The sequence below is a fragment of the Niallia circulans genome, assembly GCF_003726095.1.
Lineage (GTDB): Bacteria > Bacillota > Bacilli > Bacillales > Cytobacillaceae > Niallia > Niallia circulans_A.
Genome location: NZ_CP026031.1, coordinates 4,827,271 through 4,884,941, shown reverse-complemented (window position 1 = coordinate 4,884,941; position 57,671 = coordinate 4,827,271). Strand labels below are relative to the sequence as shown.

Genomic DNA, 57,671 nt, shown 5'->3' with positions numbered 1-57,671 from the left:
CGAGTGACGGAGTCAAAGTCCGTTGCCTTACCGCTTGGCTATAGCCCAATACTATATATATGCAATAAAATAAAAAAAGTGTCAAAAATAAATGGGGCGAATAATGGGAATCGAACCCACGAGTGTCGGAGCCACAATCCGATGCGTTAACCACTTCGCCATATCCGCCATAATATTTATTTGAAATTGGCAGGGGTAGTAGGAATCGAACCCACACCAAAGGTTTTGGAGACCTTCGTTCTACCTTTAAACTATACCCCTAAATGAATGGTGGAGGGGGACGGATTCGAACCGCCGAACCCGAAGGAGCGGATTTACAGTCCGCCGCGTTTAGCCACTTCGCTACCCCTCCGACATAAAAGGTGGCTCAGGACGGAATCGAACCGCCGACACAAGGATTTTCAGTCCTTTGCTCTACCGACTGAGCTACTGAGCCATAACTTAATGCTATTTATTTTTTAAAAAAATGGCGGTCCGGACGGGACTCGAACCCGCGACCTCCTGCGTGACAGGCAGGCATTCTAACCAACTGAACTACCGGACCAGATTGCGGGGACAGGATTTGAACCTGCGACCTTCGGGTTATGAGCCCGACGAGCTACCAGACTGCTCCACCCCGCGATAATAATAATGGTGGAGGATGACGGGATCGAACCGCCGACCCTCTGCTTGTAAGGCAGATGCTCTCCCAGCTGAGCTAATCCTCCATAAAGTATAATGGTATGTATTGGTGACCCATACGGGATTCGAACCCGTGTTACCGCCGTGAAAGGGCGGTGTCTTAACCGCTTGACCAATGGGCCATATTTGAAAAGTTATAATGGCGGAGAGCAAGGGATTTGAACCCTTGAGACAGGGTTACCCGCCTACACGATTTCCAATCGTGCTCCTTCGGCCACTCGGACAGCTCTCCAATATGGCTCCGCAGGTAGGACTCGAACCTACGACCGTTCGGTTAACAGCCGAATGCTCTACCACTGAGCTACTGCGGAATAATGGTATGCCTGGCGACGTCCTACTCTCACAGGAGGAGAACCCCCAACTACCATCGGCGCTGAGAAGCTTAACTTCCGTGTTCGGTATGGGAACGGGTGTGACCTTCTCGCTATCGCCACCAGACTTTTCTCAAGACATATTTTATTATACATGTTTTTGAGATTTTTTCAAGTATAATTTTAGAAAATTATTCCCTGAAAACTAGATTATGGTAAGAAGAAAGAAACAAGTAATCATTTTGTCCAGCTTATCGCCGATTAACAGGCGTTTCCGCTTTTCATTTTAGTTAAGTCCTCGATCTATTAGTATCAGTCAGCTCCACATGTCGCCACGCTTCCACCTCTGACCTATCAACCTGATCATCTTTCAGGGATCTTACTAGCTTACGCTATGGGAAATCTCATCTTGAGGGGGCTTCATGCTTAGATGCTTTCAGCACTTATCCCTTCCGCACATAGCTACCCAGCGATGCCTTTGGCAAGACAACTGGTACACCAGCGGTGCGTCCATCCCGGTCCTCTCGTACTAAGGACAGCTCCTCTCAAATTTCCTACGCCCACGACGGATAGGGACCGAACTGTCTCACGACGTTCTGAACCCAGCTCGCGTACCGCTTTAATGGGCGAACAGCCCAACCCTTGGGACCGACTACAGCCCCAGGATGCGATGAGCCGACATCGAGGTGCCAAACCTCCCCGTCGATGTGGACTCTTGGGGGAGATAAGCCTGTTATCCCCGGGGTAGCTTTTATCCGTTGAGCGATGGCCCTTCCATGCGGAACCACCGGATCACTAAGCCCGACTTTCGTCCCTGCTCGACTTGTAGGTCTCGCAGTCAAGCTCCCTTGTGCCTTTACACTCTACGAATGATTTCCAACCATTCTGAGGGAACCTTTGGGCGCCTCCGTTACTTTTTAGGAGGCGACCGCCCCAGTCAAACTGCCCACCTGACACTGTCTCCCACCCCGATCAGGGGTGCGGGTTAGAATGTCAATACAGCCAGGGTAGTATCCCACCAATGCCTCCACCGAAGCTAGCGCTCCGGCTTCCAAGGCTCCTACCTATCCTGTACAAGCTGTACCAAAATTCAATATCAGGCTGCAGTAAAGCTCCACGGGGTCTTTCCGTCCTGTCGCGGGTAACCTGCATCTTCACAGGTACTATAATTTCACCGAGTCTCTCGTTGAGACAGTGCCCAGATCGTTACACCTTTCGTGCGGGTCGGAACTTACCCGACAAGGAATTTCGCTACCTTAGGACCGTTATAGTTACGGCCGCCGTTTACTGGGGCTTCAATTCAGAGCTTCGTCATGCGACTAACCCCTCCTCTTAACCTTCCAGCACCGGGCAGGTGTCAGCCCCTATACTTCGCCTTGCGGCTTCGCAGAGACCTGTGTTTTTGCTAAACAGTCGCCTGGGCCTATTCACTGCGGCTCTCGCAGGCTTGCACCCGCAAGAGCACCCCTTCTCCCGAAGTTACGGGGTCATTTTGCCGAGTTCCTTAACGAGAGTTCTCTCGCTCACCTTAGGATTCTCTCCTCGCCTACCTGTGTCGGTTTGCGGTACGGGCACCCTAAATCTCGCTAGAGGCTTTTCTTGGCAGTGTGGAATCAGGAACTTCGGTACTATATTTCCCTCGCCGTCACAGCTCCGCTTATGTGGTAATGGGATTTGCCTCATTACCAGCCTAACTGCTTGGACGTGCTAATCCAACAGCACGCTTACCCTATCCTCCTGCGTCCCCCCATTGCTCAAACGATTTAAAGGTGGTACAGGAATATCAACCTGTTGTCCATCGCCTACGCTTTTCAGCCTCGGCTTAGGTCCCGACTAACCCTGAGCGGACGAGCCTTCCTCAGGAAACCTTAGGCATTCGGTGGATGAGATTCTCACTCATCTTTCGCTACTCATACCGGCATTCTCACTTCTAAGCGCTCCACCAGTCCTTACGGTCTAGCTTCAACGCCCTTAGAACGCTCTCCTACCACTGACATCAAAGATGTCAATCCACAGCTTCGGTGATACGTTTAGCCCCGGTACATTTTCGGCGCAGAGTCACTCGACCAGTGAGCTATTACGCACTCTTTAAATGGTGGCTGCTTCTAAGCCAACATCCTGGTTGTCTAAGCAACTCCACATCCTTTTCCACTTAACGTATACTTTGGGACCTTAGCTGGTGGTCTGGGCTGTTTCCCTCTTGACCACGGATCTTATCACTCGTAGTCTGACTCCCAAGAATAAGTATTTGGCATTCGGAGTTTGTCTGAATTCGGTAACCCGATGGGGGCCCCTAGTCCAAACAGTGCTCTACCTCCAATACTCTAAATCTTGAGGCTAGCCCTAAAGCTATTTCGGAGAGAACCAGCTATCTCCAAGTTCGATTGGAATTTCTCCGCTACCCACACCTCATCCCCGCACTTTTCAACGTGCGTGGGTTCGGGCCTCCATCCAGTGTTACCTGGACTTCACCCTGGACATGGGTAGATCACCTGGTTTCGGGTCTACAACCACATACTATTTCGCCCTATTCAGACTCGCTTTCGCTGCGGCTCCGTCTCTTCAACTTAACCTCGCATGTAATCGTAACTCGCCGGTTCATTCTACAAAAGGCACGCTATCACCCATAAATGGGCTCTAACTACTTGTAGGCACACGGTTTCAGGATCTATTTCACTCCCCTTCCGGGGTGCTTTTCACCTTTCCCTCACGGTACTGGTTCACTATCGGTCACTAGGGAGTATTTAGCCTTGGGAGATGGTCCTCCCTGCTTCCGACGGGATTTCTCGTGTCCCGCCGTACTCAGGATACACTCAAGAGGGAACGAAGTTTCGACTACAGGGTTTTTACCTTCTACGACTGACCTTTCCAGATCGATTCGTCTACCCCGTTCCTTTGTAACTCCATATAGAGTGTCCTACAACCCCAAGAGGCAAGCCTCTTGGTTTGGGCTAATCCCGTTTCGCTCGCCGCTACTCAGGGAATCGCGTTTGCTTTCTCTTCCTCCGGGTACTTAGATGTTTCAGTTCCCCGGGTCTGCCTTCAGTACCCTATGTATTCAGGTAAAGATTCTATCCCATTACGGATAGAGGGTTTCCCCATTCGGAAATCTCTGGATCAAAGCTTACTTACAGCTCCCCAAAGCATATCGGTGTTAATCCCGTCCTTCATCGGCTCCTAGTGCCAAGGCATCCACCGTGCGCCCTTTCTAACTTAACTAATTGGCTTAAAGCCTTAGTTTTTTTAATTCTACTATTTAAAATAGAGAATCTAAGATGGCGATTACTCGGTTTCTTTCTTGGTTCTTACTATTCATAATCTAGTTTTCAAGGAACAATTTCGGCTAAAGATAAACTTCGCATCTCTTCGTCAGCTTCTTCGCTCTGCTCCTCACGTACTGTCGTACGCTCCGGTGCTCGCGCATTCGCTTCCTTGATCTACTTGTTTCTCTTTACCCTCAAACTTATTACTGTTTTGAGGAATTAATTGCTCCCTCAAAACTGAACAACAAATCGTCAACAATCTTTGATGGAATGTAAATTCCATTTTCCTTAGAAAGGAGGTGATCCAGCCGCACCTTCCGATACGGCTACCTTGTTACGACTTCACCCCAATCATCTATCCCACCTTAGGCGGCTGGCTCCAAAAGGTTACCCCACCGACTTCGGGTGTTACAAACTCTCGTGGTGTGACGGGCGGTGTGTACAAGGCCCGGGAACGTATTCACCGCGGCATGCTGATCCGCGATTACTAGCGATTCCAGCTTCATGTAGGCGAGTTGCAGCCTACAATCCGAACTGAGAATGGTTTTATGGGATTTGCTCGACCTCGCGGCTTTGCTGCCCTTTGTACCATCCATTGTAGCACGTGTGTAGCCCAGGTCATAAGGGGCATGATGATTTGACGTCATCCCCACCTTCCTCCGGTTTGTCACCGGCAGTCACCTTAGAGTGCCCAACTGAATGCTGGCAACTAAGATCAAGGGTTGCGCTCGTTGCGGGACTTAACCCAACATCTCACGACACGAGCTGACGACAACCATGCACCACCTGTCACTCTGTCCCCCGAAGGGGAACGTCCTATCTCTAGGAGTGTCAGAGGATGTCAAGACCTGGTAAGGTTCTTCGCGTTGCTTCGAATTAAACCACATGCTCCACCGCTTGTGCGGGCCCCCGTCAATTCCTTTGAGTTTCAGCCTTGCGGCCGTACTCCCCAGGCGGAGTGCTTAATGCGTTTGCTGCAGCACTAAAGGGCGGAAACCCTCTAACACTTAGCACTCATCGTTTACGGCGTGGACTACCAGGGTATCTAATCCTGTTTGCTCCCCACGCTTTCGCGCCTCAGCGTCAGTTACAGACCAAAGAGTCGCCTTCGCCACTGGTGTTCCTCCACATCTCTACGCATTTCACCGCTACACGTGGAATTCCACTCTTCTCTTCTGCACTCAAGTCCCCCAGTTTCCAATGACCCTCCACGGTTGAGCCGTGGGCTTTCACATCAGACTTAAAGGACCGCCTGCGCGCGCTTTACGCCCAATAATTCCGGACAACGCTTGCCACCTACGTATTACCGCGGCTGCTGGCACGTAGTTAGCCGTGGCTTTCTGGTTAGGTACCGTCAAGGTACAAGCAGTTACTCTTGTACTTGTTCTTCCCTAACAACAGAGTTTTACGATCCGAAAACCTTCATCACTCACGCGGCGTTGCTCCGTCAGACTTTCGTCCATTGCGGAAGATTCCCTACTGCTGCCTCCCGTAGGAGTCTGGGCCGTGTCTCAGTCCCAGTGTGGCCGATCACCCTCTCAGGTCGGCTACGCATCGTTGCCTTGGTGAGCCGTTACCTCACCAACTAGCTAATGCGCCGCGGGCCCATCTGTAAGTGACAGCGTAAACCGTCTTTCAGCTTTTCCTCATGAAAGGAAAAGGATTATCCGGTATTAGCTCCGGTTTCCCGAAGTTATCCCAGTCTTACAGGCAGGTTGCCCACGTGTTACTCACCCGTCCGCCGCTAACTTTAAAAGCAAGCTTTTAAAGTCCGCTCGACTTGCATGTATTAGGCACGCCGCCAGCGTTCGTCCTGAGCCAGGATCAAACTCTCCAATAAAGAGTTGATTAGCTCATTGCTAAACTCTAGCTTTTTGTTACTTTTTTTGTTCTATAATGTTAGTTATAAAACGATTATTGTTGACGTTTGTTTGTTCAGTTTTCAAAGAGCAATTTAGTTAGTCACTTAGGAAGCGACTTTCCTAATATAACATCTATCAACATTCATTGTCAATAGTGTTTTTTAGAAATTCTATTCCGTCGTTTACTTCAACAGTTCATGTTGTTTCAGCGACGGATATTAATATAACATTATTCTACGATAATGGTCAACACTTTTTCTAAAACTTTTTTATTTTTTTTCTAAAACACGATAACATCGATGATAAACACCTGGACTTTTCGTAGAAATGTTGACTACTTCTATTAAATGCTTATCGATTAAGTATTCGATCAACATTCCTAAATCAACTGCGTAAATAAGCAGTTCTTCTTTTTCTAACAGTTCGCTAAATGTCCAAGCGTCTTTTTCTTTTAATATATCGAGTATATAGCTTGTGCTTGTTCTCATTCTTGAATGAATTAAAAATTCACTTGCTAAGAATAATAGCTCGAGTCTCTTTTCAATAGGCTCATCACTATTTACTAATTCTACATATAGTTTATAGATTTCTGGCTCCATTTGTTTTACTTGGCTCCATACCGTTACTTCTGGGTGGAATCCATTTTCGATCACAGCTAATCGAGCTAAATGATGTAAGGAATGAACAATATCATTATAGGCGTCCAGATAATGTTTATTTTCAAAGAACGCTTTCCCATCCATATATCGTTTAATAAGCTTGGCGAATTCTAGCGCCATTTTTTGTTTTCTTTCGTTAACGGGAAATTCTTTTAACTCATTTTTGAGTCGATAAATAAATTCATTGCGATCAAAAACAACTCTCCCATTATATATCCATTCAAAAATTCTTTTGTTATTCCCTAATAAAATCCAGCTTCTTAATTGTTTTTCTGTAACAATATGTAGAGCCGCTTTCTTATCTGCATATGTATAGTGCTTGATAAAAACAGGCTGTTCTGCTTCTTTCACAATAATTAGCATGACTGTATCAAAAGTATCTGTCACGGTCATCTCATTTTGTTTCTTATCAATGATTAATACGCCCAATGTATTTGTCTGGCTAGCTCTTTCTTGATATATAGGACGAAGAATATCTTCCATCGTTATTCCTCCATCTCCATGAATAATTTTATTCGTTTCGTATTATTTCGACATTTTCTCTTAAAATCCTGCCCTCATCTAGGCATACATGAAATCTTACTATAACTTGTTTAAAAATAGAATTACTTTTTGCTATCATTTCTGCCATATAATATTTCAGTCTCGTTTCAACGATTAAACAGAAAAAAGAGGATATCTTTTTAAGATTTCCCCTCGCTACGTTTATACGAAAGCAACTCTTAAAAAGACAGCCTCTTCTATTCTCTACATTAGTGCGCTTCTTTTTGAGCACAATCAGGACAAGTACCGTAAATTTCCAGACGGTGGTGGCTGATTTTGAATCCTGAAACATGGCTGGCAAATTGCTCTACCTCATCAAGTCCTGGATAATGGAAATCAACTATTTTGCCACACTCTTTACAGATAATATGATAATGATGAGAAGTTATAAAATCAAACCGGCTGGAGGAATCTCCGTATGTCAGTTCCTTTACTAAATTCACTTCACGAAAAACTCTTAAATTATTATAAACAGTGGCTACACTCATATTTGGAAATTTGCCTTCAAGTGCTTTATAAATTTCATCGGCAGTCGGATGTGACATTGAGCTTATTAAATATTCAAGTATCGCATGACGCTGCGGGGTAATGCGCACTCCTGTTTCTTTCAGCTTATCAAGAGCTTCTTGCAACTCATTATGTTCCACGGACATGCACCCCATTTCTAAAAGATATTCTTATTTTATAATGTTTATAAATAGTGTACTAATAATAGCAGGGTTTTGTCAACACAGTTACTGTAAGAGCGCGGTTTTCTAGATGTATGAACAATCTGAAAACACAATAATGATTATTTAACAATAAATACTATTATATAATAGTCGATGCTAAGATGTTATTGATAATACACTTACATTATATGCATGAAACCGTATTTTTTTCACCAGAAGTTTTATCCATTTCCCCCTTCTCTCCATAAAAAAAGACCAACGAACGTTTTCGTTGGCCACCGACATATATATGAGGAGGTATATGCTCACTATACAATATGCTCTTCGGCTTTTAATGAGTGGACAAAAGTCCCTACCATAAAAATTAGGCTTCGATTTTTTCTAAAGCTTGTTTGATTTCTGCTACATGGCCAGCGACTTTTACTTTGCGCCATTCCATCGCAAGCTTCCCTTCTTTGTCGATCAGGAAGGTTGATCTTTCAATTCCCATATACTCTTTTCCAAAATTCTTTTTTAGTTTCCAAACATCAAAGCTTTCCGCTACTTCATGATTTTCATCCGCTAATAACAGGAATGGCAGCTCGTGCTTTTCGATAAATTTCTGATGTCTTGAAATCGGATCAGGGCTGACTCCTAGTACTACTGCGTTGTATCCTTGGAAATCTTCATGATTATCGCGAAAATCACATGCTTCTGTTGTACATCCTGGTGTCATATCTTTCGGATAAAAATATAAGACAACATTCTTTCCTCGATAATCGGATAATTTTATTTTCTCTCCATTATTTGCTTCTAACTCAAAATCTGGCACTGTTTCTCCAATATGAACAGACATTGTATCCCGCCTTTGCTTTTTATTTAAGCCTACCTAAAATGCTTTTATGAATCAAGAAAAGCATTTTGCTAGTTGTTCAGATCAAATACTGCCCGTGCTACAAAAGCAGCGGGAATTGTGTATCCGATCAACGCCTCAATAAGGACAACCATCCTCCCCATCCCAATTGGCATTAAGTCGCCAAACCCTACGGAAAATAAAGTCACCCCGCTAAAATAAATACTTGTATGGAGTGTATGAAAGAAATCATAGTTTAAAGAAGGTGCCTGTCCATCATTATAAACCGGGATGCCATTCATCTGGAATAATGTATAGATTAGACCAAAGCCAATCATAATGGTGATATAGACAAAGATTAAGTACATAAAATTCTCGAATGAGACCCATTTTTCTTTTCTCTGGTAAGGAACAAATAGTGTTTTTAAGCTCATTGCAATAAAAAATAGAATGAGTGCTAATAAGACATAAAACATTTCCTTACCTCCTTACTTCCTTGCATAAATGTAATTCCTCTATCATTAATATCTATGCTTGTCTTGCTTATTTATTCGTTTATCTCTTTCTCCTATTGAAAACGTACGAAAGGTACTCTTAGGTTAAAAAGCTGTTTCCCTTTATCTTCTTTTAAAAAGTGCTAAAATGGGGGAAGGTATTTTTTATAGAATGATACGATTTATAGGAGGTTTATATGTTACATACAAATTCAGAACGATTGCATGAAGAAGCTTTAGAGATTATTGTCGGAGGTGTCAACAGTCCTTCGCGCTCTTATAAGGCGGTTGGCGGCGGGTCACCGATCGTAATGGAAAGAGGACAAGGTGCTTACTTCTTTGATGTAGACGGAAATCAATATATCGATTATTTAGCTGCATACGGTCCGATTGTTACAGGACATGCTCACCCACATATTACAAAGGCAGTAACACGCGCTGCCGAAACTGGTCTTCTATTCGGAACACCAACTCCGCATGAAGTGAAATTCGCGAAAATGCTGCAAGAAGCCATTCCATCCATGGAAAAAATCCGGTTTATGAACTCTGGAACAGAAGCAGTAATGACAACCATTCGTGTTGCTCGCGCGTATACAGGCAGAAATAAAGTCATCAAATTCGCTGGATGCTATCATGGTCACTCTGATCCAATGCTTGTTGCAGCTGGTTCAGGTCCTTCTACGCTTGGCACACCAGATTCTGCCGGTGTTCCTGCAGTAATTGCTGCAGACGTTATCACGGTTCCTTTCAATGATTTAGATGCGTATAAAGATGCATTGGATAAATGGGGCGATCAAGTAGCCGCTGTTCTGGTCGAGCCAATCGTTGGGAACTTCGGAATTGTTGAACCAGTAGAAGGATTTTTACAAGGAATTAATGATTTAACACATGCAGCAGGCGCACTTGTTATTTATGATGAGGTAATTACTGCTTTCCGCTTTACTTACGGTGGAGCACAGGATTTATTAGGTGTTTACCCTGACTTGACTGCCTTAGGAAAAGTAATCGGCGGTGGTCTTCCAATCGGTGCTTATGGCGGAAGAAAAGAAATCATGGATCAAGTGGCACCAGTTGGACCAGCATACCAAGCAGGAACTCATGCTGGAAATCCAGCCTCCATCCAAGCTGGAATCGCTTGTCTAGAAGTATTAAAGCAAGAAGGCGTATACGATCATCTCGATAAATTAGGCGCATTATTAGAAAATGGCATTTTAGAAGCAGCTGCCAAATCCAATGTTCCCATTACTATTAACCGCCTAAAAGGAGCACTTACTGTCTTCTTTACAACCGAGAAGGTCTACAACTACAAACAAGCAGAAAGCACTGACAGTGAAATGTTTGGCCGCTTCTTCAAGCTATTAGTAGAACAAGGAATCATGCTGGCACCATCTAAATACGAAGCATGGTTCATCACAATCGCGCATACAGAAGAAGACATCGAAGCAACCCTGCACGCAGTTGACCAAGCATTCGCTGCATTAAAAGAAGAATATAAGTTTTAAGTTTAGAAAAAGGTTCAGAGGAATTCTGGACCTTTTTTACTAATGAAAACTACCACCCTATTACTACGTTTTTTACCTCTCCTACTATGTAAAATCATTTCAATTTTAACAACAATATGTCCATTTTTTTAAAATCCTTCGAAAAAAGAAAAAATTAGTCATCAGTCTATTGAAGTTCACATCTAATCAATGTATAGTACATTATTGTGTTTACTTTTCGTGTTTTTCGCAAAAAGTAAGGGGTATAAGAAAATAGTTAGAAAGATTAAATGAAAGGAACACTTATTTATGACATTAGGAGCGCGCGTTCTGAAAACAGGAATCGCCATCGTGTTAGCTTTATTTCTAGCGCAACTTTTAAATGCACCAACTCCTGTTTTCGCAGGAATTTCTGCCATTTTTGCTATACAGCCAACTGTCTATCGTTCTTATTTATCGATCATTGACCAAGTACGAGGCAATATCATTGGTGCTATTATCGCAGTCATCTTTGTATTAAGCTTTGGTAACAACGTTTTTATTATTGGACTTGCCGCCATCATTGTTATTACAATTAACTTAAAATTAAACTTAGAAAAGACAATTACTTTATCTGTGGTTACCTTGATTGCCATTATGGAATCACCTACAGATGACTTCATTACCTTTGCAATTATTCGCTTCTCGACAGTAATGCTCGGAATTCTTTCTGCTTCGACTGTCAATCTGATTTTTATACCACCTAAGTATGAAAATAAATTGTACAATCAAATTTCCGATTTAAGTGAGGAAATAACAAAATGGATCCGCCTAAACATTAGACATGCATCAGAACATAGTCTGTTAAAGAACGATATCGATAAAATGTCGGAACGTTTAATGCGCATTGATCAGTTATATATCCTGTACAAAGAAGAGCGGAATTATTTTAAAAAAACAACTTTATTAAAAACGAGAAAATTAGTCATTTACCGGCAAATGATTGCCACATTAAAGAAATCTTTTCAAACCTTGAAAAAGATTCATCGATATGAAAATGAGTTATTAAGTTTGCCGGAGGATTTTCAAAATATTATTCAACAGCAGCTTGATTGCCTTATTCACCATCATGAACATGTCATGCTTAAATTTATTGGAAAAGTAAAGCCTAATGTTGTTTTTGAAGAAGGCAGCATTTCTCTTGATCGAAACATACTTTTCCAAGAGTTAATGCTTTATTATAAAGAGACAGAACCATCCGTACTTGAAAATGAAGAAGAATTAAAGCAATATCATATGATGCAAATTGTTTCTGCCATCATTGAATATGATGAGAATGTAGAGCATCTTGATACATTAATCACTTCCATTCAAGTTCATCATCAGCATGAAGCCGATGTAACGATTGAAGAGTAAAATCTTTATATAAAAGGATCCAGAAACTTGCTTCTGGATCCTTTTTTTCATCTCTAATTTCCCAATTGCTGAATTTGAAATAGATCATGATAATGACCTTGCAATTTCATTAGTTCCTCATGTGTACCATCTTCCATAATTTTTCCATGTTCAATTAAAATGATGCGATCGGCATGAGTAATCGTAGATAGACGATGGGCCACAATCAAGGTCGTTCTGTCTTTAGCCAGTTCTTCCAATGATTCTTGAATGGACTGTTCACTTTCCAAGTCTAAAGCAGAAGTAGCCTCGTCCAAAATTAAGATTGGCGGGTTTTTCAAGAATACACGTGCAATTGCTACTCTTTGCTTCTGGCCGCCGCTTAATTTCACGCCTCTTTCGCCCACTTTTGTTTCATACCCTTCTGGAAGCTGGGTGATAAAGTCATGCGCATTGGCAGCTTTAGCAGCGGCAATTACTTCCTCTTCAGTTGCATTAGGCTTTCCTATCATAATATTTTCCCTAATCGATTCACTGAAGAGAATATTTTCTTGCAGAACCATCCCAATTTGATCTCGTAAGGAACGTGCTTGCACATCTCTGATATCTATTCCATCTAAGAGAATTCTTCCTCCCGTTACATCAAAGAATCTTGGAATAAGACTTATCAAGGAAGACTTACCGCCACCGCTCATCCCAACAAATGCTACTGTCTCTCCTTGTTTAATATGTAAGGAAATATTGTCTAATACTTTCGGATCGTTTGTCTCATAAGCAAAGTCCACTTCTTCAAAGGTAATATCTCCTTTTACATTTGTACAAGGAACCGCATTTGGTTTATCTTGGATATCATATTTTTCATCAATTAAATCAAACACCCTGTCCATTGATGCGATAGACTGTGTTAATGTCGTAGAAGAATTCACTAATCTTCTCAATGGATTATATAATCTTTCAATATAAGCAAAAAATGCCATCATCGCTCCTAGCGATAAATCGCCATTCAATACTTGATAGCCTGAATAGGCAATTACAATCAATGGAGAAATATCGGTAATCGTATTGACGACAGCGAACGCTTTCGCATTCCATTTCGTATGATTGACCGCTTTTTCCAAGAAGGTATTATTATACTTTTGGAAATGCTTTTGTTCATGATCTTCTGTCGCAAAGCTTTTAATAACTGAAATCCCTTGGACTCTTTCATGGAGAAAGCTTTGTACGCCTGCTAAAGCTTGGGATCTTTCTCTTGTTAATTTACGTAAATTTCCAAAAAAGTAGCTGACGGAAAGCGCGTAAAACGGCAGTAAAATAATAGAGACAAATGTTAACTTTACATCCATCGTGAACATGATTCCGATTGTAATCAAAATCGTTACGGCATCTAGCCATAAATTCATTAAGCCCGTTAAAATAAAATTTTTCGTTTGTTCTACGTCATTTATGACACGGGAAATAACTTCCCCTGCACGGGTATTGGAATAATATTTTAGGCTTAATTTTTGCAGATGCATAAAAAGCTGATCTCTAATATCATAAAGAATTTTATTAGAAGTCCATTGAGCGAAATATTGACGATAGTATTCAATCGGTGGTCTCACCACGATAAAGACAATTGTCATAATGATCATGATTGTCCACAGATTGCTCATTTTAGTGGCCTGATCTAAGGCTGAATTGTTAATAATATCATCAATTACATATTTTAATAACAATGGAATTAATAGCGGAATGGCAAATTTCACAATGCCGATAATGATCGTCCCAATGATTTGCCATCGGTATGGCTTTACAAAGGTCATATACCTCTTAATACTGTCCACATATACTCCCCTCTCTATGTTGCATTTGTTCTTTTTCCTTTTTTTGTGTTTGGAAAACTTAATTTTCGTCATTCTGTTAAAAATACTGTGAAAGATAGCGCGTAAACGGTTGAGTGTGGCTGATCTGATCTGTGCGCTTTTGATTTTTACTGATGCTAAACGGGCACAGAGAAAAGCTCTCTGTTACCTTTTTTCACTTTTTCTTTTGGTTCGGGCATGGAGATCGCTTCTCTTTTCCCTTTTTACACATTTCCTTTTCATTTCGGGCACAGAGCACGCTTCTCTTTTCCCTTTTCACACATTTCCTTTTCATTTCGGGCACAGAGCACGCTTCTCTTTTCCCTTTTCACACATTTCCTTTTCACTTTGGGCACGGAGAGCGCCTCTCTTTTCCCTTCGACTCGCTTTCAAAGCCAAATCGGGCACAGAATCAATCCTCTCTAAAAATCCACTCAATCCCCCAAACCAAAACAGCCCACGAGCCATCAATCTTTGAAAATAATGTCACTCTTAATCGTTTTAATAACAATAGACCATTTTATCACTATTCGCAGCGAATGCATAAGAAAAAAGCCTGCTGAAATTCAACATGCTTTTTTCAGTCATCCATATTAACTTCTGTACGTTAAGTATCTTTCATACCACAAATCAACAAAATCTGGTGCAAAGGGACCTTTTCTTTGTCTTATCCAATGTATTAATTGCGTTACTTGCGTCTTCAAAATACGATCAATGACCTCTGGATATTTCATTTCTTGGCGGTGACGTTCATACTCATCTTCATCTAGTAAATTGAATGTCATATCTGGAAAGATTTTGATGTCCAAATCATAATCAATATACTTAAGTGCCTCTCCATCGTATATAAACGGTGAGCTTAGGTTGCAATAATAATGAATGCCATCTTCTCTAAGCATGCCAATGACATTAAACCATTGTTGGGAATGAAAATAACAGATTGCCGGTTCACGTGTTACCCACGTTCTTCCATCTGATTCCGTAACAATTGTACGATCATTGCCACCTATAATTAAGTTCTGCGTCCCTTTAAGTATTGTTGTTTCGTCCCAGATTCGATGGATGTGCCCATTATGCTTATAACTGTGAATTTGTATTGGTTCACCCTCGATAGGTACGCCCATTTTTATTTCTCCCCTACTTTCTATTTACGGACGCTTTGTAACCTGTTACATACTAAAAGCGATTCATTATTTCCTTTAAGGCAACAAAGTACGATTCCTCTTTTTTCTTATTTCTTATTATAACGGTTCTCTAGTAAATTTAAAACAAAAGAACCATTGAAATTACACAATGGTTTTAAATATTCCATATTTTTATGAACTAGATGATAGTTTCAGCTCATTTTCTTGGTAGACTTTAATGACTTTTTCTGTTTGTAATTCAAAGATTTTTTGTATTTTCTTTAGCTCTTCCTTCATATTGCTGATTTCTATTTGCACTTCTTTTAGTTCTGTTTCTTTTTGGAGAATTTGTAGTTGTTCTTCTATCTCTTCGCATCTTTCTAATTCTCCTTGTAAATAGAGCAGTTTTTCCATAATTCGCATTTGCTCTCCAACTAAACCGTTAAATACATCCATGAAAAAACACATCCTACTCTTCATTTTTAGGTACTGTATTGATTTATATGTTTCATTTTATAAAAAGGGAACGGCCCTTTTTCTATTAACTCTACCTTTTACTATTTCTTCGTATGTATGTTAATTCCTTTGACTACTTCTGTAGACAAAGAAGAAGTTTTGTCGAACATAAAAAAGTTTCTATAACAAAAGCAAAGGGCACTCTCCCGTAAGTGAAGTGCCCTTTGTTTGCATTATTTGCTTGTGTTTTGAGATTTTCTAGATTCAGCTTGTTGATTTTGTTTTCTTACTTCTGAAGCGTTTGTTTCGCTTGCAAATTCAGTACCAAATTGTTGACCTTGGCCTGCTTGAGCGTTTTGTTGTTTTACTTCTTGAATGTTAGTTCCACTTTGTGTAGCACCAGCTTTTTTAGCCATGAATATCACCTCCACGCCTATTAATTTGTCCCAGACGTTTCGTTTCTATCCAAAGTTTTTTATTACCAATAAAATCCAATCCAATAAAAAGAAAAAGGAGTTCTCCTTTATAGGAAATCTCCTTTTTCCGCCAGACAAACCGCTTATACTAACAACGAAATACCGCCATCCACAATAATCGTTTGTCCTCTTATCATGCTTGCATCATCGCTTACTAAGAACATCACTGTATTGACGAGATCTTCCATTTCCACCATTCTGCCTGCTGGTGTTTTTTCAGCTGCCGCTTGAAGCAACTCTTCTCTGTTTGGAAAATGTGTCAATGCCTCAGTATCAACCGCTCCACCTGAAACGGCATTTACTACAATATTTTTTGGTGCTAATTCAACCGCTAAATATCTAGTTAAGGCTTCTACAGCAGCTTTACTCACTCCAACCGTTGTATAGTTTTCTAAATAGCGAATCGCTCCTAGAGAGCTGATGCTAACGATTTTTCCACCTTTATCCATTAGCTTCGCTGCTTCTTGCGCACAGAATAATAAGGCTTTACTATTAATATTCATTGTCCAATTCCAATGAGACTCTTCCAATTCCATAATTGGTCGTAATACCCCAGATGCTGCGTTGTTAATAAATACATCCAAACGACCAAACTCTGCTTTTACTTCTGCAAACATCGCCTTTATTTTGTCTACATCTCCAACATTGGCTTTTACTAGAAGCACTTTTCTACCAAGCGCCGTAATCTCGTCAGCAGTTTCTTGCGCTGCCTTTTTGCTTCTTGCATAGTTGATAACAATATCATAGCCTTGTTTGGCTAAGCGAATGGCTGTTGCCTTTCCGATTCCTCTACTGCTGCCTGTAATTAATGCTACTTTGTTTGTCATTCTTATTAATTCCTTTCCCATCCATTTACTTCTCATTTTACCTCTATTCATGCATAGTTCGCAATCAACATCCACACAATAGAGGAGAAAACGGTAAAAGTAAAGGAAGGTATAACCTATGTATGTTGGCAGAGATATAACCAAATTAGCCATGATCGCTAAATCAGATTGGAAAGATGATGAACTTGCCTACTTTCACCACTCCTTGCAGCAAATGACCCCTTATCTCAATAGCGAAGGTGCCAGTATTCACCGCAGCATCATAGAGGAAATCGAAAATAGAGGCGGGTTAAAAAGGAACGAAGCTGATTATACACATGGGACAGAAGTAAGCTATGAATAAGAAAGGATGACCACATATGGTCACCCTTTCTTCACTTGCTCTGGTAAAAATTTCAGCATTTTCTGATGAGACACAGGGAATGGGAATGGTGCAATTTCATCCGCATTTACTCTTCTGATATCTTCTTTCTCCTCTTTTAACTCTATTAATTTTCCGCTATATACATTGATGTTCCAGATCAAATGAGAAAAAACATGTTCAATCCTAGTAATCATTTCGCCAACTTCTACTTTAGCCTGATAGTCTTCTAACAGCTTTTCCTCAAGCTGCGCTTTCTCGCTTTTTAACACTTGAACAATTTCCATATTAGGAAACTCCCATAGATTTGCCAGCAATCCTGTATTCGGGCGCTTATGAATCAATGTTCTTCCCTCTTCATCTGTTAAAACGACTGCCGCAAGCTGAATTGACTTTTGTTTCTTCGTTTTTGTCTTTACAGGCAGCTCTGTTACTGTCCCATCCTCAAAAGCATGACAATGCTCTCTTACTGGACAAAGCAGGCACGAAGGAGATGTTGGGGTACAGATTAAGGCACCGAGCTCCATAAGTGCTTGATTGAAAAAGGACGGATTCTCATGCGAGATCAGCACACGTACTGCTTCTTCAAATGTCTTTCTTGTTTTTGGTTTTGCAATATCTTCCCAAATCGAGAGAATCCTCGATAAAACTCTCATTACATTGCCATCAACAGCAGGTTCTGGAACCCCATATGCTATACTCAAAATTGCACCTGCTGTATACGGTCCTACCCCTTTTAAGGACGCAATTTCTTTCGGAGTATCTGGCACTTTGCCCCCATACTTTTCATGCACTTCCTTAACAGCAGCATGTAAATTACGCGCTCTTGAATAATAGCCTAATCCTTCCCAGGCCTTCAGTACTTTTTCTTCTTCAGCCTTCGACAACGCCTCAATGGTTGGAAATTGAGAAATGAATCGGTTAAAATAGGGAATAACCGTATCCACCTTTGTTTGCTGAAGCATGATTTCAGATACCCATACTTTATAGGGATCTTGATCTTGTCTCCATGGCAGCTCCCTTTGTTCCTCTATAAACCAATTCAATAAATCTTCTCTAAACCGCTCGACATCCACTTGATTTTTGATTATTTCTTGCCTATCTGTCACGATTAACCTCCAGATGTTAATTATTAATTTTTTTTGGGAATAACAATATATAGATTTCTTTTACTACTATTGGACATGGTGTGCATCATAGGATGGAATGGGATAGAATGAAAGTAGCACAAAATGATTCACGTTCTTACCAATAGCTAAGTTAAATTGCAATAGTATAAATAAGTAAATTTGCCTCATTTTAAATAGAAGAGCTATTTTTTGATAAAATTACGCGTTTGTCCGATTGTTTGCCAACTTTATTTATTATTTAATAACATTATCCGTATTTTTACATCATGCGAATATATTAACTGTTTGTAGTGTATCTTTTGTTAAGAAAAAAGAAAAGGATATTTTTATTGTAATTATGGTGTTTTCATCCAAATAATTCGGAGAGAAAATCAAGGAGGTTTGGTATTTTGGATACAGGAACTCATATTGTTATGGGAGTTGCACTTGGTGGGTTAGCCACGTTAGACCCAGTTGTTGCTTCTGATCCTGCAACAACTACAGGTGTAATAATCGCCACCATCATCGGCTCACAAATACCAGATATCGATACAGTATTAAAATTAAGAAATAATGCCGTTTATATACGCAACCACCGTGGAGTGACACACTCCATCCCAGCAGTACTTTTGTGGCCCCTACTTATACTTGCTGTCATGTACCCGCTTTTCCCAGAGGCAAATTTGTTCCATTTATGGCTTTGGACGTTTATAGCTGTTTTCCTGCATGTGTTTGTCGATATATTTAATGCGTATGGAACGCAGGCTCTTCGTCCTTTTACAAATAAATGGGTCGCATTGGGGATTATTAATACATTTGATCCCATCATTTTCTCCATGCATATTGTAGCAATCCTATTCTGGTTATTCGGCGCAGATCCTGGCTATACCTTTTTAACTTTATATATCGTACTGATTGGCTATTACCTTCTGCGGGTATTTACACAACGGCAGGTAAAAATAAATGTGAAAAAAAGAATTCCAGATGCAAAGGAAATCATTTTATCGCCAACCATGAGATATAACCATTGGCGTATCGCTGTGATGACCGACGACTCCTTCTATGTCGGCAGGTCCCATCAGCACGAAATTGAAATCTACGATAAATTCCATCGTATTCCAGTTCCAGATACACCAGTTCTAACCGCAGCTCAAAAAGATAAGAACCTATCTGCTTTCTTATCCTTCTCTCCTGTATTTCGGTGGGAAGTTATCGAGCTGGATGACCAATACCAAGTCCGCTTCATTGATTTACGCTACCGAAGCAATGGACACTATCCATTTGTCGCCGTTGTTCATCTCGATCTAAACTTGAATATCATCACTTCCTACACAGGCTGGATTTTTAGTGAAGATAAGCTGAAAAAGAAACTCGATATTTTAACCAATTAGCATGAAAATGGTCGACCATTAAAGTCGACCTCTTTTAATGCAATTTCCTTTTATCATCTGCAAGGAATTCTTTATATTTTGGGTTTTCTGCTACAAATTCATGAAGCTTTCCACCATAATTCTCAATCCACTGACTAACAACTCGTTCCGTTACTTCTTCTCCCTGATATTTACGACCCGCTTTAGCATAGGTTGACTCAAAATCTTCCCATAATAATTCCACCCATGTTTGTGCTTGGCCTACTGAAATAAACGAATTAAGCTCCAACAGCCGCTCCACTAATTTCTTCTGTGCTTCATGCATTATTTTATTCCTTCTTTCTTTTTTTGTATTTACTAATAGATTGCAGGTGATTAACAAATACTATCCATTGTAATAAACAAAGTTGAAGTTTATTACCTTTGACTTAGTTGATTCTTTGGAGGTATGACGATGGGAAATGTAGATAATACAAATGATGTTAAGCTTGAGGGAGAACCGAGAGCAAAAACAGAATACGCTTCGAAAAGAGCCAATGGCACAATCAATACACATCCTCAAGAGAGAATGCATGCTTCCTCACATCGCAAACCAAAAAAATAAACAGATCTTTATTCTGTAGGAAAGAGGGAGAGACCATCTTTTGGTCCCTCCACTCTTTTCCTTATGCTTTCTTCTTTAATAATGCGATTGGAATCCCCTCTTCTTGGCTTCCATCTACTTGTCGCTTTCCCCACGCAAAAACGCCGTTCATATAATCGATTTGAAAAAGAACTCCTGGATCGCCTTCTATTTCATATATTTCATTAGCTTTATAATCTTTAGAATTTAATAAATACGATTTGGCAAGAACTGCTTTTCTTTCTAAAACAGCATATTCATTAACCATACCAAGCTGCTCAGCTTTTTTTGCTTGATCATTTAAAGTGGATATTTCCATACGGAGCTCATGTTCTGTCATCATGCTATATCTTTTTGTCAGCATTTATATTCCCCTCCACTACCAACTAGTTTAATAAAAATCCTCAGAATCGGCAAAAAATTAGCTTTCATTTCTAATAAAGTTTGTTGTTAACACTACACTGATAACTAATTAGTCTTCATTTTCTATTTCGTCTAAATACTGTTCGATAAGATCCATAGAGAATCCTTTACGGTATAAGAACTGCTTCATTTTTTGCTTGAATTCATATCCAGTGAACTTGGCAAATTTTCTTCTTGCCTTCTCCCCATGGATACGAACGGTTTCTAATTCATCTGTATCCATTTCCACAATCTCCGGCATCCTTTTTACTTGTTGGATAATATCAGAGGTATATCCCTTTCTAACAAGAGTCTGCTCTAATTTCTGGATGATAATCTTCTTAGAGTCCTTTTTCTTGCCAGCCAAAAACTTCGCAACAATTTTCTTCGCTGCTTGCATTTGGTCCTCATAAGAAAGCTCCTCCATCGAACGTTCGATTAATTCCCGCTGGATCCCTTTTTCCCTTAATTCTCGTTTAATCGTTTCTGCTCCTTTGGTTGTCGTATTCCGTTGAGTGCGAACATAGGAAAAAGCGTAATCTTCATCATCGATGAATTTCATTTCCTTTAACTTTGTCATTACCTCTGCTATCAATGCATCATTTTCCATTTTAGCGGAAAGATGCTTCCTTACTTCCATTTCCGTTCTTTTTACCTTAGACAAATACCGAACGGCCATATGATATCCTTTTCTTATTTCATCTGTATATTGGATTTCATTTAATAAGAGCGAATCTAGCTCCATCCCTTTTCGCAGCTTATATTTAATTAGGACTGTTTCATCGACGCTAAATGCATACACATCTTTTCCCTGTTTCAGGGTAAAAATATTATAACGGTCATTCAATTCCTTCTGTCTTGTTATTTTGCTTATAATCATTCCAATCACCACATTATCTATTTTTCGCCTTCTCTAAATCATCTAATGCGAACTTTATCTATTTCAAATGTAGCACATAAAAGGTGGAAAGACATACTTTTGCCTCTCAATTAATTTACCTTCGCATTTTGAATCTATTTTATATAACTAGGGAAGAATAAAGAACATAGTAGAAAAAATGGAAAGGATTGTTGTGATATGGAAGGGAAGAAAAAGCAAAAACCAAAACACACACTATCTAGCATGCAAGCCGTAACCTATCAACATGAATTCAAAATGGCTGATCGAGCAGCTAATAGAAAAGATACTAAATAACCGTTTAGAGGAAGAGATGATTCATCTCATTCTCTTTCTCTACCACTTTTTTTAAAACCCTTACATTTTTGTGGATAACCAAAACCTAATTCTGTTGATAATGTGGATAACCCTGTGGAATACTTTATTTTCAGGATTTATCTTGTTAGTAATTAAGTTGATAACCTCTCCATTTTTCCACAGTCACTATTGTGATTATTTTCTGAAAAAAAACATCAAAAGGCTTCCCTGTTCTTATACCTAATTTGTTTTAGTTTTTTCACTAGAAATAATGCTGAAAGAGTATTTTATTTCCCCATCTACCATTCTAAAAACGAAGAACCACTTAATCACTGCAGAAATTAAGTGGTCCATCATGATTTATTTCACTTTCATGGCCCGTTTTCGTTTAACTAAGGATATACTTAAGCCCGCAGCCAATAGGAATAATCCTCCGATTATCCAATTATATTCGTTTGTTGCAGTGTTCGGTAATGCTTTCCCTGTGTTGTCAGTCTGCGGATTTTCAGCACTTGGCTTATCTGTTCCCGGCTTTTCTGCTCCCGGCTCTTCTGTTCCTGGCTCTTCTGCTCCCGGCTCTTCTGCTCCCGGTTCTTCTGCTCCCGGCTCTTCTACTACTGGATTTTCAAAAAGTGATTGCATTTCGGTTTCTGTAAGGACAAGTCCATCATATACGCGTACTTCATCCATTAAACCTTTAAAGGGAATGTCCCAATAGTTTACACCTAAACTAAATTGGGCATTAACGGTTGTAAAAATATCTGGAAAATTCCCATCAGAAAATTTTTCCTCTCCATTAATGTAGACCTTTGCTTCTCCTTCATTTACCGTAAATCCGAAATGTGTCCATTCATTTTCCGGTATTATTGAGTCAGAAACTGCATCATACCATTGATCACCGTTATGAGACCATACCTTTGTCACATTCTGTGCATTCGGCACAAGACTAATCCAATTATTCTCTGTTCTCGCACCGAAGAAAGTCGTTGTAAATTCCGTGATTTCTTCCGGTTTTATCCAAAGTGATAGGGAATACTTATTACTTGCAATTAAACCATCTGCCAATTTAAGTCCAGATTCTCCGTTAAATTTAGCAGCATTCCCTGCAATACCCTTTGCAAACGTAACTTCCCCGCCTGTATTGTGAATGCGATCACCTGTTACTATTGCATCGGCTTGATTACCAGATCGATCTGCAAACCCATCATTAAAGTCATAATAGGCAGTTAATCTCCCTTCCTCTTCTGCTAATACATGAACCATTACAGACAATGATTCTTTCGCATCCCCTAAAGTAATAGTTGCTGTTAATTTTACATCAGCATTTTCAGAACCAAATGGCGGTCTTGTTACAATCCCATCATTGGAAATGATTTCTGGCTGTGAAGATACCCAGACAATGGCTGTACCTTGTGCTGCTTGAGTTGGCAAGGAGATATCCTTGATTACCTCGGTCGGAATGGCCTTAATTAGTTCCGCTTTCACACTTGCTACCACTTCTTGGTTTGATTTACTATCCCCACGACTCCCCCAAATTACCACTCCTTCACCAGACATGGCACTAAAGGTCATCACCCATTTCGCGGTCGCAGGATCATATTGACGAATAAATACGCCATCATATATTTGCCCTTCTATCTCAACTTCCACTCTGTAATCATCGTATAGCTTCCATGTCCCACTTACAGCACCGGAAACTGTCTTATCTGCATTTAATTTAATCCATTGCGATTCTGTTAATTTCCCCGTAATTTCTTTGCCGTGATTGATATACTTATAATCACCAACAATATCTTTCTCAGACACAGTCTCTATTGTTTCACCCGCATATTGAAATGGAGTTGGCACTGGCCATTTCTCCTTGTTTTTAAAGGTTTGATGGACACGCACTTGATGCAGTTCTCCTTGTTGAGGGAATCGAGCATGTGTCACAATAAACTCTTTGCCAAGTTCTTCTTCTATCAAAAAAGAATTATGTCCTGGTGACATATAGCCTGTTCCTATCCCACTGCCATCTTCTCCAAAATCTCTTTTAAACAAGAAATTTCCCATCATTTTATTCCCAATTTCTTTATGATCATCATTGCTCGGGAAATTTCCTGGACCTAAATTAAAGCTTTCTGGAAAAACAGCAGCATTGCCAGATGCGTCTTCATACGGTCCATCAATCTTTTTTGATCTGAACTGCCTCATTTGATAACCACCGTCAGAAGCTAATCCACCGTACGTAATGTAAAGATAGTAATACCCTGTTTCCTTATCGTAGACAGCATATGTTCCTTCCCCAGATCTTCCATATCCTCCAGCAATCTTCGTACCGAAATATCGATCAACTATTCTGCCATCCGAGGTTTTTTCATCCTTTCTAGGATAAATGGGTACACCAGTTTTCTTATCTAGCGGCAAAATAAACGTTCCACCTGACCAGGAACCATATGTCATCCATAAATCTCCATTCTCATCATAGAGAATATTTGCATCAATCGCATTCGTATAAAGGGCGTTATTATAATTTCCCTCACTTGTAAACCAATCTGGATTTACATTATCTAAAGTACCGTCTGCAATCAACTCTGCGATATTCGTATTTTCCCAATGTTTATTAATCACACTCTTATTATCAGTCGTTTCATAATTGGTAAAACCAGAATATATAATAGTATCCCTATAATCATAAGGTCCCTCTATATTTTTCGATACAGCAATGCCTATCGCTGAACGAATATAGGTAGAAGAGACACTATAATACAACATATAAGCTCCCTTTGAACCATCATCCCAAGCATAATCTTTATTCCAAAAAATATCAGGAGCCCATACAGAATAGCCCCCAGTGCTATCTGCATCATTTTCCCCTGCCCATTTAAAAGACTCTGCAAGATTTTCAGACAAATTCCCATAGATTGGATTATTTTCTGGCGTTTGATATTCACTTGTCACCAGAGAAGTCCAATTCATTAAGTCCGTTGATTTGGCTGCTGCTATATGTGATCCAAAAACATAATAAGAGCCATTATCCCCTTTAATGATGGACGGGTCGTGAACGGAAACATGCTGAAATTCGATCGAATCAGCTTGAGAGCCTTCTGCCTTTACCTGTTTCTCCTTTTCATAAGGCCATGGAAATAGTACGATTATGACCAACAAAAAAAATAGCCATTTTTTTATAACACACTTCACCGTTTCATTCTCCCCTTCACTGCGTTAGTTTGTAAACGCATACATTTCTATCCATAATAAATCCCATCTTATCTACATTTTTTGATAGGAAGTCTCGTGGTGTACAGAACCAAAGTGAACGTTCAAATTTTTTATGTAAAATGGGGTACAATATGGATGCCTTTCGATGATACTAACATTTAATTAACCACATTAAATTAACTTTTTTATTAATTATATTCCCACTCCTTTCTTAGCTTCCAGCTTACACTACTCTCCATTAGCTTACTATATCCCCACTTCTTAAACAATATAAAAAGTCGCATTTTAGAGAAACTTCATAGATTTAAAGATGCTAATCTACTTACTATCCTATGTTTATCTCCCCTAATAAGTACTATTTTTAAATTACAAAAATAAACGATAAGTGTTTTTTACCTCACCTTAATTAACATAATTATTAATTAAAATAAGATAAAACCACCCTCATCGGTAGAAGCGTTATGTTTCCTCTGATATTGGAAAAACAAGATTATTACATTCCTATTATCCAGGAAAAATTCGACAAAACGCATTCATTCTTCCAATATTCCCCTTTAAAGTAGCTGAAAATTCCCTCTTGTTTCAAGAAAGCAATTTGGGGAAAATAGTACTAACTAGTACTTTTATTTGAATAGACAGACTCTAATTTGTACCTTTTGATTAGGCTCGTGCTATAATTAATAAATAGTATTAATTTTGTAAAAATGTTAAAGGAGATCTGTTTATGACAAAATTCACTGGCTACATTGGCACATACACAAAAAAGACTAGTAAAGGTATTTATTCATTTGTATTAGACACAGACGCAAAAAAAATCACAGATGTTTCTCTAGTGGCTGAAATTGAAAACCCTACCTATTTAACGGTTACAAACGATAATCAACATTTATTCGCAGTCGGTAAAGAAGGCTCTTTAGGCGGCGTTTCTGCTTACACTATTGATTCAGATGGCAGTCTTGCCCTTATTAACAGCGAATATACGGAAGGAGCATCTCCTTGCCATGTAAGTGTAAACGCAGACAAAACGCTTGTTCTTTCTGCAAACTATCATAAAGGAACTGCCGAATCCTATCCGGTACATACAGATGGCTCATTAAGCAGTGCTGCATCTATCATTGAGCATTCAGGGACAGGCCCAAATCCAGCTCGTCAAGAAAAACCTCATATGCATTTTGCTGGATTCAGTCCTAATGATCAATATGCAGTTTCTGTTGATTTAGGAACAGACCGAGTAGATACGTACAAGCTTGTTGATGGAAAGCTAGAAGAAGTCAGCAGTTTATCCGTTAAACCTGGAAGTGGTCCAAGACATATTGCCTTCCATCCTAATGGCAAATTTGCTTATGTCATGACAGAATTAAGCAATGAAGTCATTGCATTATCTTTTAATGCTGAAACTGGAGCATTCGAGGAATTACAATACATCTCTACACTACCAATTGATTTTACGGAAAATAGCCAAGGAAGTGCTATCCATCTTTCTTCAGACGGAAACTATGTTTATGCAGGAAATCGCGGTCATAATTCAATTGCGATTTTCCAAGTAAATGGGGAAACTGGTCAATTAACCTTTATTGACAGAACTTCAACAGAAGGAAACTGGCCGAGAGATTTCGTTCTAGATCCAACAGAACAATTCTTGCTTGCATCCAATGAACAATCAGATACCCTTACTTTATTTGAAAGAGATACAGTTACTGGAAAACTAACTTTATTGCAATCAGAGATAGAAGCACCAGAACCAGTATGTGTAAAATTCTTAAATAATTAATTCAGTCATAAAAAAGGAGAAGGTCTCATAAAAAGCCTTCTCCTTTTTCTCTATCCTTATGCTAAGTAAGCTTCCTGCACTTGTTTATTGGTAATCAACTCTGCTCCTGTTCCTTCTAATACAATTTCTCCTGTTTGAATGACATACCCTCTACTGGCAATTTGCAATGCTTGAAAGGCATTCTGTTCTACTAATAAAATTGTCATTCCTTGGTTATTGAGTTCTTTAATAATTTCAAAGATTTGCTCGACAATAATTGGCGCAAGTCCCATTGATGGTTCATCCAACATTAGTACTTCTGGCTGCATCATAAGCGCTCGCCCTATTGCCAGCATTTGCTGCTCGCCACCACTCATGGTTCCTCCTTTTTGCTCGACTCTTTCTTTTAATCTCGGAAAATACTCAAATACTTTTTGCATTCTTGCTTCCATTAATTGTTTATCCTTTACAGCAAAAGCGCCAATTAATAGATTTTCTCGTACAGATAGCTTAGGAAAAATCCGCCTTCCTTCTGGCACTTGGGAAATCCCTAAAACGGCTGTCTTATGGGCTGCTACATTAGCAATATCTTTTCCATTAAAAAGAATACTGCCTTTTTTGATTGGAACCTGCCCGCTAATAGATTTAAGAGTCGTCGATTTGCCAGCACCATTACTTCCAATGAGGGTAACGATCTCTCCTTTATCAACATGTAAACTAATTCCTTTTAATGCCTGAATTCCTCCATACCAAGCTTCTATATCCGTTAATTCAAGTATCTTTTCCATGCTGCTTCCCCCTTTAAGCAAGTGATACTGCTCCTTTTCCTAAATAGGCTTCAATTACTTTCGGATTGGAACGTATCTCTTCCGGACCACCTTCTGCAATTTTTTCTCCATGATCCAATACGATGATATGGTTTGAAATTTCCATCACCAGCTTCATATCATGTTCAATTAAAATAATGGTCAAATCATATTTCTTACACATATCTTGAATTAAACCAGTTAATAGACTTGTTTCCTTCGGGTTCATACCAGCAGCAGGCTCATCTAATAATAAAACGCTAGGCTTTGTAGCTAGAGCACGAGCAATTTCTAATCTCCGTTGTGCTCCATATGATAAATTTGCCGCTGCTTCATTTAATAGATCAGCAAGCCCAACATATTCTAATAGGCGATATGCCTCTTTCATTGCTTTCTCTTCCTCCTGTTTAGCCTTTGGCAATTGAAGCAATGTCCCAACCAAGCTGCCTTTGATATGGTTATGCATTCCGACCATGACATTTTCCAATACGGTAATATCACTGAAAAGGCGGATATTCTGAAAGGTTCTGGAAATTCCTTGTTTCGCTACGACATGCGGCTTAAGCCCGGCAATTGTTTTTCCGTCAAGGAGAATTTCCCCAGATGTCGGTTTATACACCCCTGTTATCATATTGAAAAAAGTCGTTTTTCCCGCTCCATTCGGTCCTATTACCGCTGTGATGGAATTCCTCTCGACAGACATATCAATATTGGAATTCGCAACAAGTCCACCAAACTTTTTCGTTAGTCCTTTCACTTCGAGTATATTCATTTGTGCCCCTCCTTAAGCAATATAGTAGACTCCTGCTTTTCTGCTATGCTCTCTTTTAATTTCTTGGCATTAACCTTTTTATTTTTTGCCGGTATTAATCCTTGTGGACGATATAAGGTCATAATAATTAAAAGGGCACCGAAGATAAATCTTTGCATTTTTGCTGGAGATAAGGCATCAGGAATAGTGGTTACTTGGCTTAGCCACCCCGTTAACTCGGTTAGCACCTGTAAGTTTAATATCGTTACAACTGCCGCTCCTAGAATAACACCTGGCACACTTCCCATTCCTCCAAGGATGACCATAACAAGAATGGTCGTAGATTCTAAGTAAGTGAAACTTGTTGGATCCACAAACATTTGCTTTGCGGCAAACACAACTCCCATCATTCCGGAAAAGGATGCCCCAATAGCAAATGCCGTCAACTTTGTTTTTACAAGGGGAATTCCCATCGCTTGTGCAGCAATCTCATTTTCTCTGACCGCCTTCCAAGAACGGCCTAATTTTGTATGTTCCATTCTAGTCACAGCATAAATTACAATAATAAACATAACTAGCACAATATAATAGAATTGGTTCGGCTGTGACAAAGTAATACCAAATAATTCAGGCTGTTGAATACTTGGCAGCCCCATCGCTCCATTCGTGATATTTACTGGCTTATCTAAGTTATTAAATACAATCCGGATTATTTCCCCAAAACCTAATGTAACAATAGCCAAATAATCTCCTTTTACTCTTAATACTGGAATCCCTAATAAAACCCCAAATAGAGCAGCTACAAATAAACCAATGATAATAAAAAACCAAAAGCTATTTCCGGACAATGGATATGTTCCAAAGGGCATGAAGTTATTCGCTTGTGCTGTCGCAAACACGCCATATGTGTAGGCGCCAACAGCAAAGAAAGCAACAAATCCTAAATCAAGCAACCCTGCAAGACCAACAACGATATTCAGCCCTAAAGCCATACAAACATAAATCCCTACCATAGTTGCTACTTCCATATATGCTTGATAGGATGGCCCTTGACTAGCTGAAATCGGGAGAACAATCACTAAAATAAGTAAAGCAATTCCCCACTTCATTTTATTTCCAAGATTCATATAATATAGGAGTAATAGCGATAGCAATAATAGTAAAAAGGCAATCACTGATTTTTGCGAGAAAGCCAATGCAGCAGTTGTCACCAATACATAAGCAAAGAAAAGAATAATTTGGGCAACTTTATTTGTTTGGATGGTTTTAATCATGTTAGCCATCTTTTCCACCTACACTTTCTCTGCTACGGCTTTGCCAAATAAGCCTTCTGGTTTAAAAATAAGGACGATAATCAATATGGCAAATGCAACAACATCTTTATATTCTGCTCCCATAATCCCGCCTGTGATTACCGACAGATTCGCTGCGGTGAACATTTCAATCAGTCCAATTAACATACCGCCGAGCATTGCTCCGCGTATATTGCCAATTCCGCCTAAAACTGCGGCAGTAAAAGCTTTAAGTCCTAGTATAAATCCAATGTACGGATCGATTGTTCCATATTGAACAGCAAATAATACACCAGTGGCGCCGCCTAAAGCAGATCCTACAAAGAAAGTGACAGAGATAACCTTATTCACATTAATAGACATTAAAGATGCCGTGTCTCTATCTTGCGCCACAGCTCTCATCGCCATGCCCCACTTTGTTTTGTTAACAAAAAAATCTAATCCTACCATCAAAATAACGGCTACTATAATAACAACTAAAAACGAGCTTTTAAAACTTGCAGCATGAGAACCGAAAACAGATCCGATATTTATTTTGTCAGAAAATAGATTAGGCGAAGTAATTATGTAATTCCCTTTGAATAATTCTGTAATGAAACGAACGATATCCTGTAGTAAAAAGGAGATACCAATAGCTGAGATAAGAGCAATTAACTTTGGTGCTTTTCGCAGTGGACGATAAGCGACTCTTTCGATTCCCATTCCTAAAAAACCTGTGATGAGACTAGTAATTAGGAGCATGACAATTAAGGAAAGTACAGCAGGCAGCATCGAAGTCCATCCTAGACTTGTTAAAGTAATTAAGATGGCCGTGCCAATGAATGCACCTGACATAAATATTTCCCCATGAGCAAAATTTATCAATTCTAATATTCCATAAACCATTGTGTATCCCAATGCAATAACGGCATACACCGCTCCTAATGTTAATCCATCAATTAAAACTTGCGGTAATGTTTGTAAAATTTCAGTTAGCATTCTCTTCCCCACACTTTTGATTTAATGGTTTTAGTAGATAGAGTTTAACCGCATAAGATGAAAGATTTCCCGCTACGGTTACTCAACAGATTCATTCTATTGACGTAATCACCATATATGCTGATTTCTATCTACTAAATAGCTAAGATTAATTTCCGGCATTTTAGTTCTTTACAAATAAAAAGGACGATTGATATTCATGTCCTTTTTATTTACTCGTTTATTGGCTAATTTCTCCATCTAATGTAGCTGGGTATTTGGCTTCATCAAATTTATAAATAAAGATTTTTGCGAATTTATTATCTCCTTTCTCATCAAATCCAACTTCTGTCACTACCCCTTTGTAATCTTGTGTAGCACGCACAGCTTTAGTAACCTCTTCACGTGTTGGTAATTTGTTATCATTCTCTTTAATTGCTTTTTCAATGCCTGCTAGTAAAACTGCTGCAGAGTCGTATGCATAGGCAGAATAGGACTCAATGTTTTTGCTGAATGCTGCTTTATAATCTTCAGCAAATTTTGTTCCTTCTTCTGATTGGGTTGTATCACCGGCAACGGAAGTAATGAAGGTATTTTTCACAGCATCTCCTGCGATTTCAACAAAAGTAGATGAGTCTAAACCATCTCCACCCATGAATGGAATATCTAATCCTTTTTCACGTGCTTGCTTTACCAAAATTCCCCCTTCTGCATAAAGGCCACCGTAATAGATTAGATCAGGTTTTTTAGAGGCTACTTGGTTTAAAACACCGTTAAAGTCTTTTTCACCAACGGTAATTCCCTCATAACCAACAACTTCAGCTCCTAAATCTTCCGCTGCTTCTTTAAAGGCATCTGCTAGACCTGAACCGTAAGCTGTTTTATCTTGAACAACAAAAATTTTCTTTGCCCCTAAAGTTTCCACGGCATATTGTGCCCCAGCAGGACCTTGGAAATCATCGCGGGCAACAACACGACTCACTGTTTTTAAACCGCGATCCGTATAGTCAGTGGCTGTACTTGCCGGAGATACACTTACAAGATTATTTTTTTCATAAACTTCAGATGCTGGAATGGAAACACCTGAGTTTAAGTGACCGACTACCCCTAATACAGATTTATCCGCAACCACTAAGTTAGCATTAGCAACCCCTTTTTTCGGATCTCCCTGATCATCCTGTGCATCTAATTTAAGTTCGAATCCTAATTCAGCAAACTTATCCTTTTGTTGATCAATAGCCAGCTGCGCTCCTAATTTAATTGCTTCCCCTAATGTAGCGCTGCCTCCAGAAAGTGGTGATTGTGTAACAATTTTAATTACTTTTTTGTCTCCTGAATCCCCTGAATCCGAGTTTGTGTTTGAAGCACAACCACTCATAAATCCTAAAGCTAATGTTGCAGTCATCGCGAAAGAAAGTACTTTTTTGGATAACATAATATGCCCCCTATCATTGTCTTTTTATCTATGAAACTACAGGATATTTTCCCAATTGCTCCTGTTCCATGTTTGGATTATAATCTTCTTCTAGACAAGTGTCTTTCATATTGTCAGAAAATTTAACAGTATATTTTTCTGAAAAGTTAATATATTCTGAAGCTTTTCTTCGTACTTCGAAATGATTAGGAATGATTGGTTGTTCCGCATATTGGACATTTGTTGGGGGGAAATTTAATTTAGTTTGAGGATTGGATGAGAGAAAAGATAGCAAATGATTGGGCATTACTTTCTAATATGGGGAGGTTGAGTGGAGATCATTCGCTTTGTGGGTGTGGTGGAAACGGGGTAGTTTCGTTGTCAAATTGTCTATTTTATCGTTTTATTAGTGATTTTTTAGCATTTTTTCTGAGATTAATAGAATTCTACACTCAAATTGAATGTAGAGGGTCTGAGTTTGGCTGATATCAGCCAAACTTTTCGACTTATCAGCCAATCTCTACGGCTTATCAGCCAAAATCTTCGACTTATCAGCCAAACTACTGATTTATCAGCCAAACTACCGATTTATCAGCCAAACTACTGACTTATCAGCCAAACTACTGATTTATCAGCCAAACTCTCGACTTATCAGCCAAACTCTCGACTTATCAGCCAAACTTTCGACTTATCAGCCAAACTCTCGACTTATCAGCCAAACTTTTCGACTTATCAGCCAAACTCTACGGCAACAGCCAAACTCTCGACTTATCAGCCAAACTTTCGACTTATCAGCCAAACTCTCGACTTATCAGCCAAACTCTCGACTTATCAGCCAAACTCTCGACTTATCAGCCAAACTCTCGACTTATCAGCCAAACTACTGATTTATCAGCCAAACTCCTCGACTTATCAGCCAAACTACTGATTTATCAGCCAAACTCCTCGACTTATCAGCCAAACTACTGATTTATCAGCCAAACTCCTCGACTTATCAGCCAAACTCCTCGACTTATCAGCCAAACTCTCGATTTATCAGCCAAACTCCTCGACTTATCAGCCAAACTCCTCGACTTATCAGCCAAACTCCCGATTTATCAGCCAAACTCTCGATTTATCAGCCAAACTCTCGATTTATCAGCCAAACTCTCGATTTATCAGCCAAACTACTGATTTATCAGCCAAACTCTCGACTTATCAGCCAAACTCCTCGACTTATCAGCCAAACTCTCGATTTATCAGCCAAACTCTCGATTTATCAGCCAAACTCTCGATTTATCAGCCAACTTGCCCGTTATCAGCCAAACTCTTCAACTTATCAGCCAACTTGCCCGTTCAGCCAAACCGGGGTCAACTTATCCCCAAGGCATATCGGTGCTAATAACACTTGCAAATGCCTTACTATGTTCTCTTCTATCTTTACGTATTTTTACGCGTTGTTCTGCTGTGTTATAAAGCATGGTCTCTTCCTCGGACTGGGGGATTACTTTAGGAACCCGTCTTGGCTTGCCGTTCTCATCTAATGCAACAAAGGTTAAAAAAGATGTAGCAGCGAGCTTTCTTTCCCCTGTTTTTAAATTTTCTGCTATTACCTTCACAAAAACTTCCATCGATGATTTTCCTGTATGTGTTACATAGGATTCTAAACATACAGAATCTGTCGGGCGAATAGGAAACAGGAAATCAACGGAGTCCGTTGAAGCTGTGACTACATCGCTTCTTGAATGTCTCGATGCAGAAATAGAGGCCACATCATCTATATAACTCATCAGTTTCCCTCCAAATAAGGAATTATGGTTATTTGTATCAATTGGGAATATTCGGCTTGTTTTTACTACTAATGATTCCTTGCAATATTTTTCTTCTTGAACTGTCATTCCGAACAGCCCCCTTTTTTTAAGTAAGTATTGGAAATTGTAATAGAAATATTGTAGATCTACCATCTGAATTTTGTAAAGATAAATGTCCTCCCTGTGCTTTGGCGAGCAGAAGACTATATGGCAATCCTAAGCCGAGCCCACGCTCGATATCTTTCTTATTTTTCCCTCGATAAAATCGTTCAAAAATATAAGCTTGTTCTTCTTTTGGTATGCCATAGCCATTATCTTCAACTAAAATTTTGATGTTCTGGTCATCATGGGTTAATCGGATTGTTATTTTTCCACCCTGCTTCCCCTTGATTGCATGTAAGCTATTATTTAATAAATTTACGATAATTTGTTGAAAACGAACACTATCAAGCATGGTAAAAATCGGCTTTTCTGGATTTATAAAGGTAAGTTTCGCAGAGGACAAAGACTCCGTATGGACAATTTCCCATTGATAAATAATTTCTTTTAAAGTCGCCTGTACATTCAGCTTTTCCTTATTCACTTTAATTGAACCAGCACTAAAGCTATTAAAATCTAGTAAATCCTCTACCATGCTTTGCAGTCTGCCAGCTTCTTTTAAACTCATCGATAAAAATTGGCTTTTCTTCTTTTCTGGAATGACATTGTCATTGACAGCTTGAATTAAAGCACTGATAGAGGTGATCGGTGTTTTTAATTCATGGGTAACTCCTGCGAGCAATTGTGTCCGTAAACTTTCCAATGCATAGAGGCGCTTAGTCATTTCGTTAAAAGACAGCATCAATTGGTATAACTCTTTTTCCTGCACTTCTTCATTTAATGTAATGTGATAGTTACCATTCATTAATTGTTGAGCAGCGTTGGCAACCTCTTCAACCGGCTTTGCCATCTTTTTAGATAAAGAATAAATAACGAACCAGCCTAGCAGCGCCAAACTAAGAAGCAACAATCCCAGTAATTGATATTCTTCCTTATTTAAATGCTGCAGTTGATTATGCGGCTGAATGATATAGACTGAACCTGTTGGCGTCCCATCCTTTAGAATAGGGGCTATGACAACTGATGCTTTTTGATTATTCCAGAGCGTGACCTTTTTAATCGTTAATTCACTGACTAAGGGCAAAGACTCAATTAGCTGCTGTTTTTCGCGAGAATCTGGTGGGAAGTTCTGATTCATAGAGCGGATATTACCGGCAGCATCTTTTAGAAAAACATCTAGTGGCTGCCCTTCATTGATAAACTTCTGTCTATCCTGCAAAAATGGCAGACGAATATCCTTCAATCTGCCTTCTACCATTTCATTAGCATGCTCCGCTATTTCCTGGGCAACTAATTTTGTTAATTCTAAGCGATTTTCCAAAGCATTATGGCGAATCCACAAAATTGAAATAATCCCGATAATCAAAAGTCCTCCACATAATGTCAGCAAATATCTTTTTGTCCAATAATATAGAAGAGGCGTTTTTTCTTTATTGTTTTTCCTGAATATAAAATTGATAGCCCAATCCGCGTAATGTTTTAATTTCGCCATCTTTTGGATCCCACCCATTTAATAATTTCCTTATTCTTTTAATCGCTAGATCAACCGCCCGATCACTTCCATCATAGTCATTTCCCCATACATGATCCAGAAGCTGATCCCTTGTAAATGTTTGATTTGGATTGCTTGCTAAAAAGAGAAAGACAGAAAGATCTCGCGGAGTGAAGGGAACCTCAATTCCATTAAGAAAAACTTGATGGGAGACATAATTTATTTTTAAATCGCCATAGTATTTCACTCGCTCATCTTCTTGATAATGGGAGGATCTTCTTAGTACCGCTTGGACACGGGCGATGACTTCCTCCCCTACAAACGGCTTGGTAATATAATCATCCGCTCCATTTTCAAACCCTTTTAGTTTTTGCTCTGTATCTGATAAAGCTGTAAGCATAATAACAGGACATGCCGATTTCTTACGAATAAACGAAAGAACGCTCCAGCCATCTACATATGGCATCATAATATCTAATAGAATAAGGGCAGGAGTTTCTTCCTCTAGCTTCCGTAAAGCCTCTTCTCCATTATAAGCATAATCTACATCATAGCCTGCATTTTCTAAATAAGCTCCTAAAACCATAGAAATTGCTAGTTCATCTTCCACAATTAGAATTTTTCTCATCATTTTTTCCTTATGCTTTATTTTTTCCTAATGAAACTCATTATACCTATTATTGTCAGAAGAAAAAATAGATCAGCCTTCTATCCAGCTGATCTATTCCTCTTATTGATATCTTAATGCTTCAAGGGGACTTAAGTTAGATGCTTTGTTCGCTGGAAAAATCCCAAAGATAATGCCAATTAGTACAGAGAAACTAACGGAACCACTGACAACCCACCACGTAATCTGGGAAGTCATCTCTAATGTGCTCGACAATATGTCTGCACTAGCGATTCCAATAGCTGCTCCTAAAATTCCGCCTAATGCACTAAGTACAATAGCTTCAATTAAAAATTGGAGCATAATATCTTTTTTCCGAGCACCTATTGCTTTTCTAATCCCAATTTCCCTTGTTCTTTCTGTAACCGAAACAAGCATGATATTCATAATTCCGATTCCTCCAACGATTAAGGAAATACTTGCTATGCCGGCTAATAACAATGTCATGGTATTGGAAACAGAATCAAGGGCCTCCGATACAGAAGATTGATTCCGCACAGAATAAGTAGTTTCATCTCCATCAAACTGATTGTATAATTCTTGCTTCATTTTTGCCATTCCCATTTCAACTGAATCCTCATCCGTCATAAGCACTGTTGCTGAAGTTACATAGGTTTGACCGATAAAGCGTTGTGCTGTTGTAAATGGAATCAGGACAGAATCATCTACAGATCCAGTTAACTCTTCCCCTTTTTCAGCAAGTACTCCGATTACTTTAAATGTTGTTCCATCAATTTGAACGGTTTTATCGACTGGATTTGCGAATCCGAATAACTCGGTTGCTATATTATACCCCAGCACCACTACTTTATTGCGATTATCCAAGTCAATGTCCATGACATTTCTTCCTGACTTCAAAGTAATATCCTGTACCTCTTCATAAGAAGTAGTAACACCTGTAACAGTAACTCCAGAGCTTGATGTCGTTCCATTTCTGAGTGTACTAGATGTTGTCACTGTTGGTGAAACAGCCTTTACTTCGTCAAATTCTGCAAATGCCATCAGTTCATTATAATCGACAACCTCTTCCTCACTAGAGTTTCCCGATAAATTTACAGAAACTGTTGTCGTTCCTAAGCCGGCAATGTCATCGGAAACAGAATTGGAGGCTCCCATTCCTAATGAGGTTAAAGCAATAACCGCTGCCACACCAATGATAATACCGAACATGGTAAGCACTGCTCTTAATTTATTCATTGCTATATTTTTAAAAGCTATCTTGATTGCTTGTCCTAATTTCAAGAGACAACTACCTCCTTTGTCTCTGCTAGGCGACCATCTTGAATGCGAATAACTCGCTTAGCCTGTTTAGCGATTTCTAAATCATGGGTGATTAAAATTATGGTATGCCCTTGTCTATTTAGGTCTTTCATTAAATTCATTACCTCGACTCCTGTCTTACTGTCTAACGCTCCAGTCGGCTCATCAGCAAGCAGGATTGGCGGATTCCCCGCAAGAGCACGGGCAATGGCCACGCGCTGTTGCTGTCCACCAGATAATTCTGTTGGTTTATGTCCCGCTCTTTCCAGTAATCCTACTTTTTTCAATGCCTGCATGGCAATTTCTTTTCTTTCCTTACTTCCGATTCCTCGATAAACCAAGGGCAGCTCCACATTTTCAAAGGCAGATTGTTTCGTAAGCAGATTAAAGGATTGGAAAATAAAACCGATCTTATGATTTCTCACTTCTGCTAACTGTTTGCTTTTTAACGAAAAAGCATTTTGCCCGTCCAAGTAATATTCACCAGAATCGGGTGTATCCAAGCAACCGATTATATTCATTAATGTTGATTTACCTGAACCAGACGGCCCAATGATAGCAATAAAATCCCCTTTATTGACTGTAAAGCTTACATTATCCAATGCCGTAACTGTCTCTCCTCCAAGTGTATATTCCTTTTTCACATTTTTTATTTCGACAATTGCATGCTTTTCTATCATTCATTTCTACCTCCAAATCCACCGGAAGGCATTCCGCCGCCTTGGCCTCTGAATTCACCATTTGGCATTTGACCTCTACCTTCTCCATTTGGCATTTGGCCACCACCAGGGAACATTCCTTGTGTTTCACTATCACTTGATGATTCAAATGTTGGCAGTACTACCGTTGTTCCTTCCTCTAAACCACTTTTAATCTCCGCAACTTCTGTATTTTGTAATCCTACTTCCACCGTTTGTTTTGTTGAGGCAGTTTCCTTTGTGCCATCTTCATTAGTAGTTGTGCCATTTGCTACTAGAACATAATATTCTTCATTCTCCTTTTGTACAGCTTCTACAGGAACCGTCACGACATCTTCCGCTTTATCGGTTGTGATAGTAGCTTCTGCTGTCATTCCAACCAACAATCCACTGGGCTTAGTTATTTTCACCGCAACCGCATATTTTGCGACACTAGTACTGTCACTGTTTGCTTCTTTTGCTACACTCGTAACTTTTCCAGTAAACTCTTTGTCTTCCAGTGCACTCACTTTTACATTAACAGCTTGTCCCGCCTTTACTTTCGAAATATCTAATTCATCTACGTTAACTACCATTTCTAGATTGTCATAATCAGTAACTGTTACAACTTCTGTTCCCATTGATACATTGCCATCTTCTGCAACATTTAGAGCTGTAATTTCACCAGAAAAAGTTGCAACAATTGGGTCGAGTGTATCATTCTCGAATGTTACTAGCTCGTCGCCTTCTTCTACCTCATCCCCTACTTCGACTAACACCTCGTCTACTGTTGCATTTCCTTCAGAAGTGAAAGTCTCTTTATTGATAGCTGCAATGCTTCCAGTACCACTTACCTCTATTTCAACATCACCAGCTTCTGCCGTTGCTGTTTGCGACCTAGCCTGTGCTCTTACTTCTGTTTGATTATCATTGCTAAAATAATAATAAGACCCAATCCCCGTCCCTATTACCAAAACTGTTACTCCACTAATAATCCACTTCTTTATACTTTTCTTCATTTTTTGCTTCAACCTCTTTCTATTCTATTTTAATGAATTTACTTGATTCATTGTCTTGCTGTTTACAAGTAATAGAATAAAAGAGTTATGTGTCAGGAAGAAGTCAGGGGAAAACTTTTTTAGGATTTACAATTTTGTTTGGGGGGTGCAGGGGATTGGGCTCTGTTGCTTTTCTTCTTGTTTGTGGTTACAGAGACGGATTCTCTGTTAACTTTCTCCGCTTTTATTAATTAATATTCAATTAATCCGATACCTCTCTAATCACCCAACCTTATCCCTCCATCATCACGGGATAAAATTCCATTGACGAACATAGGCTTCCTATTATATGATAACTTATTGTGTGAAAGTTATTGGATAACGTGGTTCGAGACCATCCCACGTAAAAAAACTAAGGGAGAGAAAAAATGAAAACAAAAACACTTGCAATGAACGGTTTAGTGGCTGCATTGTATGTCGCTGTTACGATTGCGATTGCGCCGATTGGTTTTGGCAGTATTCAATATCGTGTTTCGGAATTATTTAATCATCTTGTTGTATTTAACAAAAAATATATTTATGGAATAGTCGTTGGCGTATTTTTAGCAAACTTATTCCTGTCAACCATTAAGTTATACGATTTAACTTTTGGGGTTGCTCATTCTATTATTTGTTTGTTAATCACAATTGGTATAAGCAAGTTTATTAAAAGTCACCTTTTACGAATGATTATTAATACCCTTGTGTTTACCTTTAATATGTTTATTATTGCCTATCAATTACATCTTGCACTTGGATTCCCTTTCTTAATCACTTGGGGAACAACAGCTATTGGTGAATTTGTTGTCATGGCAATCGGTATACCTATTATGCATTTCTTAAACAAGCGAATTCCCTTTGGGAAGTTAATGGATTAAATACAAAGAGATCAAAATAATCTTGCTCCTTAAGATTATTTTGATCTCTTTATTTTATATGAAATATAATCCAATCATTCTTTGTTTATTTTCTTATTCAATTATCCGTTAACTAGAATTTATATTTCCACTATTAATTCCGATAAATTCATTACCTTTCCACCAACTTTGACATCTATTACTTCTTTTCCTTCAACCATTAATTCAACTTTTATCTCTGAAGGCTTTTTCATCGAATAACCTTGTTCCATTAAATAGGAATAATCACATCCCATTTCTGGATTTTTATACTTAAATAGATAACTAGCAAGGGCGCCATTGGATGTACCAGTAGCAGACTCTTCATTTATACCGTATAAAGGGGCAAAGTTCCTGCAGTAACTATGAGAACCAATCAGAGTTTCAAGTGTGAAAACATGATATCCAACACTATTATATTTATTACAAATTTGGGATACTTTTTTAAGATTTGGGGTAATAGAATTCACAATATTTATATTTTTCACCGGTACAAGTATATCTCTTAGACCTGTTGAAACGATTTGTATTGGTAATTCATCTATCAGATCATATTGATTAATGTTTAAAGAATCAGCAATTTCCTTCTCATTTACTGTTTCATAAAACCTTGGTGTGTTTTGTTCCATCATAATGGTCGAATCTTCCCTTACTTCCACACTTAAAATTCCTGCCTTTGTTTCTTGAAGAAATACCCCTGGCTTAATTATCCCCTTATTCAGGAGTACATAAAATGTTGCTATCGTAGCATGTCCACATAGGTCTACTTCCTCTTCAGGGGTGAAAAACCTCACTTTAAAATTTGCTGATTCTGACTTCATGACAAAAGCTGTCTCACTAAAACCAACATCGCCTGCAATCTTCTTCATATTCTCATCAGATAAAGCATCTGAATCCAGCACAACACCTGCTGGATTCCCCCCTTCTAATGTTTTAGCAAATGAATGGGCTGTATATACTTTTAATTTCATAGTTTTTATTCTCCTTATTTTGTAGTCAAAGTTTATTAAAATTCAGCGGAAACTTCTATATATATCCTTTTTATTAACTTGCCCATCAGTTTTACTGCGCTTTTGGCAGAAGAAAAGACCAAATCGTATGCTATTTGGTCTTTTTGCTACTTTTATATTTCGTGTGGTTGGTCTCCACAAAAAAGGAACAAAATTTCATGTATTTAGTTTTTTTTAATACCTATTGTCAACCGTATCTAATGCTTGTTTTAAATTACCTTCTCTTTCCGTAATCTCTTGTTCTGCTTGATTACGTTTTTGTTTTCCTTCTTCTTGGATATGTAGAGTCTCTTCTAATGAGCTCATCAGTTTATGCTGTGTTTCTTTTAGCGAATCGATTTCGACCATTGCCGGACGGTTTTCCTTGGCGATTTGTACCATCTCTTTTGCGTTGGCATCCATTCTGCTTGTATTCAGTTTTGCTTGTGTTTCAATCGCATGACGCTGCCTTAAAAGCGTTAAAGCAATGGAAACTTGGTTTCTCCATAATGGGATCGATGTCATGATCGACGACTGGATTTTATCAATAACCGTACGGTTCGTATGTTGAATCAAGCGGATTTGTGGCGCTGTTTGTATGGTAATTTCTCTGCTGACTTTTAAATCATAAATACGTTTCTCTAGTAATTCCGCAAAATGAATTAAATCATTGACCTCTTGCAGTTTCATTCGATCACCGGACTCCTCTGCAAGTTTTTTTTGCTCCGGAATAAGCTTTTTCGTCATTTCTTCGTATTTCATTTCCGCTGCTGCAATATATACGTTTAAATCTTCAAAATAGGTCTTATTATGTTCATAAAGCTGTTCTAATAAATGAATATCTGCAGTCAATACATTTTTACTGCGTTCAAGACGCACACTCATGCGATCTATTTGGGCACTTGCTTTTTGATAATTTGATAGGACTTCATGGACACTTTTAGAAGGCTTACTAAATAATCGGCGGAAAAAACCCTTCTTTTCCACCCGTAATTCATCAGGATTGATTTCATTTAATTTTTCCATTAAATCACTAACGATATCCCCGACTTCTCCAACATCTTTGCGCTGCACATGCTCAATCATTGTATGGGAAAAAGAAAGTAATTTTTTCTGCGCTGCTGCCCCGTAAGCAATCATCGTACGGTGATTGGTTGGATCTAGTTTATCTGCAAGTTCATATGCTCGTTTTTGATTTTGTGGAGATAAAACATCAATAAGGCGAACAGTTTCAGCTGTTTCGCCTTTTTGCATGAACAAATTATTGCTTTCTCCTAAAGGATCGGAGAAATAATCATCTGTAATGTTTTTCATTTGTCGTTCATCTGTCATTTAGTCCGCCTGCTTTCATCTAACAAATCAGTGTCCTTCTCCTTATTAGAAGTATGTTTTACTACATCTAATTCAAAATGCAGATCATCAATATCATCTGATAGAATGCCATGAAGATCGTCTTCCAGCGTTCTAGAAAGCTGCTCTAATGTTCTTCTTGTGTCATTTAAGGTTGCCTGCAGTGCTCTGTTTTTCTTCGGCTGGGCAGATAAAAGGGCATATTTTTCTGCGATTTCCACTAATGAATCTAAATGCGAATAATAGAATTTCTCTGCTTTATAGAAGCGGCGTGGCTCTTCCTTCGTTAATCGATAGATTTTCTTTGTTACTCTCATTAAATCGATTCTTTGCTTAAAAGAAGGAAAGTGGCGGATGGCAAAAACATGTCGATTTAATCGACTAATTTTCTCATTCGCTTCCTTTAGCTGTGTTTGAATAAATTTATATTCTTTTCTTGATAAACCTTGCCTTACCATTAATTGATGTTTAATTACTCCATCTGAGATGAAATAAGAGACTCCAGTTGCCGCAACTCCATATAGAACGGATAGGATAAAATATTGGTCAAATGCCACATAACTGATTAGCCATGTTAAAGCACCTACAGGAAAAGAAATGCCTGTTCGTACTAAAAACATTAAAAATGAGTTCACTATAATCGACTCCTGCCTTCGTATTCCTTTATTTTTTATACGTTTCATTTCAGCTTTTGTTTCAAAAATCGATGATTTATCTACTTCTATTTTAACGTAACCAAGTTCTTTCTTGCTATAGACTTTAAATGGAATCTTTTCTACGACTAAAGACGTATTTTGTTATGTGTCCTTACATTATGTGTATGTGGAAAAGCATAAAAAAATGATTTGATGCTTTTATTCTATCAAATCTAGGCTCTTGTTTCATGTTTTCTCTTTTATTGGATAGATGTGGAAGTAACCAGTTTACAGCAAAAACCCCGAAATGGTATTTACCATTTTGAACTGCACCCCAATTGTTAGACACTATCTACAATAATTGGAGGTGCAGTTTTTTTGTCCAAATTTACTGCGGAAATGAAGCTACAAGCCGTAACTCGCTATTTAAGCGGAAAAGAAAGTTACAGAGAAATTGGAAAATCAATTGGAATAGATCACAAATCGATTGTTAAATGGGTAAGACAATACAACTACAATGGTGCAGAGGCATTGATGAAACGTTGTACAAGTTATACACAAATGTTTAAACTAGAAGTACTACAATATATGACTGAAAATGGTACTTCTCTATGTGAAACGGCAGCTATTTTTAATATCCCAGCGCATTCCACTCTAGCTGTTTGGAAAAGAAAGTTTGAAACACAAGGGATAGAGGCCCTTCAGTCACAGGAACAGGGGCGTCTATCCATGAAAAAAGATTCAAATAAACAAAGTTCTACTGACCGTTCTTTTGAAGCACTAGAAGATCGAATAAAACAACTGGAAATGGAAAATGAGTATTTAAAAAAGTTGAATGCCTTAGTTCAAAACAAGGAAAAATCACCAAACAAGACAAGGCACAAGTAGTCTATGAGTTAAGGCATAAGTATTCGGTGAAGTCACTCGTAAAACTCGCTGGCATTCCACGCAGCACCTATTATGATTTAGTAAAACGAATGAATCGACCTGATCCAGACACCGATATAAAAAGAGAAATCCAAGCCATTTATGAAGAACATGAAGGTCGTTACGGATACCGACGTATTCGGGATGAGCTAGTGAATCGTGGAAAAAAAGTAAATCATAAAAAGGTTCAACGAATCATGAAAGAGCTGGGTTTAAAATGTCTAGTGAGGATGAAAAAATATAAATCTTATAAAGGCACAGTTGGTAAAATTGCGCCAAATCATTTAGACCGTCAATTTAGTGCGGACGCACCGAATGAAAAATGGGTAACAGATATTACAGAATTCAAGTTATTTGGGGAAAAGCTGTATCTATCGCCTGTATTAGATTTATTTAATGGGGAAATTATTACGTATACCATCGGTTCTCGACCAACGTATTCATTAGTTTCGGACATGTTAGAAAAAGCATTAGAATCCTTACCAAAAAGGCATCAATTACTCATGCATTCCGACCAAGGTTGGCATTATCAAATGAAACAATATCGCAACTTGCTTCAAGCAAAAGGGATTAAACAGAGTATGTCACGTAAAGGGAACTGTTACGATAACTCTGTAATGGAAAACTTCTTTGGGATACTGAAGTCAGAACTCCTTTATTTTAAGGAATTTGAAAGTGTGAACCACTTTAAACTAGAATTAGAAAAATATATAGAATACTATAATAGAAAACGGTTAAAGGGAAAATTGAAAATGAGTCCGGTACAATACCGAACTCATTTTCAACAAGTTGCCTAATGAAATAACTGCGTCTAACTTTTAGGGGTCACTGCATTCACGGGGTTCTTTTCTTGCTATCTTATCCAAGGCGATTTGCAAGTCTAGGCTGCGGCTGTTTTGGTTCTTTTGGCTGCAGCTTCATGTGTGGCGGCTTTATGATTAAAGTAATGATAAAGGAAACGACACATAAAACAGTAATGACTGTAAAGGTTGCATGGAATCCTCCAAGTACTGCTGCAATCATAGCTCCTGCCAAAGCTCCAAATCCAAAGCCTTGATAGATTACACCATAGTTTTTACTTTGATTTTTCAGTCCAAAGAAATCAGCAATAATAGCCGGATATACGGTGATAACACCTCCGAAACAAAATGCAATTGCGGCTACACAAGCAAAGAATAATGGAAAGCTTAACGGAACAACATTTAATACAGTGACTGCTACAGCTGTTACAACTAATGTTCCAGAAACAACTTTTATTCGACCTACTTTGTCAGACAATGCTCCAAGAATAATACGACCGATTGTATTGAATATCGCTACTAAAGCAACGGCATTGGCAGCTGTCGCCACATCTAGATTCGCTAGACTGACACCAATATCTTTTACAATACCGATTAAGTATAATCCACTCATACATGCGGTAAAGAAAATAACAAAGAGTAAATATGCTTGCTTTGTTTTTAGCATTTCTTTCACTGTATAATTCTTTTGCTCTGGCTCTGGTGCTAAAGAATTTGTAGTTGTTTCTACTTCCTGTGCTTCTTTTAAAAGGAATGATCCGCCGACAACCATCGCTAAAGCAATAATTCCCCAAATTAAGAAGGCTGTTGAAACACCATAAGCTGCGATTAAGCTTGTATTAATATATTTAAAAACTAAGCTACCGGTTCCATATGCTCCTACAGAGATACCAGAAATTAATCCTTTTTTCTCAGGGAACCATTTAATTAAATTAGATAAAGACGTGATGTACGCAGTTCCGTCTGCAAAACCTACACAAACACCTGCTACAAGATAAAGCATCCATAAAGAAGATACTTGGGAAGTAACCATTAATCCTCCACCTAGCATGATTCCAGCACAGGCAATTAAGCGGCGGAGTCCCCATTTATCTTGAATTTTCCCGGCAAAAAGGGTTGCGAAGGCAAGCGCAAAACTAGTAATGGAAAAAGTGATAGCCGTTGCGCTCAAATCCCATCCAAATTTATCAACAAGAGGTTGGTTGAACAAGCTCCATGTGTATATTGTTCCTAATCCCATTTGCACAATAATGGTACCAATAACTATCAGTAAGCGATTGCCATTTCGTTCTTTCATTCCGATCTCCTCTTTCTACTCGGTTTATAAACAGTATTTTTTACTATAAAAGGTTGTTTATGCTTTCTTTTGATAGTTAAATTATACCGCCTGAAATATTTTTGAAACCGGTATCAGAATGAAATGCCCTTTATTCGGAATGAATGGTATTTATAGATGCATAATTTGTCGAAATGCTTTTGCTTTGCTTCTGCTAACAGGAATTTCCGCCTTAATATCCTTTAATCTCACCAGATATGTATGGTTAAACCATGGGACAATTTCATGGATTTTTGAAAGATTCACGGTGTAGGAGCGATGACAGCGGAAAAAGGTATCCTGCGGCAATTTATCATGAAAATCAGAGATACTCATTGGCATCATATATTCATCTGTCTTCGTATAAACTAATGTTACCTTTTCGCTCGCTTCTGCATAATAAATATCATTAACATCTGTCACAATGATATTTTCATTTTTACGCAAGTTTATACGACGTGTTACTTCTGTCGTAATCTCTTCTTCTCCACCGCTTTCTTTTTTGAAAGATGCTTCTAATTTTGCCAGCATCGCGGCAATCCGCTTTTCTTCATACGGCTTAAGAATATAATCAAATGCCTCTAATTCAAAAGCTTGTGCTGCATGCTCTTTATACGCAGTTGTAAAAATGATATAGGGCTTTTTCGCAAATTTACTAATATTGCTTGCCAAAAGCATCCCATCTAAAGAAGGTATATTAATATCTAGGAAGATGGCATCCACTTCTTCTGCTTGCAAAAATTTAAGCACATCTAAGCCATCTTCAAAAGTGGCGACAATATCAATTTTGCTGTGGGTTTGAATTAAATATTCTAATTCTTCTTTTGCTGGAATTTCATCCTCTACTATTATTGCCTTCATGCTATCTCCTTCGTTATGTCAAAATAAACTTCCGTACCTGGCTCTAATCTACGAATGTTTAAGCCTGTTCCATACATTAATTTTACTCGTTGATGAACATTTGTTAAACCGATTTGTTTGGAGGATACCTCTTCTTTTGCTAAACGATCAATTACCTCCTGGGCAATCCCTTCTCCAGTATCCCGCACACTAACCCTTACTGTCTCTCCTAAATCTTTGACTGATATCGTTACAACTCCAGGACCCTTTCGCTTTAAAATTCCGTGCACAACCGCATTTTCGACCAATGGCTGGATGAGAAGACTCGGAAGTTTAATATGTATATCATCTATCTCATAGTTCACTTGCAGGCGGTTTCCGAAACGAGCTTTTTCAATTTGAATATAGTCTCTCACTTGCTTGAGTGCGAGCTGGATATCAATAAGCTCTTCTCCAACCTCTAAGTTATAGCGCATATACCCCGATAAATTAATAATTAATTCTCGTGCTTTTTCAGGATCGCGACGGGTTGTGGATGCAATCGCGTTTAGCGCATTAAATAAGAAATGGGGATTAATTTTTGTTTGTAGTGCTTTTAGTTCGGCCTTATTTGCTTCCTCTTTCATTTGTTCCACTCGCGACACTTCCATAAGGGTTGAAATAATTTGCGCCAATCCGATTGCCATGGTTTGCAATGTATTGGTAATTGTATAAGCTTTGCGGTAATAAATTTTTAGGGTACCGGTTACAACGCCTCTTTCTTCTAACGGAATAATTAATAAACAATGAATTTGCGGAGTATGATGATCGGCAATATTATTCCGAATCGTAATCTTGCCACTTCGAATGGTGTCTTTCGTTAAATCACTGATAATCTCTTGGCCGATCTTATATTTTTCCTCCCCAAACCCTACATATGCAAGAACATCTTTTGTATCCGTAATAGCTACTGCGTCTGCTTGAATATCTTCTTTTATAATGGTACAAATAGTTCGCAAAGAATTCCCATTAATAGAACGAAAATAAGGCAAGGTCTTATTCGCAATGTTAAGGGCTAATTGCGCCTGCTGTGCCGCGATTCTTTCCTTTTCTCCTTCTACGCTGGCAATCATCAAGACAATTAGCCCAATGCTCCCTTGCCCTAAAATCATCGGTAAAGCAATGATCGAAACAATATCTATTCCTAAGTCGAAAGGATCTGCCATAAACAATATCAAAATCATTGTTAGCATTTCACATAGCATTCCAGCAACTATTCCATAAATCCAGCGACTACTCTTTTTCACGCGAAGGTGAATATAACCAGATACAATCCCTGCTAAAATACTTGTAATTAAACAAGGAATAGAGGTTACGCCACCAATGTCAATTAAATAACGATGTAGACCGGAAACAATTCCGGTCACAATTCCAACCCATGGGCCAAACAGGATACCACCTGACATAATGGCAATTGTGCGGATGTTGACAATCGAACCTTCTACTTGTATTCCCGAATAGGTCCCGAACAGAGCGAAGGCACAAAATATAATCGTAATTAATGTCAGCTCTGTTGGCGAGTGATGATCCTTTTGCAAGGTCTCTTTAAACTTCGGGACTCTTGTCATAAAAAATAAAGTAATGAGTAAAAGGGCAGCTCGTTCAAATAATTGAATGAGCATTTGCAATTCTAGGGAAGAGTTCATTTTTCTTCCTCCTTGTGTTCAGCAGTCTTTGGTGTATTTTAATACTAGTAATGTATCATTAATTTAAGAAAAAGAATCCTCTAGATTACTGATTTCTCCACTTTCTACATCGACGCAGTAGTTACAGTCCAACTTCCCGCACAGCACCCATTTCCTATCAGCTGGATCAAACACATAGTAAGGGGTTAAGGTGAAATACGGCTTCAGCTTTTTGTAAGCTTCGTCCTTAGTAATTTTTATCTCCTTCTCTTTCTTAATTAGTTCCTTTTCCTTTTTATCGAGAATTTCATCCCAAAATTCCTTTTTATCCATAAAATTCACTATTTTGCCTTCTTGATCATGAAAAGTAAGGATTTTTCCTGCAAATATACTTTTAGGCGCACTTTTCTCAATCCGTGCAAGCAAATTAAAATTTTCTCTATATAAATATTTAAGCATCCATTTACCTGAATCATTCGGATACTTCATGCGCAAAAAATCGGTTACTTCTTGGATACATTTTTCTGTGTCTTCGTCCGTTATTGGCAACGAATCTGGATGTGTCACTTTTAAATATGCATCTTCCACACTTACTTCATCGTCCCAATCTAAGAACTTCCTTTCAAAATCATCCTCTTTTCCTTCCTGCCATATTATCTCTTTGTTGATGTTTTTTCGAAGACCAAACTTCTCCTCCATAAATGGAAGGCTTCCTTTCCGATCATTTCTAATATAAGTTTCTTCCACTCCATATACGATTAACATGCCATCCTCTTTAGGAAATTTAGCTAAAACTACTTGATCACTCGCTATATCCTCGATATCCGCCAGCGATAAAGTATATTCCTCTTCTAACTCATTCTTATTCGTTAACACCATGATATCTTTCGAATAAAATGTTAGCTCTCCGTCTTCATTAAACTCTACAGTTATTGAAGAGGATGGAGATAATGGAATACCATTCCACTGTTCCTCAAAGTAATACTCTCTTTCATCTCTTCGCTTGCAAATAAAGTCCTTCTCTATATTTATGCCTGCGAATTCGGCAAGCCATTTTTTTACCTCTTTTACGTCTTTATGTGGAAATACTACCCCATTTTTCGCATAGGTTACTCCTTGGACAAAAATAACAGATTCGAATTCCTCCGTATGTATATTTATATCAATCGAAGCAGTCCCTTCCGGATTCTCCTCTTCATCTGTCCAATCGGCATATTTATTCGGAAACCATTCCATATTTAAGAAATACACTGTCTCGCCATCCAATGTAAGCTGTCTAAATAGATGGTGTCTACCTAAATAATAATCTTCTAACCCCCATTGTCTCCTTGTAAAATTAATTAATTTTTCGATTCTTGCATCCATTCTTTTCTCCTCCTTTATTTCACTTTATAATCTATCACATCCCATATACCATCTTCCAGCAATATCCATCCGTCCTTTTTAGCTATTGCAGAATTACCTGCCAATCCATGAATATAGATATCTTCTTCTTCCTTTAACCCTTGGGCATCCTATATTCGCTAAATCACATCTTTTCATTTCTTCGCTATTCAGTAAATATTCCACTTCTCTTCACACAAATTATTTTCTTAGATATCAACAGCTTGTAATTTTTGTTTACTTACTCCTTCTATTTTTTTGATTTTTTCCTGCATACATAAAAAAGCATCCTCATTTGAAGGATACTTTTCGGAACACTTTATTGTCTTTTTTTTGTCTTTTTATTATTTAATTTCTCCGCTGCTGTTAATGGTTCATTGGCAAATTCATGATCATATTGACGAGCTGTATCATTTTGTACTGCTTGCTTCGCATTTTTATTTTTATTTTTTGTCATGATTATCACCTCCACCCATTATTCTCTCTTGCTCCTTTTTGAAATATGTAAGCGGCAAGATGAATTTTTGCAATAAAATAGAGACCTCTTTTATGCCCGCCATAGGCATTAGAAGTCTCATAAGGTTATTTTCCATGTGTAACTATTTTAACTTTTTGTTTCATGGTTGGGCTAAATATATTTCCTTTTTTATAAGCAATCCCTGTCGCTACGATTAGCAGGATACCTGTTACTATAAACACAGACTGAGCAGGGAGAACTCCTCCAAGAAAACCACCAATCATCGGTCCAAACATTCCTCCTAGTTGATTGGCTGTTTGATTTAAACTAAAGGCTCTCCCACGGAAATCCTCTGCAGTTGATTTTACAACTAACCCGTTCAATGCTGGGAATACCGCACAGAAAAAGAGCCCAAAAATAAAACGAGTAATCGAGAAGCCCCAAATATTACTGAAAATAATTTGAGAAAAAGTACCAAGACCGCCACCAAGTAATCCGATAAATAAGACGCGGTTAAATCCAACCTTATCCGCCCACTTACCCCAATATGGTGCCATAATGACACTAGCAATACCAGGGAGTGAAAAGATTATACCTGCTAATAAGGAGGCTTTATCCATGGAACCTCCAATCTCTAATATATAGAGAGGAAGTATTGGCTCAATCGTCATAATCGAGCATGAGGTAACAATTGTTAACAAGAGCACAAGCATTAATGGTTTATTGGCAAAAGCAATCCGCAAATCGTTTCTGACAGATCCTTTTTCTTTACTTGGAGAGAAATTATCCTCTTTTACCCAGAAAATAATCAGAAGCGTTGCAATAAAAACAAGGAGACCAGCACTTGCAAAGGAAAGCCGGTTTCCGACTAATTGGGAAATCACGCCTCCAATCAGCGGACCCATAATCCCACCCGATGCAGATGCCGTTGAAATCATTGATAAGGCATAACCAGTTTTATCTGAAGGAGTATTCGTCCCAATTAAAGCTATCGCCCCAGGAATAAATCCAGACAATAATCCTTGCAGAATACGAAGCACTAATAGTTGATAGGGATTGGTAACAAATGCAGCTAATGTATAAACGACAAATAGCACAAATCCCGCGCGAATAATCATCGGTTTTCTGCCATATTTATCGGCAAGTCTTCCCCAAAACGGAGAAGCAAACGCCCCGGCAAAAAAAGCTGCACTAAATAGTACTCCAGCCCAAATCTCTGTGTTTTCATGAACATTTAATTCAATAAGAAAAATTGGTAAAAAGGGAATTACCATGTTAAAGGATGCAGAGGTAAAGAAAACCCCTATCCATAAAACAAGCAAATTCCGCTTCCAAATTTCCATTTAGTATCGCTCTCCTAAAACATCAGCAATCAACAACTAAGCCAATGAGATTTTATTTCCTCCATCATAGCATACAACCATTTATTTTTATACCCGAAATTTCCATTTTCCGAATAATTTAGGCTGCGAAAAAAAAGAGAAACAATCTAACGTTTCTCCTTTCAGCTTGTTGACAAAAGGAATTTAGGAAATGCAAATGGAATTATTATGCATTGATTGGAGTGGAAGGGGTGAGACTCCTGTGGGATCTGCGAGACAGTCTGAGACCCTGCAGGCCTTTAGGGCGAAGCGGCTCAGCGCGAACCCCTGCAACGGAAATCAACTCTTATTTAAAAGAATGTATATGTATAAACTAAGGGGCTGAGACAAAACTAAAAAGGATATGCTTAAAGCTGAATAATCATTTGTTGAAATAGACGAATGATAAAAAGAATCTATTTTTGTTTCTCGTCCCATTTTATAAGATTAGTGAAATGGAGCGGAAGACACTCGACTCCTGCGGGAAATAGAGGAAAGGCTGAGACCCCGCAGCGCAGTGAGGAGGCTCAGCTTCCTCCCCGCGGAAAGCGAGTGACTGGAGCGCAATGGAACGAACTTGTTTTTTAGCTATAAAAAGGATAAATCAGCGAAAAGAAAAAAATCGAACTATTGTGATATTTTATTGTATTATAGTTCGGTTTTTTCTTTATGTAAAATTCTTTTGTCCCACCCTCGACAGTCTGAAAGGAGAAACAATCCAATGTTTCTCCTTTTTTAATACTCAATTGATTTTAAATTCTTTTACTAATCCATTTAAATCTACTGCTAAGTTAGATAATTCATGTGAGCTATCTGAGAGCTCTTGCATAGAACTGCTTGTTTGTTGAACGGAAGCGGATGTTTGTTCAATCCCTGCAGCTGCTTCTTCGGAAATTGCAGCAATATCTTCAATCGAACGATTCATCTCTTTACTTGTTTCTAAGATAGATGCTAGATTTTCGGAAACAACTTCAATGCTATTTACCATATCATTAACAGCAGCTTTAATGCCTTCGAATGTTTCCCCAGTCATCTTAATCTGTTCCGCTCCTTTCATTACTTCTTCATAACCGCCTTGCAAGGATTCTGTTACCACGCTTGATTCTTTTTGAATGCTTCCGACAATATCGGTAATATCTGTGACGGAGAATGCAACTTGTTCAGCCAGCTTCCTTACTTCATCTGCAACTACCGCAAATCCTTTTCCATGCTCTCCAGCACGTGCTGCTTCAATAGCAGCATTTAATGCAAGCAAGTTTGTTTGATCAGCAATCCCCTTGATGACAGAAACTAACTTAGATATTTCGTGCGATTGAGTATCAAGGCCACGTACTTTCTCCACAGCTTCTTTCATAATTTGATTAATTACATTCATTTGTTCAATTGAATTTCCCATTAAGCGACTGCCATCATTCGTCATGCCTAATACCTTGTTTGATGATTGATAAATTAACTCCCCTTGGTTATAGGCATCACCAATCGTGCCAGAGAAGGATTCCATTGATGAGGCTAAATCAGTAGCCGTATTTGCTTGGCTTTCTGCTCCTGACGATAGCTCTTGCATAGTCGTTGCAACTTGCTGACTTCCTGCAGTTACTTCATTAGTAGATTGGGATAAGTTCTCACTCTGCTTGTTTACCGTAATCGATACTTCTGATATCTTTTGAATAACCATTCGTAGATTATTGCTCATTTTATTCATAGACTGAGCTAATTGGCCAATCTCATCTTTACCTTTGTAGTAAACCTCTTCTACCGTTAAATCTCCTTGCGCAATCGTATCACTAACCTCTACTACTTTCTTTAAGTTACGTGTAATTCTGCTGCTGATGATAATAATTAATGCAGTACCGATTAGAAGTGCTATAATCATTGAAATAATTAACGTCTTTGTAGCCACACTTCCACTAGCGATTGCGTCTTCCGCTGCCTCTGTCCGACTATCTTGGACCTGTTCTTGCATTTTATTTAAAGCCGTAATCGTTCTCTTGCGAATAGTTGTATTGGTTAAACTTAAGGAATTAACGGCCGATCGATCGTTTGCTTCAATCGCTGGGATAATTTGTTCTAAGAATAAATCATTCATTTGTTTATTGCGATTTATAATCTCATCGAATAATGCTTTTTCATCCTTATTTCGAAGATCTTTTTTTATTTGTTCTTCATATTCATTAAACTTAGTACTAATATCTTGAAATTCATCCACATATGTAGGATTTTGATAGTCCAGATAATTTAAAATACTAAGACTTTTCTCTCTGGTAAGTGATCCCATTTCCGTAATAATAAGTGCTTTTTCATCTGTTTTATTTAATTGCTCAATACTATTATTAATATGGATTAAACGTGTCGTTACTAATACAGTAGTAATTGTTAAAAGGGCAAAAACAAATAATAAAGTTATTCCATATTTCCAGCCAATTGTAATATTATTTAATTTAGTGAACCTGCCATTAACTCTTTTTAAATTTCCATTTCTTGATATCTTTCTAATATTGAGTTTGCTAAAAATAGATTTCTGCGATTTTTTTTCTTTTTTTAAACTGGTTATTTTTATTTTTTTAAATTTCATTTTCGCCACCACAAGTTCTCCCCTTTGATGATTTCAAACCTCCACTACTAAAGAGATTTTTCTCTTCTATTCCAAAATAGTAATTTTTGCTTTTTGTTTATTCCTCCTTCTCATTAAATATCGCTCTTTCTACTTATCTGCCTCTATTTTTATTGTGGTTATGTATGATTGCAATTAGTAAAATAGAATCAGATTCTTTATAAAGCAAGGTACTTTATTACTTTGTATGTATAATACTAATGTAATTTACAGAATAATTCAATTTTATTCACAAATAATTTATCGGACTTTTTACCCTTTTGTTTATATTTAAATAATTTTTTATTATATTATTTCTCTTTATTTTCAATCTTTCCATTTTATATTTCTTTCCATAATAAAAACAGTGATGGCTTTATCTCATAAAGTTATCACTGTTTTATTTTTTTATAAAAAGAGAACCATTAACTCTTCATCATAGTATTTTCCGTTTATTTTTATAGCCTTTCGATCGATTCCATACGTTTCAAACCCAAATGCTTGATATACTTTTTTGGCAGCTGCATTTTCAGCAACAACAGCTAAGTATACTTGTTCTATTCCTTGTAAATCACGTGATTTTTCTATTGTGGCTTTGAGCAAATGCTTTGCCACACCTTTCCCTCTACATTTAGGGGTCACATAGACAGCGTAAATATTCGCACGATGGCTCAACTTTTTCTTGGTTTCTCTCATTATCGTAACAACGCCTACTAAATCCTTTTCCACAAATGCCCCACATACATAAGACGCTGGATCACTAAGCCTGCTTTGTGTTCGACTTAATGGATAATCCTTTTCTTCCTCATAGCTAGAGCCAAATGCTTCTGTATTTGTTTGCAATGCTTCTAGTCTGAGAGCGAAATATGCTTCTGCATCATCGGGGCCTAATTGCCTGATTTCCATTTGGATCTCTCCCTATCTGTGTAAAGCTCTCTTTTGTAATAGTTGGTGCTGCTTCTTTTGATTGCTTAATCTCCTTATTTTTACGCAAGCCTGGTTGCTTAAACACCACGCCCACTTTTACTTGCTGGACTTCTTTCACCCCCTGAACAATTAGCTGCATGGCAAATATTGCAATCACAAAGGGCACAAGAATATATAAGTACCAGAACTGTCCAGAGCCTATTGCTCCTCTGCCTACCTGTCCGATTAATCCAGACCATTCATAGGTCGTAGATTGCGGAGGATCAGGAAACATTTGGTCCATCGATAATTTTGTTCCTCCCAAAAAATAATCAAAAATGCCTAAGTGCATGAAAATTAATAATACTTGAATAAATTGCTGCCCAAATAAAATGGTAAGTCTTGGACCTAAATGAGGGAGTATATGACGGATTAAAATTTGAAATTTCCCTCCACCGATTACCTTTGCACTCGCAATAAACTCATAATCAGACACACGATTGATTTCTTTGCCTAATAATATGGTAGTTAATGGAACCACCAGCAAAGTCAGAATCATTGTTTCCAAAAATACCCTTTCCCAAAAGGAATAGCTGAATCCTTCAAGTCCTGGTAAAAGAATCGGTGTTAATAAGATATAGGCAATCAAACTTAGCGGCATAAAATGTATGGAATCTACCATCTTTGCAATCCATTGCTGTGCTGGATGTTTCAAATAAAAAGAATAAATCACTGCAAGTAATAACCCACCTACTACCCGTAAAAATGCGATAAGCAGGGCAAAAATCAGGGTATACTTAGCGCCAATCACAATTTGATCAAAGAGGCTGTAGCCTAGTCTATCGGATCCAAAGAAAAAAGGTTCCGTAGGGGCAAATGGCATGGCAGAAATTAGTGTTACTCCATCTTCTGCGTAAAACAATCGCATTTGATCGATATGATTATTGGTCGTTACAGAATAAATAATGCTATATCCAATAACCACAATAAAGAACAAGCTTCCCACCGCAACCTTCCAATTTTTCATATGTAAGGCAACTATTTTCCCTAACCAGGACAGTGGACGAATCATAGAAAAGTTTTTCCAACTAAACCTTCGCCCACCATCCCTTAGATTGCTACCAAACACCTTTAAAGATAACAAAAGATATGAAAAACTCATTCTTTGTCTCCACAATCCTTTTTTCACATCGCGAGCCTTCTCTTGCTCTTCATGAATCAATATATCGACTAGTTGAAAAAGGATAAAGAATGGTGTAAATATAAACAGCAAAGATACAGCAATTGTTATCGGCGTAAAATTTTCTAGCAGAAAATAGGTAAAGCCATGGACATTAAACAGCCTTTCGATTATAAATTGGCTGGATAATAATCCCCAAATAATAATTTTCATATGCTGAAAGGTCACAGGAATAATATTGCGGATAATATGTTTCCATAGGATTGGAAAATTGCGAATTCCTTTACTTCTTGCAAATGTTACATAATCCTTCAAATACTCCTCTTCCATCATAAGAATAAGAATTTTGAATAACGAAATAGCAGGAAGTATGGAAAGTGTAATAATCGGACCTAAATAAGCATTTTCCGAATAGCTGGCCACTGTAAAAATCTCAACACCCGTTTTCTTATAGATAACAACTACTAAAGCTTGCAAAAGTGTAGCAATAATAATATCTGGAATTGATTCTATTAAATCCAGGAATCTTTTTAATGGCTGTAACAGAAACTGCGGCAGAAAAAAAGATGATAAGGATAAAATAAAAGCAACAAAGCATCCGAGGAGAATAGCGCAAAGCAGAATTTCTATCGAATAAATAAAAGCAGGCCAGAGTACATCTAGAATCGGTTCTTGATCTACACCATTTAATGTGTATACCCAGCCTTCTTTCTGAAAAAATTCCTTCGACAAAAAGGAGAATAGAGTGAAGAAATATCCCTCTCCCTCAGGAAAATCTCTCATTTGAAAGTATTTTGGAAAAACACTTAATGCTAGTATCGTAATAGTGCCAAGTAAATAATAGATAATAATTTTCGCGAATTTTCTCATCGATCCTCTTTACCTCTATCTAAATATTTATATTATTCAAATTATACGAATATATCAATCAATTAGCAACCTATTTTTTCCAAACAGAGTATAACAAAATAAGAGTTTTCTAATTTAATTAATAGCAGTGAGATTTAGGATTTATTTGGCTAACCTAGGGGTTTCAGCCAAACAAATCTTCTATTTTTTCTCATCAACTAGCCTTTTCTGCAAGAAATATTGTTTAATACCTTCCGAAAAGTTATCTAATGTCCCAAATACTTCATAGCCATGCTTCTCATAAAAGGCTGGGGCTTGAAAGCTGAACGTATCAAGGTAAATAAATGTACATGCTTTTTCTATTGCAGCTTGTTCCATTTTT

The 57,671-nt window shown here is 38.4% G+C and carries 48 protein-coding genes, 11 tRNA genes, 3 rRNA genes and 1 riboswitch (2 of these 63 only partly in view); of the genes, 10 read left to right on the top strand and 52 right to left on the bottom strand.

Annotation, left to right across the window (positions count from 1 at the left end; genetic code table 11):
* From C2I06_RS23325 to C2I06_RS23240, 18 genes are all read right to left on the bottom strand, one after another.
* Positions 1-48 (bottom strand) — tRNA-Gln (locus C2I06_RS23325) (it extends 27 nt beyond the left edge of the window).
* Positions 49-92: 44 nt separating this feature from the next.
* A tRNA-His gene (locus C2I06_RS23320) sits at positions 93-168 on the bottom strand.
* Between the two features lie 19 nt (positions 169-187).
* Positions 188-261 (bottom strand) — tRNA-Trp (locus C2I06_RS23315).
* A 7-nt stretch (positions 262-268) separates the two neighbouring features.
* Positions 269-352 (bottom strand) — tRNA-Tyr (locus C2I06_RS23310).
* Positions 353-363: 11 nt separating this feature from the next.
* Positions 364-436, bottom strand: a tRNA-Phe gene (locus tag C2I06_RS23305).
* A gap of 31 nt (positions 437-467) precedes the next feature.
* Positions 468-544: transfer RNA gene (locus C2I06_RS23300), tRNA-Asp, on the bottom strand.
* Positions 545-547: 3 nt separating this feature from the next.
* A tRNA-Met gene (locus tag C2I06_RS23295) sits at positions 548-621 on the bottom strand.
* Between the two features lie 10 nt (positions 622-631).
* Positions 632-707 (bottom strand) — tRNA-Val (locus C2I06_RS23290).
* Between the two features lie 21 nt (positions 708-728).
* Positions 729-803, bottom strand: a tRNA-Glu gene (locus C2I06_RS23285).
* 18 nt (positions 804-821) lie between these two features.
* Positions 822-913, bottom strand: a tRNA-Ser gene (locus C2I06_RS23280).
* A gap of 4 nt (positions 914-917) precedes the next feature.
* Positions 918-992 (bottom strand) — tRNA-Asn (locus C2I06_RS23275).
* A gap of 10 nt (positions 993-1,002) precedes the next feature.
* Positions 1,003-1,119 (bottom strand): 5S ribosomal RNA (gene rrf / locus C2I06_RS23270).
* Positions 1,120-1,278: 159 nt separating this feature from the next.
* Positions 1,279-4,211: ribosomal RNA gene (locus tag C2I06_RS23265) — 23S ribosomal RNA — on the bottom strand.
* 336 nt (positions 4,212-4,547) lie between these two features.
* A 16S ribosomal RNA gene (locus C2I06_RS23260) occupies positions 4,548-6,095 on the bottom strand.
* Together the 16S, 23S and 5S rRNA genes with 11 tRNA genes alongside form the textbook arrangement of a ribosomal RNA operon.
* 291 nt (positions 6,096-6,386) lie before the next feature.
* On the bottom strand, positions 6,387-7,259 hold the full coding sequence (locus C2I06_RS23255) for a nucleotidyltransferase-like protein (RefSeq protein WP_123258958.1): 873 nt from the start codon (positions 7,257-7,259) through the stop codon (positions 6,387-6,389).
* A 269-nt stretch (positions 7,260-7,528) separates the two neighbouring features.
* On the bottom strand, positions 7,529-7,972 hold the full coding sequence (perR, locus tag C2I06_RS23250; protein WP_016202777.1) for a peroxide-responsive transcriptional repressor PerR: 444 nt from the start codon (positions 7,970-7,972) through the stop codon (positions 7,529-7,531).
* Positions 7,973-8,354: 382 nt separating this feature from the next.
* Positions 8,355-8,825: a thioredoxin-dependent thiol peroxidase gene (gene bcp, locus C2I06_RS23245; RefSeq protein WP_123258957.1), complete on the bottom strand. Its 471-nt coding sequence runs from the start codon at positions 8,823-8,825 to the stop codon at positions 8,355-8,357.
* Between the two features lie 68 nt (positions 8,826-8,893).
* Positions 8,894-9,298 (bottom strand): ion channel, encoded by a 405-nt coding sequence (locus C2I06_RS23240; protein WP_095330996.1) that lies wholly within the window; start codon positions 9,296-9,298, stop codon positions 8,894-8,896.
* A 215-nt stretch (positions 9,299-9,513) separates the two neighbouring features.
* On the opposite strand from C2I06_RS23240, the gene C2I06_RS23235 reads away from it, so the two are divergent.
* Positions 9,514-10,818 (top strand): glutamate-1-semialdehyde 2,1-aminomutase, encoded by a 1,305-nt coding sequence (locus C2I06_RS23235; protein ID WP_123258956.1) that lies wholly within the window; start codon positions 9,514-9,516, stop codon positions 10,816-10,818.
* Positions 10,819-11,106: 288 nt separating this feature from the next.
* A complete protein-coding gene (locus C2I06_RS23230) occupies positions 11,107-12,192 on the top strand; it encodes an FUSC family protein (RefSeq protein WP_095330994.1) in 1,086 nt (361 codons plus the stop codon).
* Positions 12,193-12,245: 53 nt separating this feature from the next.
* Here C2I06_RS23230 and C2I06_RS23225 read toward each other — a convergent pair whose 3' ends face one another.
* The 5 genes from C2I06_RS23225 to fabL form a co-directional block, all read right to left on the bottom strand.
* Positions 12,246-13,994, bottom strand: a complete 1,749-nt coding sequence (locus C2I06_RS23225; protein WP_095330992.1) for an ABC transporter ATP-binding protein — start codon at positions 13,992-13,994, stop codon at positions 12,246-12,248.
* A 611-nt stretch (positions 13,995-14,605) separates the two neighbouring features.
* Complete coding sequence (ntdP, locus tag C2I06_RS23220) at positions 14,606-15,136, bottom strand: nucleoside tri-diphosphate phosphatase (protein WP_047944913.1); 531 nt, start codon at positions 15,134-15,136, stop codon at positions 14,606-14,608.
* A 192-nt stretch (positions 15,137-15,328) separates the two neighbouring features.
* Positions 15,329-15,592: a YgaB family protein gene (locus C2I06_RS23215; protein ID WP_095330990.1), complete on the bottom strand. Its 264-nt coding sequence runs from the start codon at positions 15,590-15,592 to the stop codon at positions 15,329-15,331.
* A gap of 233 nt (positions 15,593-15,825) precedes the next feature.
* Positions 15,826-16,008: a gamma-type small acid-soluble spore protein gene (locus C2I06_RS23210; protein WP_047944917.1), complete on the bottom strand. Its 183-nt coding sequence runs from the start codon at positions 16,006-16,008 to the stop codon at positions 15,826-15,828.
* A 143-nt stretch (positions 16,009-16,151) separates the two neighbouring features.
* The gene (fabL, locus tag C2I06_RS23205; RefSeq protein ID WP_095330999.1) at positions 16,152-16,895 is read right to left on the bottom strand and encodes an enoyl-[acyl-carrier-protein] reductase FabL; all 744 of its coding nucleotides are present in this window, start codon (positions 16,893-16,895) and stop codon (positions 16,152-16,154) included.
* Positions 16,896-17,013: 118 nt separating this feature from the next.
* On the opposite strand from fabL, the gene C2I06_RS23200 reads away from it, so the two are divergent.
* Complete coding sequence (locus tag C2I06_RS23200) at positions 17,014-17,238, top strand: hypothetical protein (protein ID WP_095330987.1); 225 nt, start codon at positions 17,014-17,016, stop codon at positions 17,236-17,238.
* 20 nt (positions 17,239-17,258) lie between these two features.
* Here the strand turns inward: C2I06_RS23200 and mutY are convergent, their stop codons facing one another.
* Entirely contained in the window at positions 17,259-18,365 is a 1,107-nt protein-coding gene (mutY, locus tag C2I06_RS23195; RefSeq protein ID WP_123258955.1) for an A/G-specific adenine glycosylase, read from the bottom strand.
* 410 nt (positions 18,366-18,775) lie between these two features.
* On the opposite strand from mutY, the gene C2I06_RS23190 reads away from it, so the two are divergent.
* Complete coding sequence (locus C2I06_RS23190) at positions 18,776-19,756, top strand: metal-dependent hydrolase (protein ID WP_095330983.1); 981 nt, start codon at positions 18,776-18,778, stop codon at positions 19,754-19,756.
* Between the two features lie 34 nt (positions 19,757-19,790).
* Here the strand turns inward: C2I06_RS23190 and C2I06_RS23185 are convergent, their stop codons facing one another.
* Positions 19,791-20,060, bottom strand: a complete 270-nt coding sequence (locus C2I06_RS23185) for a YfhJ family protein (RefSeq protein WP_123258954.1) — start codon at positions 20,058-20,060, stop codon at positions 19,791-19,793.
* A 129-nt stretch (positions 20,061-20,189) separates the two neighbouring features.
* Between C2I06_RS23185 and C2I06_RS23180 the strand changes: the two genes are divergently transcribed.
* Positions 20,190-20,339, top strand: coding sequence for a small, acid-soluble spore protein K (locus tag C2I06_RS23180; protein ID WP_047944925.1), 150 nt, complete (start codon positions 20,190-20,192; stop codon positions 20,337-20,339).
* Positions 20,340-20,400: 61 nt separating this feature from the next.
* Here C2I06_RS23180 and C2I06_RS23175 read toward each other — a convergent pair whose 3' ends face one another.
* Both C2I06_RS23175 and recX read right to left on the bottom strand, forming a co-directional pair.
* A complete protein-coding gene (locus C2I06_RS23175) occupies positions 20,401-20,721 on the bottom strand; it encodes a YfhH family protein (RefSeq protein WP_123258953.1) in 321 nt (106 codons plus the stop codon).
* Positions 20,722-20,829: 108 nt separating this feature from the next.
* Positions 20,830-21,639 (bottom strand): recombination regulator RecX, encoded by an 810-nt coding sequence (gene recX, locus C2I06_RS23170; RefSeq protein ID WP_095330977.1) that lies wholly within the window; start codon positions 21,637-21,639, stop codon positions 20,830-20,832.
* Between the two features lie 198 nt (positions 21,640-21,837).
* On the opposite strand from recX, the gene C2I06_RS23165 reads away from it, so the two are divergent.
* Positions 21,838-21,954, top strand: a complete 117-nt coding sequence (locus C2I06_RS23165; protein ID WP_082138460.1) for a YfhE family protein — start codon at positions 21,838-21,840, stop codon at positions 21,952-21,954.
* A gap of 360 nt (positions 21,955-22,314) precedes the next feature.
* Here C2I06_RS23165 and C2I06_RS23160 read toward each other — a convergent pair whose 3' ends face one another.
* Positions 22,315-25,134, bottom strand: a complete 2,820-nt coding sequence (locus tag C2I06_RS23160) for a lipocalin-like domain-containing protein (protein WP_123258952.1) — start codon at positions 25,132-25,134, stop codon at positions 22,315-22,317.
* Between the two features lie 745 nt (positions 25,135-25,879).
* Here C2I06_RS23160 and C2I06_RS23155 point away from each other — a divergent pair.
* The gene (locus C2I06_RS23155; RefSeq protein WP_123258951.1) at positions 25,880-26,926 is read left to right on the top strand and encodes a lactonase family protein; all 1,047 of its coding nucleotides are present in this window, start codon (positions 25,880-25,882) and stop codon (positions 26,924-26,926) included.
* Positions 26,927-26,982: 56 nt separating this feature from the next.
* Here the strand turns inward: C2I06_RS23155 and C2I06_RS23150 are convergent, their stop codons facing one another.
* The 5 genes from C2I06_RS23150 to C2I06_RS23130 form a co-directional block, all read right to left on the bottom strand.
* Positions 26,983-27,693, bottom strand: coding sequence for an ABC transporter ATP-binding protein (locus C2I06_RS23150; RefSeq protein WP_095330971.1), 711 nt, complete (start codon positions 27,691-27,693; stop codon positions 26,983-26,985).
* A 13-nt stretch (positions 27,694-27,706) separates the two neighbouring features.
* Positions 27,707-28,483, bottom strand: a complete 777-nt coding sequence (locus C2I06_RS23145; protein WP_047944647.1) for an ABC transporter ATP-binding protein — start codon at positions 28,481-28,483, stop codon at positions 27,707-27,709.
* A complete protein-coding gene (locus tag C2I06_RS23140; RefSeq protein ID WP_095330969.1) occupies positions 28,480-29,745 on the bottom strand; it encodes a branched-chain amino acid ABC transporter permease in 1,266 nt (421 codons plus the stop codon). The genes C2I06_RS23145 and C2I06_RS23140 overlap by 4 nt, the downstream gene beginning before the upstream one ends.
* 9 nt (positions 29,746-29,754) lie before the next feature.
* Positions 29,755-30,732, bottom strand: coding sequence for a branched-chain amino acid ABC transporter permease (locus tag C2I06_RS23135; protein WP_047944649.1), 978 nt, complete (start codon positions 30,730-30,732; stop codon positions 29,755-29,757).
* A gap of 220 nt (positions 30,733-30,952) precedes the next feature.
* Positions 30,953-32,146, bottom strand: a complete 1,194-nt coding sequence (locus tag C2I06_RS23130; RefSeq protein ID WP_095330967.1) for a branched-chain amino acid ABC transporter substrate-binding protein — start codon at positions 32,144-32,146, stop codon at positions 30,953-30,955.
* Positions 32,147-32,603: 457 nt separating this feature from the next.
* On the opposite strand from C2I06_RS23130, the gene C2I06_RS25895 reads away from it, so the two are divergent.
* A complete protein-coding gene (locus tag C2I06_RS25895; RefSeq protein WP_275068569.1) occupies positions 32,604-32,732 on the top strand; it encodes a hypothetical protein in 129 nt (42 codons plus the stop codon).
* A gap of 748 nt (positions 32,733-33,480) precedes the next feature.
* Here the strand turns inward: C2I06_RS25895 and C2I06_RS23115 are convergent.
* The 6 genes from C2I06_RS23115 to C2I06_RS23090 all read right to left on the bottom strand — a co-directional run bounded on the left by C2I06_RS23115 (position 33,481) and on the right by C2I06_RS23090 (position 39,129).
* Positions 33,481-34,002 (bottom strand): acyl-CoA thioesterase, encoded by a 522-nt coding sequence (locus C2I06_RS23115; RefSeq protein ID WP_047944652.1) that lies wholly within the window; start codon positions 34,000-34,002, stop codon positions 33,481-33,483.
* A gap of 19 nt (positions 34,003-34,021) precedes the next feature.
* The gene (locus tag C2I06_RS23110; RefSeq protein WP_164463768.1) at positions 34,022-35,506 is read right to left on the bottom strand and encodes a HAMP domain-containing sensor histidine kinase; all 1,485 of its coding nucleotides are present in this window, start codon (positions 35,504-35,506) and stop codon (positions 34,022-34,024) included.
* Positions 35,445-36,134, bottom strand: a complete 690-nt coding sequence (locus C2I06_RS23105) for a response regulator transcription factor (protein WP_095330959.1) — start codon at positions 36,132-36,134, stop codon at positions 35,445-35,447. Before C2I06_RS23105 ends, C2I06_RS23110 begins: the two co-directional genes overlap by 62 nt.
* 102 nt (positions 36,135-36,236) lie before the next feature.
* On the bottom strand, positions 36,237-37,415 hold the full coding sequence (locus C2I06_RS23100; protein WP_123258949.1) for an ABC transporter permease: 1,179 nt from the start codon (positions 37,413-37,415) through the stop codon (positions 36,237-36,239).
* Positions 37,412-38,113, bottom strand: coding sequence for an ABC transporter ATP-binding protein (locus C2I06_RS23095; RefSeq protein ID WP_095330955.1), 702 nt, complete (start codon positions 38,111-38,113; stop codon positions 37,412-37,414). Before C2I06_RS23095 ends, C2I06_RS23100 begins: the two co-directional genes overlap by 4 nt.
* Entirely contained in the window at positions 38,110-39,129 is a 1,020-nt protein-coding gene (locus C2I06_RS23090; RefSeq protein WP_095330953.1) for an efflux RND transporter periplasmic adaptor subunit, read from the bottom strand. The genes C2I06_RS23095 and C2I06_RS23090 overlap by 4 nt, the downstream gene beginning before the upstream one ends.
* A gap of 356 nt (positions 39,130-39,485) precedes the next feature.
* Positions 39,486-39,530: riboswitch (PreQ1 riboswitch) on the top strand.
* Positions 39,531-39,536: 6 nt separating this feature from the next.
* On the opposite strand from C2I06_RS23090, the gene C2I06_RS23085 reads away from it, so the two are divergent.
* The gene (locus C2I06_RS23085) at positions 39,537-40,025 is read left to right on the top strand and encodes a QueT transporter family protein (RefSeq protein WP_095330951.1); all 489 of its coding nucleotides are present in this window, start codon (positions 39,537-39,539) and stop codon (positions 40,023-40,025) included.
* 119 nt (positions 40,026-40,144) lie between these two features.
* On the opposite strand, the gene C2I06_RS23080 is transcribed toward C2I06_RS23085, so the two are convergent.
* The 3 genes from C2I06_RS23080 to C2I06_RS23070 all read right to left on the bottom strand — a co-directional run bounded on the left by C2I06_RS23080 (position 40,145) and on the right by C2I06_RS23070 (position 43,017).
* Positions 40,145-41,014, bottom strand: coding sequence for a PhzF family phenazine biosynthesis protein (locus C2I06_RS23080; protein WP_095330949.1), 870 nt, complete (start codon positions 41,012-41,014; stop codon positions 40,145-40,147).
* Positions 41,015-41,227: 213 nt separating this feature from the next.
* Positions 41,228-42,364: a toxic anion resistance protein gene (locus C2I06_RS23075; protein WP_123258948.1), complete on the bottom strand. Its 1,137-nt coding sequence runs from the start codon at positions 42,362-42,364 to the stop codon at positions 41,228-41,230.
* Positions 42,361-43,017, bottom strand: a complete 657-nt coding sequence (locus C2I06_RS23070) for a 5-bromo-4-chloroindolyl phosphate hydrolysis family protein (RefSeq protein WP_095330945.1) — start codon at positions 43,015-43,017, stop codon at positions 42,361-42,363. Before C2I06_RS23070 ends, C2I06_RS23075 begins: the two co-directional genes overlap by 4 nt.
* 378 nt (positions 43,018-43,395) lie before the next feature.
* Here C2I06_RS23070 and C2I06_RS23065 point away from each other — a divergent pair.
* A protein-coding gene (locus C2I06_RS23065) for an IS3 family transposase (protein WP_123257514.1) occupies positions 43,396-44,741 on the top strand; the annotation gives its coding sequence in 2 pieces (ribosomal slippage) (positions 43,396-43,840 and positions 43,840-44,741; 1,347 coding nt in all).
* 61 nt (positions 44,742-44,802) lie between these two features.
* Here C2I06_RS23065 and C2I06_RS23060 read toward each other — a convergent pair.
* The 10 genes from C2I06_RS23060 to C2I06_RS23015 all read right to left on the bottom strand — a co-directional run.
* Positions 44,803-46,041: an L-lactate MFS transporter gene (locus C2I06_RS23060; protein WP_123258947.1), complete on the bottom strand. Its 1,239-nt coding sequence runs from the start codon at positions 46,039-46,041 to the stop codon at positions 44,803-44,805.
* 150 nt (positions 46,042-46,191) lie between these two features.
* On the bottom strand, positions 46,192-46,920 hold the full coding sequence (locus C2I06_RS23055; protein WP_095330942.1) for a LytR/AlgR family response regulator transcription factor: 729 nt from the start codon (positions 46,918-46,920) through the stop codon (positions 46,192-46,194).
* Entirely contained in the window at positions 46,917-48,584 is a 1,668-nt protein-coding gene (locus C2I06_RS23050; protein WP_095330940.1) for a sensor histidine kinase, read from the bottom strand. The genes C2I06_RS23055 and C2I06_RS23050 overlap by 4 nt, the downstream gene beginning before the upstream one ends.
* Positions 48,585-48,647: 63 nt before the next feature.
* Positions 48,648-49,928, bottom strand: a complete 1,281-nt coding sequence (locus C2I06_RS23045; protein WP_123258946.1) for a hypothetical protein — start codon at positions 49,926-49,928, stop codon at positions 48,648-48,650.
* A 337-nt stretch (positions 49,929-50,265) separates the two neighbouring features.
* Positions 50,266-50,403 (bottom strand): small acid-soluble spore protein O, encoded by a 138-nt coding sequence (gene sspO, locus C2I06_RS23040; protein WP_047944664.1) that lies wholly within the window; start codon positions 50,401-50,403, stop codon positions 50,266-50,268.
* Between the two features lie 125 nt (positions 50,404-50,528).
* Positions 50,529-51,746, bottom strand: coding sequence for an MFS transporter (locus C2I06_RS23035; protein ID WP_095330936.1), 1,218 nt, complete (start codon positions 51,744-51,746; stop codon positions 50,529-50,531).
* A gap of 760 nt (positions 51,747-52,506) precedes the next feature.
* Positions 52,507-54,336, bottom strand: a complete 1,830-nt coding sequence (locus C2I06_RS23030) for a methyl-accepting chemotaxis protein (protein ID WP_095330934.1) — start codon at positions 54,334-54,336, stop codon at positions 52,507-52,509.
* Between the two features lie 426 nt (positions 54,337-54,762).
* Complete coding sequence (locus tag C2I06_RS23025; protein WP_123258945.1) at positions 54,763-55,260, bottom strand: GNAT family N-acetyltransferase; 498 nt, start codon at positions 55,258-55,260, stop codon at positions 54,763-54,765.
* Positions 55,232-57,310, bottom strand: a complete 2,079-nt coding sequence (locus C2I06_RS23020; RefSeq protein WP_123258944.1) for an ABC transporter permease subunit — start codon at positions 57,308-57,310, stop codon at positions 55,232-55,234. The genes C2I06_RS23025 and C2I06_RS23020 overlap by 29 nt, the downstream gene beginning before the upstream one ends.
* Positions 57,311-57,490: 180 nt before the next feature.
* Positions 57,491-57,671: the 3' end of a GNAT family N-acetyltransferase gene (locus C2I06_RS23015; RefSeq protein ID WP_095330929.1), read on the bottom strand. It continues 251 nt past the right edge of the window; the window shows 181 of its 432 coding nt (coding positions 252-432); its start codon lies off the right edge, out of view; the stop codon is at positions 57,491-57,493.

Coding starts and splice junctions, on each gene's coding strand:
- C2I06_RS23255 (WP_123258958.1), bottom strand. CDS start 7,259: ATGGAAGATATTCTTCGTCCTATATATCAAGAAAGAGCTAGCCAGACA.
- perR (WP_016202777.1), bottom strand. CDS start 7,972: ATGTCCGTGGAACATAATGAGTTGCAAGAAGCTCTTGATAAGCTGAAA.
- bcp (WP_123258957.1), bottom strand. CDS start 8,825: ATGTCTGTTCATATTGGAGAAACAGTGCCAGATTTTGAGTTAGAAGCA.
- C2I06_RS23240 (WP_095330996.1), bottom strand. CDS start 9,298: ATGTTTTATGTCTTATTAGCACTCATTCTATTTTTTATTGCAATGAGC.
- C2I06_RS23235 (WP_123258956.1), top strand. CDS start 9,514: ATGTTACATACAAATTCAGAACGATTGCATGAAGAAGCTTTAGAGATT.
- C2I06_RS23230 (WP_095330994.1), top strand. CDS start 11,107: ATGACATTAGGAGCGCGCGTTCTGAAAACAGGAATCGCCATCGTGTTA.
- ntdP (WP_047944913.1), bottom strand. CDS start 15,136: ATGGGCGTACCTATCGAGGGTGAACCAATACAAATTCACAGTTATAAG.
- C2I06_RS23215 (WP_095330990.1), bottom strand. CDS start 15,592: ATGGATGTATTTAACGGTTTAGTTGGAGAGCAAATGCGAATTATGGAA.
- C2I06_RS23210 (WP_047944917.1), bottom strand. CDS start 16,008: ATGGCTAAAAAAGCTGGTGCTACACAAAGTGGAACTAACATTCAAGAA.
- fabL (WP_095330999.1), bottom strand. CDS start 16,895: ATGACAAACAAAGTAGCATTAATTACAGGCAGCAGTAGAGGAATCGGA.
- C2I06_RS23200 (WP_095330987.1), top strand. CDS start 17,014: ATGTATGTTGGCAGAGATATAACCAAATTAGCCATGATCGCTAAATCA.
- C2I06_RS23185 (WP_123258954.1), bottom strand. CDS start 20,060: ATGCATGAAGCACAGAAGAAATTAGTGGAGCGGCTGTTGGAGCTTAAT.
- C2I06_RS23180 (WP_047944925.1), top strand. CDS start 20,190: ATGGGAAATGTAGATAATACAAATGATGTTAAGCTTGAGGGAGAACCG.
- C2I06_RS23175 (WP_123258953.1), bottom strand. CDS start 20,721: ATGCTGACAAAAAGATATAGCATGATGACAGAACATGAGCTCCGTATG.
- recX (WP_095330977.1), bottom strand. CDS start 21,639: ATGATTATAAGCAAAATAACAAGACAGAAGGAATTGAATGACCGTTAT.
- C2I06_RS23165 (WP_082138460.1), top strand. CDS start 21,838: ATGGAAGGGAAGAAAAAGCAAAAACCAAAACACACACTATCTAGCATG.
- C2I06_RS23155 (WP_123258951.1), top strand. CDS start 25,880: ATGACAAAATTCACTGGCTACATTGGCACATACACAAAAAAGACTAGT.
- C2I06_RS23150 (WP_095330971.1), bottom strand. CDS start 27,693: ATGGAAAAGATACTTGAATTAACGGATATAGAAGCTTGGTATGGAGGA.
- C2I06_RS23145 (WP_047944647.1), bottom strand. CDS start 28,483: ATGAATATACTCGAAGTGAAAGGACTAACGAAAAAGTTTGGTGGACTT.
- C2I06_RS23140 (WP_095330969.1), bottom strand. CDS start 29,745: ATGGCTAACATGATTAAAACCATCCAAACAAATAAAGTTGCCCAAATT.
- C2I06_RS23135 (WP_047944649.1), bottom strand. CDS start 30,732: ATGCTAACTGAAATTTTACAAACATTACCGCAAGTTTTAATTGATGGA.
- C2I06_RS23130 (WP_095330967.1), bottom strand. CDS start 32,146: ATGTTATCCAAAAAAGTACTTTCTTTCGCGATGACTGCAACATTAGCT.
- C2I06_RS23115 (WP_047944652.1), bottom strand. CDS start 34,002: ATGACAGTTCAAGAAGAAAAATATTGCAAGGAATCATTAGTAGTAAAA.
- C2I06_RS23110 (WP_164463768.1), bottom strand. CDS start 35,506: ATGGCGAAATTAAAACATTACGCGGATTGGGCTATCAATTTTATATTC.
- C2I06_RS23105 (WP_095330959.1), bottom strand. CDS start 36,134: ATGAGAAAAATTCTAATTGTGGAAGATGAACTAGCAATTTCTATGGTT.
- C2I06_RS23095 (WP_095330955.1), bottom strand. CDS start 38,113: ATGATAGAAAAGCATGCAATTGTCGAAATAAAAAATGTGAAAAAGGAA.
- C2I06_RS23090 (WP_095330953.1), bottom strand. CDS start 39,129: ATGAAGAAAAGTATAAAGAAGTGGATTATTAGTGGAGTAACAGTTTTG.
- C2I06_RS23085 (WP_095330951.1), top strand. CDS start 39,537: ATGAAAACAAAAACACTTGCAATGAACGGTTTAGTGGCTGCATTGTAT.
- C2I06_RS23080 (WP_095330949.1), bottom strand. CDS start 41,014: ATGAAATTAAAAGTATATACAGCCCATTCATTTGCTAAAACATTAGAA.
- C2I06_RS23075 (WP_123258948.1), bottom strand. CDS start 42,364: ATGACAGATGAACGACAAATGAAAAACATTACAGATGATTATTTCTCC.
- C2I06_RS23060 (WP_123258947.1), bottom strand. CDS start 46,041: ATGAAAGAACGAAATGGCAATCGCTTACTGATAGTTATTGGTACCATT.
- C2I06_RS23055 (WP_095330942.1), bottom strand. CDS start 46,920: ATGAAGGCAATAATAGTAGAGGATGAAATTCCAGCAAAAGAAGAATTA.
- C2I06_RS23050 (WP_095330940.1), bottom strand. CDS start 48,584: ATGAACTCTTCCCTAGAATTGCAAATGCTCATTCAATTATTTGAACGA.
- C2I06_RS23045 (WP_123258946.1), bottom strand. CDS start 49,928: ATGGATGCAAGAATCGAAAAATTAATTAATTTTACAAGGAGACAATGG.
- sspO (WP_047944664.1), bottom strand. CDS start 50,403: ATGACAAAAAATAAAAATAAAAATGCGAAGCAAGCAGTACAAAATGAT.
- C2I06_RS23035 (WP_095330936.1), bottom strand. CDS start 51,746: ATGGAAATTTGGAAGCGGAATTTGCTTGTTTTATGGATAGGGGTTTTC.
- C2I06_RS23030 (WP_095330934.1), bottom strand. CDS start 54,336: ATGAAATTTAAAAAAATAAAAATAACCAGTTTAAAAAAAGAAAAAAAA.
- C2I06_RS23025 (WP_123258945.1), bottom strand. CDS start 55,260: ATGGAAATCAGGCAATTAGGCCCCGATGATGCAGAAGCATATTTCGCT.
- C2I06_RS23020 (WP_123258944.1), bottom strand. CDS start 57,310: ATGAGAAAATTCGCGAAAATTATTATCTATTATTTACTTGGCACTATT.